Raw genomic sequence first — 57,671 nt, 5'->3', positions numbered from 1 at the left:
TTGGTTTACCCCGACGGATTTGGATTCCATTATATTTACTGTAAAAAATGATGAGGTGGAAGTTTTGGATACGTTTACGGTAAAGATGCGCGACCTGCCCATGGATTCTTTAAAATTGTCCACCTCGGTTAGCGGAAAATTTAATTTTGAGGATACTTTTAGTGTGTTGGCCAACACGCCCATTGCCTCGTTGGACACAAGCCAGGTTTCACTAATGGTCAGCGATACCATTCCGGCCAACTATTCCTTTGAGCTCGATACCTTAAAAAACAAAGTGGATTTTGATTTTGAGGCTGAGCCCAATCAGAAATATTCTTTCTCGTTTTTACCTGGTGCCATTACCGATTTCTTTGGTGTTCAAAATGACACACTGGACTATAATTTGTCGACTGGCGGTCTTTCGGATTATGGGAATTTAACCATGATATTGGGAGGTGAGGTCAACTATCCGGTAATCGTACAACTTACCAACGAAAAAGGAGTGGTACAACGGGAAATCATTGCAGCCGAACCACAATCCTTCGAATTCAATAATTTGAGCCCTGGTAATTATATAGCACGCGTGGTTTTGGACAAAAACGGAAACGGCCAATGGGACACCGGCAATTTTCTTGAAAAAAGACAACCCGAAGAAATTAGCTATTATCCCGGAGCAATAGAGATCAGGGCCAACTGGATAAAGGAAGAAACCTTTATTCTATCAAACTAAAGCGGTCTCGATCTTCCAAAAACCTTAATTTTTTTCTAGTGGAATCAATATGCTCTTTGTTCAACGTGGCATAAAGAATCTCTTCGTCATTGGAGAAAGCCAACGGTTCGCCCAGCACATCATAAACCGCGGAATGTCCAGGATATTCAAAATCAACACCATCCAAACCTGTTCGGTTTACCCCGATACAATAGGCCATATTTTCTATGGCCCTTGCCTTAAGAAGCGTGTCCCAAGCATTAATTCTTTTCTTGGGCCAATTGGCCACGTAAATCAACACATCATAATCCTCAGCATTCCTGGACCACACAGGAAAACGTAGATCATAACAAATCATAGGGCAAATTTTGAATCCTTTGTATTCAAATAACAGTTTTTTGCGGCCTGCTTCATAAACTTCATCTTCTCCTGCCAAGGTAAAGGTGTGTTTTTTATCATATACCTCAACATCAGCTTGTGGTGAGATAAAGTACAAGCGGTTAAAAAACTTTTCATTTTCCTGAAAAATCATACTTCCGACAAGAGCTTTGTTTTGTTGGTGAGCGATTTGCTTCATCCAGTTTAGTGAGCCCTCGCTTTCGGACAGCGCAATCTTTTCCGGTCTCATGGTAAACCCTGTTGTGAACATTTCTGGCAATACGACCAAATCTACACTATTAGGGATGGCTGCTATCTTTTCTTCAAACATTTTTCGGTTGCTTACCGGGTCTTCCCAGTACAAATCCGTTTGAATCAAGGCAATGTTCAAAGTTTTGGGCATCTAGTATTTTTTTAGGAGGTCTTCCAATTCGTTATTTCCCTGTTCCATAACAAGATCTATTGCGGTTTTACCCCTTGCATCTTTTACCGATGCATCCGCTCCATTTTTTAAGAGGAGTTCAGCAATTTCTTTACGATTAAAAGTTACAGCATAAATAAGACAAGTGGCTCCCATTGCATTTTTTTGATTGACATTGGCCCCGGCATTGATCAATTTTTCCGCAATAGGGGTAAACCCTTTAAAGCAAACACCCATGAGCGCCGTATTTCCTGAACCATCAAGAGCATCAACCTGTGCTCCTTTGTCCAATAAAAATTCAACCATATCCACATGCCCATAATAAGCTGCGAGCAATAAGGGTGTGGAGCCCCTTTCGTCCTGGATCTCCAAAAATTTGGGGTTGTTATTCAATAGGATCTCCACAGCTTTGGAGTTCCCATTTCGTATTTGATTGAAGAGTTCTTCTTTATTGTCCATAACCATTGTGAAAGTTATAAAAAAACTGCCATAACCTAGAGGGTCATGGCAGTCTTTGTACGCATTTTCTTTATCTATTTTTTTACTTCTAATGAATTGATCAATCCAGGTCAAAGCGATCTAAGTTCATAACTTTGGTCCATGCAGCAACAAAGTCTTTTACAAACTTATCTTTGTAATCGCTGCCGGCATAAAGTTCTGAGAGAGCGCGCAACTCTGCGTTTGATCCAAAAATAAGATCTACGCGGGTACCTGTCCATTTTGCTTCCCCTGTTTTACCATCTTTACCTTCAAACATTTCCTCAGCTTCGGAAGTTGGTTCCCACTTGGTGCCCATATCCAAAAGGTTTACAAAGAAATCGTTGCTCAACGTTCCAGGTTTGTTCGTGAAAACACCGTGTTTGGAACCATTATAATTGGTATTGATAGTTCTTAATCCACCCAACAGAACGGTCATTTCAGGTGCTGTAAGTGTTAACAGCTCCGCTTTATCGATCAACATCTTTTCAGGAGTGGTTTCAAAGCTGGGTGCAAAATAGTTTCTGAAACCGTCCGCTTCGGGTTTCAACCATCCGAAAGATTCCACATCGGTTTGCTCTGCAGTTGCATCGGTACGGCCGGGAGTGAATGGCACAGAAACATTGTGACCGGCGTCTTTTGCCGCTTTTTCTACACCTACAACTCCACCCAATACAATTAGGTCTGCGATGGATACTTTTTTATTTCCTGATTGTTCGTCATTAAAGCCTTGCTGAATTACTTCGTAAGTATTCAATACTTTTTTCAGCTGTGAGGGATTGTTGGCCTCCCAATCTATTTGGGGCGCCAAACGAATTCGTCCACCATTGGCTCCACCACGTTTATCCGAGCCACGGAAAGTGGATGCTGATGCCCATGCAGTAGTTACCAATTCGGATACACTCAGTCCTGCGCTTAAAATTTTACCTTTTAAGTTGGCTACATCGGAATCGTCAATGATTTTATAATCCGCCTCTGGGATTGGGTCTTGCCACAGTAGTTCCTCTTCCGGCACCTCTGGTCCGTACAATATGGCTTTTGGTCCCATATCCCTGTGCGTCAACTTGTACCACGCACGTGCAAAAGCATCGGCGAACTCATCAGGGTTTTCGTAGAATCTGCGTGATATTTTTTCGTAATGCGGATCAACTCGCAACGCAAGGTCCGTGGTGAACATCATTGGTGCGTTTTTCTTGTTTGGATCGTAAGCATCTATTACGGTACCAGCACCCTCGCCATTTTTGGGCTGCCACTGAACATCGCCTGCAGGGCTTGTTGTCTTTTCCCATTCATATTTGAATAGATTTTCAAAGAATCCCATATCCCATTTAATGGGATTGTTGGTCCAAGCACCTTCCTCTCCATCGGTAATGGTATCTGGTCCTTTTCCTGATTTGAAATCACTCATCCAACCAAAACCTTGATTGGCAAGGGAAGCACTTTCTGGCTCTACCCCTTTGTGCTCGTGTGGACCGGCTCCGTGTGCTTTACCAAAAGTGTGTCCGCCAGCAATCAGCGCAACGGTTTCTTCATCGTTCATTGCCATTCTTGCAAAAGAATTTCTGATATACTTTGCGGCCAATGCAGGGTCGGGATTTCCATTTGGGCCTGCTGGGTTCACATAAATTAGTCCCATATGGTCCGCAGCAAGATTACCTTTCAATACACCTTCTTCGTCATGGCGCTCATCTCCTACCCATACTTTCTCTGGACCCCAGTTTACGGATTTGTCCGCTTCCCAGTCATCCTTGCGTCCACCAGCAAAACCAAAGGTTTTGAATCCCATGGATTCCAAAGCTACATTACCGGTCAGCACCAAAAGGTCGGCCCAAGAAAGTTTGTTACCATATTTTTGTTTGATTGGCCACAACAAACGGCGTGCTTTGTCCAAATTGGCGTTATCTGGCCAGCTGTTCAGGGGCGCAAAACGTTGTTGACCCCCTACTGCACCACCACGACCATCCTGTACACGGTACGTACCGGCAGCGTGCCAAGTCATACGAACAAAGAAAGGTCCGTAATGTCCATAATCCGCAGGCCACCAATCTTGACTGTCTGTCATTAATTCGGTCAAATCTTTTTTAACTGCATCCAAATCCAAGGATTTAAAAGCTTCAACATAATCAAAATCTTCTCCTAACGGATTGGTAAGGTTCGAATGTTGGCGTAAAATGCCTAAATTCAATTGATCGGGCCACCAATCGTCATTGGAAGTTCCTTCTCCAGCTGCTTGGTTTATAGCGTTTAAATGTGGGCATAGACTTTCGTCCGCTCCATTTGCCAATTCTTTACTCATGATAGTATATTGTTTAAAATTAGATTTTTATTCATTTTAAAAATACGAAAATGCTAGCTGTTAATATAGAGGTTTGATATTAAAATACTATTAAAACATAGTTGTTATCTATGGAAAATAGATTCGATATAAAAAAATCTTAGCTCATTCCCTTTTCTTAACAATTATTGGCAAAGCCTTTCCAAAATTGAGCTTCTAGGTTTTCTACCTTTGAGTGAACACAAAAAACATAGATTATGAAACAGATAAAATATTTAATAGTGGCTGCCGTGCTATTGGTTGGCACAAGTACCATAGCCCAGAATAAAAAAGATAAAAAAATAATGGCTGATGCCCAAAAGGCAAAAACAATGCTTTTGGAGGCGGCACCCAATCTTGATGGATTCTTCGAAAATTCCGCTGGCTATGTCCTCTTTCCCAATGTAGGGAAAGGTGGATTTATTATAGGAGGTGCCTCAGGTAATGGTGTAGTTTACGAAAATGGTGAGGCCGTGGGAATGGCCGACCTAAAAAAATTGAACATTGGACTGCAAGCGGGTGGCCAGGCCATTATTGAGGTGATTTTCTTTGAAACCGATGTGGACCTGCAACGTTTTAAAACCGAGAAATTCCAATTTGCGGCAGAAACCTCGGCAGTTGCTCTAAAATCGGGCATTGCATTCAATGCCAAATACAAAGATGGGGTAGCGGTTTTTGCCCTTCCTAAAGCTGGGCTTATGGCTGATGCATCGGTAGGTGGACAAAAGTTTAAGTATAAAGCATTCTAAAAGTTAATCCCGAACCCCTGGAGTAAAATCCTCGGGGGCATTTTGGGGTAATTTAGTAGTTCCCGCATCACCTGTATCATTAAAAATAGTCCATTCAGAGAATGTGTATACCGGATTGCCTACCATAATATTGCTGTTCCGGACTGCTCTTCCATCCTCAAATTCGTGATTGGTTCCCGAACCATCTTCCCCAATTACTCCAAACATGTCTATTATGGTTCCGAAAGGGTCCACCAATTCCAAATTATCATCGCCATTCGAGTCCGCCGGACTATTTGTGGACACACCCAAATCTGGAGCAAATCCATAGACGAGTTCAAATTCCTCTGCATTGGGGGATATGATCAAAGTATTTTCTGGGCCAATAATCAAACCCGATAAGTCAATGGTAGAACTTAGCTCGGTATTGGCATTGGTATACCGCCGAAGTGTCCATAAGTTTAAATCAAGAGGTTCGGATGCTGAATTGTAGAGTTCCACAAAACGGGCGCTGGAATTGTTGTCGGGGTCTGCCAATTCGGAGATAAAAATTTGATTGGAAGTGAACTCGGTGATGATTTCTGGGCAACGTTCTTGGGTAAAATCCACATCTTCCAACGTTCTAATCACTAGTTGCGGAGTTTTTCCATCCCTTGTTAACACCGCCGTTAGCATACCATTTGTTTCAGGCAACGGTTCCGCCTGAAAATCGGAATAACCACTGTTTAAAAGTACAATTTCGTTTTCTGCACAGTCCACAAGTGACCGTTGGGTTTCTTCTTGGGCAAGGGCATAGGTTTGGCCTAGAACTTCCTCTGCAAACTCTACGTTTTCAAATTGAACCAATATGTTTGATGGCAGACTATCAATATCAGAAATTGTTGTCACCAAAGGCTCCAGGAATCCTTCACCATCACAGGAGACAACAAGATGGTCAAAGACTTTTCCTCGCGGCAATCTTCCTATGGAAAGGTTGCCGAACGATGAGAAAACACTTCCTATTCGAAGAGTGTTTCCTTTTTTGCCCAAATAGAGGTCTTTTAACTTTACCAAGACCTTGCTCCCCGCTGGAAACAATAAGTGTGATTCCCTTACATCAACTTCGAGTTGTAGTCCTTTTGATGGATTGCTTAATCTATCTTGCAGATAAAGCACACCAAAAAAATTCCCCGCCCTGTCGGATGAGATTACATAGCCTTCCAAGACCAGATCTTCTTGAATCTGTATTACATCATCTTGCACCAAAGAATCCAAATCGCTAAAAGTAATATTGGGTGATATATCCGTTCCACAACTGGCTTCTATTTCATCAAACTCTCTACCATCAACACAGCACAAAATGGTTAGAAACCCGATGATTCCACAAGTTTTTATAAGTATATTTTTCATAAGTAATAGGATTAAAAGCTAATGGCCAAATTCAAAAAATAGGTTCTTCCGTAGCTGTACCAATATTTTGGAGCGAAAGAGGGCGAACCACTCTGATTATCTTGTTTCAGCTGCCCATAGTTTCCGTTCCTGCTCTGTTCATAGCCACCTGTGCGGAAAACCGTATCAAAAACATTATTGATGCTCGCAAAGAAGCTTATGTATTTCCCGTTGATCAACCACGATTTGCCACCAACCAGATTGAGCAAATAGATATCATCCAATTTATTTTGCTTTAGTAATTTGGAAACGTTCACATCAGACGCGTCTGGAAAGGGTTCGCCCGTTTCGGGGTCCATCAAAAAACTAGACGTTCTGGTAATAGTGGAAAGGTTGCTATAATTATTCGTGAGATAATTGGTTGTACCGCTTATCCACCAATATTTTGGAGCCCTGTAGGACACCCCCAAAGCCAGGGCAGTTTGTGGTCCTTGAGCCAATTTTAAATCTTTTAGGGTGGCAATGCCCAAATCTATATTTCCTTCGGGAGCAATGAGGTCTTCCTCTGCACTTGCCGTATCAAAATTGATCTGTACCGATGGGTCGCTGGCATATACATAATGTCCCACATTTCCGGCAGCAGTTACTTTTACACTGGATGATGCTTCGTACTCAAATCCAAACTCGATGCCTTTATGAAGTCTATCGAGTCCTTTGATTACTTCCTGAACGAAATCGGAGCCGAGTCCTGAATCCACAAAAAAGAAATTGATGTCCGTTGTATGTTGAAACCGTGTGTAAAATGCACTGACCCTTCCCCTAAGGCTGGGTAAACGCACAAAATAGTTCAAATCGAGACTACTTACCACCTCTTTCTGAAGCTCTGGGACTATCTCGTTATTCTCCCTTGGGTTAATAAATAAATTTTGAATAATGGGTGGCCGTTCCACCATCGCCGCATTGGCCGTGAACCAATGCCTCCCTGTCAAGAAATACGTGAATCCGCCCTTATATGCCAAGTTGGAGAATGATACTTTTTCTCCTGGTCCTAAGGAATTTTCCAAATAGCGTTCGTTTTTGAAGAATCCATTGCGCTGCACATTGAAACTGGAATACGAAGCTGAGAGAAATCCATCCCATTTGTTAGAGGTCAACTGTATTTGTGCAAATCCTTCCAGCTGCGAGGCATCTAAATTGTAATGATAATTGAACTTTTCGCCTTCGTTTTTCTGTAGTGCCCCGTCAACATCGTTCAAGGTGCTGGAGAAGGTGTCCATATCCTCATGATATGTTGCTCCCAACAAATCTTGAATCTCTGCATAGTTCTCCGATGCTGTGGTTCTATAATTTCCACCAAACCCCAATTTGATGAAATCGCTCATCACATAATTAACATTAGTGGCGCCCGAAATGGTTGTGTTCTGAGCAACATCATCATAAAGTAAGTAGGCAGCTTTTTCACCATTGCTGGTATTTGCCATATAAAGCTGTTCCCAACTGAGCTGAGGGTTTTCCAAAAAGGCGTCTTTTGCCAAATTTGCATTGATGAAATCCGCTCCAATGGAACTATTGATATGGTAACTGGGTAAATATCTGTAGTAGGTTGGGTCTGGGTTCGGTGCATTGTAATACCCAAGCCTACTCCTTGAATTGATTCCTGTTTGATAGGCAACCCCAATGTTCCAATTCAATTTTTTCTTCTCTAAAGTATAGTTGAGCAGAAATAAAGGCTCAAAAATTTCTCGCTCTCTTGAATTACGGATTTTACCACCCTGTTCACCCCAATACGGATTGTACTGACCGCCCATAAAATCAAAAACTTCTTCCGTGAGTGCAGAAGACCTTCCTCTTCGGTTGCGCGCAAGAATCGAGGTTAAAGTGACGCTGTTTTGTGGATTGAATTGATACTCTACGGCTCCAAAAAAGGAGTAAGCGTCGTACAAAGTACCCTCCACGAAGCCTTCTTTGGCCCAACGGCCTGAAGCGGATACCGAATAGGCCAATCCACTTTCCTTTTCTCCTGAATTGTAGGTGGCCATCAACCTGCCACGATAGGTGCGATTGGACAGTGATGATGAAAGGCGTAATCCTGGTCTCATTCCAGAAGGTCGGGTATTGATGTTGGTGTTGCCCAAAATTCCACCAAAAGTGTATGGGTTCAACGTTGAACTATTAGTGAATTCCTGATTGCGAACAACGTCGTTTAGTCCGCCCCAATTGTTCCATTGTGGCCTGCCATTAAAAAATTTGTTCATGGGAACTCCGTTGATCAGAACCGTACCGTTTCGCGAATCGTAACCACGGACTTTAAAAAAGGCTTGTCCAAAATCAAAAGCGGCACGGTTCAAAAATATGTCTCTAGTGGATTGCAACAATCCCATCGAACTGGAAATGGATTCAAAATCATCGGAAAGGTCGCCATCTGTAAGTGAAATCAAATTATCCGTTTGTTCGTGCGCAATATCCCTTTCCAGATATATCACACCTAAATCAATCGGATTACCTTCCAAATAGACCGAGAATCGCTTCGAAATAAAATCCAAAGCCGAAATTTGGAGCATTTGCTCTCCTGTTTGGGATATATTAAGTTCAAATTCTCCCTTGGGGTTTGTTGTAAATTCTTGGAAAGTGCTTTCAAGGGTAATTGTCGCATTCGAAATGGGTGCATTTGAACCCTTCTCCATCAATTTACCTGTAACGGGGGTACTTTGTTGTCCATTCAGCATTTTACAACAACAAAGCATGGCCAATACCGTGGCTAGCCTCATAGCTTATTGTAGGTTAATTTATAAAAAAGGGGTTGTAATTGCTGTACAAACTGCGAAAAAGCGAACAATTGTACTTATTTTAGCTACAAAATCAAAATAAAATGCGATTATTAATATGCCTACTTGTATTAATATCGACCTCACTTTATGGACAAAAGTCCAAGACTTACACCTTAAGAACGATTGCTTTTTACAACTGCGAAAACCTGTTCGACACGGTAAACGATTCCCTTACTTTTGATGATGACCGCACTCCCAAAGGGCGTTACCATTGGACCGAGGAGCGGTATCATCAAAAAGTTGAAAACCTATCCAATGTCATCTCTAAAATTGGAGAAGACATCTCTAAAACCTCGCCGGATATTGTGGGGCTTTGTGAGGTGGAAAATCTGGATGTGATTGAAGATTTAGTGCAACATCCTAATTTACGAGAGAAGGATTATGGCATCATTCATTTTGATTCCCCTGATGCGCGGGGCATTGATGTTGCGTTACTTTATAAAAAGGCATCGTTTATTCCATCCTCCTTTAAAAGCCATAGACTATTACTTTTTGATGAAATGAGCGAAAGGAAATACACTCGCGATCAATTGGTGGTCGGTGGCACTATGGATCGTGAAAACATCTATTTTATCGTGAACCATTGGCCCTCCCGAAGGGGTGGGGCTGCGAAGAGTTCGCCGTTGCGGGTAAGGGCCGCTTTGCTGAACAAGCGCATTATAGATTCCATTCAGGAATTGGATTTGGATGCGAAAATCATCGCTATGGGCGATTTAAATGACGATCCTATTGATAACAGCTTGAAAAAAATACTGAAAACGAAGGGTAAAAAACGTCAGTTGGATAGTGTAAGCCTCTATAACCCCATGGAAGCGATGTTTAAAAAAGGCGTGGGTTCGCTAGCGTATCGCGACAAATGGAACTTGTTCGATCAAATATTTATGACCTCCAATTTGGTGACAGAAGACCGTACCATGCTTTCCTTCTGGAAAGCGGGCATTTTTGCGCCTGCCTTTATCAGAACCGACAAAGGAAGATTTAAAGGTTATCCTCTACGCACCTATTCGGGCGGTAGTTATACGGCTGGGTATAGCGACCACTTTCCGGCGTATGTATTTTTGTTGAAGGAGGTTAAAGAATAAGATTCCTGCCTTCGTGGAATGACGCTACATTGGTTTTATCCCAGCCACTGCCCCCATGGAATACGGCTCAAAATCAATAAAAGTCCCAAACCGTAGAAAATGGAAATGGTCTTGAACTTTTTATTGCTTTCCATGAATTTTTTGTGTCGGGACCAACCGATGGTAATCAGCACCAAGGCTATAATGTTTATAAAAGGATGCTCCACCGCCAACAAACGTGCTGGAGCATTCAATCCGCCCATGCCCAAGGTTTGGATAGCTTTAAGTCCATTGGTTGATGTAAAGAACAATACTAGTCCCACCAAAAGTTGAATATGGCTTAAGATTAGTGCAAATAGACTTATACGAAGGTCTTTTTGCATGGTAAAGTCTTTTTTGCCCAACCAACCTGCTATGGCATTGATTACGGCAATTACTAAAACGGCCAAAACCACATAGGCCAAATAAGAGTGTAGGTTCTTGATAATTTCCATTAGGTATAGTTTGTGAGCTTAAAAGTACGGAATTTTGGGCATAAAAAAAGCCCCTCGCTTTTGCGAAGGGCTTTTGATTTTTTACAAAAGGCTTGATTAGAAATCGTAACGCAATGTAACGTTCCAAGTTCTTCCCAAACCAAAGTAACCTTGGTTGGAAACAGCAATACCCTCATAGGTCTCGTCACCAGGTTCTGCAAAATTTGCAGTAGTTAGTGTAGACAGGTATTCCGTATCAAGAACGTTATTCATATTAGCTCTTATCTTTAACTGCTTTGTTTTATTAGCTCCCAAAGGCACACTAAAGGTTACACCTGCATCCAACAAACTGAATGATGGCAATTCCAGGTTCTCCTTAATAGCCCCAACATCGGAATAAAGATCTGCATAATACCTCCAATCAGAATCTACGGAAAAGTTTTTGTTGATTCTGTAGGCAAATCCCAAACCACCAGAAGTCTGAGCGGCACCACCAACCTTTCCTCCGTCATAATCCTCAGCTTCAAAGCTAATAACGTTTCTGTCCTCGTCGGTAACCTGAGTAACAGCATCACCTTTGTACACCCAATCACCGATAGATGCGAAACCATTAATACTAAGTCCACTAACTGGACGGAATTTAAAGTCCACTTCCACACCTTGGTGCAATTGCTCTGTACCGAAGTTTGATGTATAGGTGACGACATCGTCAACAATATCAGAACTAGTAGCAACCCTATCTTTCCATGAAGTCCTATACAGGTTAACATTAGCAGAGAACATAGAACTGGTGTAACCATATCCAGCCTCCAATCCGAAAATTTTCTCATTCTCGGTCAGTGGGTTAATTTGGTTGGTAAAGTTCAGGTAAATGTTATCATGGTAAGGTTGACGGTTGTAGTAACCTGTATTTACATAAAAACTGTGCTGAGAAGTCGGTCTATAACTAAATCCAGCTTTAGCATTATATCCAAAGTTATTCACCTTTTCAGAATCTACACCTGGTTCAATATCAGCAGGCAATGGCACGCCTGTCCATTGCGATGAAGTTCCATTGATTAGAGACTCATCTGCGTACTGATATGGATCAAATCTTTGGTGATATTGGTTTGAAACGGAACCTTGGAAAAAAGCTGAGAATGTATCAGTAGCGTACTCCAATTGCGTGAAGAGACCTCCATAAGAAATACGCTCTTCGTTATTGTAAGCTATTTTTTGATCTTCTGGATATGAAGTAAATGCAGCCTTCCAAGCAGAAGGTTCGTAAGATTCAGTAGCAGTCACAAACTTATATGTTCCAAAAGTGCCATATGGCTCGTGGTTATTATTTTGATCTCTCAAACGAATATTTTCTGTCCAAGAGTTTAAGCCGTGGAAATTTGAAACAACCCTAAAGTGTTTACCATAATAGGTTCTTAAATCAAAACCAACATTCCAAGTTAGGTTGTCGCCTAGCTTTTTCTCAAGGTTTGAAATTAAACCATACCAGTTATGAAGGTTCATAGAAGCTCTAGTAATATAAGCTGGGTCATCACCAAAATTTACGGCATCGCCATTGGGTACTGCCGCATTTTGATCATAAATGGCGTCATAGTCGATACGCCCTTCGTCTGTTCTGATTCGATTACCCAAGTTCCCAGTACCACCACCGTTACCCCAAGAGGCATAAAGCACAGTCGATAGGTTTGTGGTTGAGTTAATGTTCCAGTCCCAGTTTAAGTTGGCGACAGGCTTGTGGTAAAAGTTTCTTCTTTCAGTCAAGTATTGACCGTTGTATACTCCCCAGTTATTGTTGTAACGTAGACCGTACTCCAAATAATCTGAAATTGGTTTCGTGAAGTTTTGATCGTGGAACTGTGGAGCGCCGGTAATCAAGAAGTTAAAGTTGTGTGAGTCGTTTGGTCTGTATCCAACAGAGATGAAATACGTTTGACCTTCACCAAAATTACCTTCGTTGTAACCATCACCTTGCCAGTGAGAAAGCATAACGCTCATACCCCAACCTTTATCGGAAATACCCGTATTGTAACCAGCAGACGTTTTGATGTAGTTGTTGTTAGCTACGGTTGCATATCCAAAACCACCTTCGTTCATCTCAGTAGCTTTGGTCACAAAGTTAACCGTACCACCTACTGATGAAATGGCCAATTTGGAAGAACCAAGTCCTCTTTGAATCTGGATACCAGAAGCAATATCGTTGATACCAGACCAATTGGACCAGTACATCAAACCATCTTCCATTCCATTGATGGGCTGACCGTTCAAAAGAAAAGCAGTGTTGTCCTGCTCAAATCCCCTTACTCTCATATTGGTATCACCAAAACCACCTGCTTGACCAGAAACATAAACAGAAGGTGTGTTAACCAATGTCATAGTAACATCTTGAGTACCTATTTTCTCTTGGATTGTTTTAATAGGCACAGACGAAACTGCGATTGGTGTTTGTCTATCAGAAGCAAGGTCGATAATACCCGTACCAACCACTACAACTTCTCCAAGTTCTTCAGCATCCGGCATAAGATTGATTGTTCCCACGCTACCTCCGGAAGTAAAAGCAATGGATTGGGAAACGAAACCCATATATGATATGACCAACGTTCCAGAGGATTGCTTAACCTCTATAGTAAAATTACCATCAAAATCGGTAGTTGTTCCGTTAGATGTTCCCTTCACCATAACGGTAGCTCCTGGTAGTGGTCCTCCAAGGTCACCATCGGTAACCGTACCAGTAAGAGTTCCTTGTGCAAATGCCATCGCGGAAACAAAAATTGCCGCAATAGCCAAGTAGATTCTTTTCATTTAATTCAGTGTTTAAGTGTTTAATTAGCCCTGCAAAAGTGATTTATTTTTGACACTCTGCGATTAAGCCAAAGTTAAAATCAAGCAAATATAATTAACACTAAATTAACAAATAGAATTATCTGACAGACAATTGTTTAGAGATTTTAATGAATTTTGAACAGATGGTAGTTTACTCCTTAAAAAAATGCAAAAGGTTCAATGTGGAGCTATCGTGTTTACCGATTTCTGAATTTTCGATATCGGTCAAAATATTCTTGGCCAATTGCTTGCCCAATTCCACGCCCCATTGATCGTAACTGAAAATATTCCAAACCACACCTTGCACAAATATCTTATGTTCGTAAAGTGCAATCAGTGCTCCAAGGCTTTTTGGGGTAAGCTTATCAATCAATATGGTGTTGGTGGGCTTGTTGCCTTCAAAGATCTTAAACGGAAGCAACTTTTCAAGCTCCTCTCCCGACAATCCCTGGGATTTTAGTTCTTGCCTGACTTCCTCGGCAGTTTTACCGTTCATCAAGGCTTCGGTCTGGGCAAAGTAGTTTGCCATCAATTTATGGTGATGGTCCTCATCGCCATGCAAGGATTTTTTATAACCGATAAAATCGGTTGGAATCAATTTGGTTCCCTGATGGATCAGTTGAAAAAATGCGTGCTGTGAATTGGTGCCCGGCTCTCCCCAAATTATGGTGCCGGTTTCGTGACCCACTCGGTTACCCGCTCTATCCATGCTTTTTCCGTTGCTTTCCATGATTCCCTGCTGCAAGTATGCGGAAAAACGGTGAAGGTATTGAGTGTATGGTATGATGGCTTCGGTCTCCGCTTTATAAAAGTTATTGTACCAAACACTGATGAGTCCCAATATAACAGGGATGTTCTCTTGGAACGGTGTTTCCTTAAAGTGAGAATCCATTTCGTTGGCCCCATGTAAAAGTGCTTCGAAGTTTTCGTAGCCGACGGATAATGCGATGGACAATCCAACCGCACTCCAAAGAGAGAATCTGCCTCCGACCCAATCCCACATCGGGAACACATTTTCATCGGAAATACCGAACTCCTTGATTTTTTCAAGATTGGTGGATACGGCCACAAAATGATCGGCCACATCTTTTTCCGATGCGCTTTGCAGGAACCACTTTTTAATGGTCAATGCATTGGTCAAAGTTTCTTGGGTGGTAAACGATTTGGAAACAATAACGAATAAGGTGGTCTCTGGATTGAGTTCCTTCAACACTTCATGGACCAAATCACCATCTACATTGCTTACAAAATGGGTTTTTAAATCATTTTGATAAAATTTTAGGGCTTCGGTCACCATCACAGGGCCCAAATCCGACCCGCCGATTCCAATATTCACGATATCGGTAAAGGTTTTACCGGTATGTCCTTTGCGCTCTCCAGATATAATAGCTTCTGAAAAGGTTTTTATTTTTTCTTTGACCTCAAATACCTCATCAACAATATTTTCTCCATCCACCAATACCTTATCACCTTTTTTGGCGCGCAAAGCGGTATGCAATACTGCCCTACCTTCGGTTTGGTTGATGAGCTCCCCGTCAAAATAACTTTTTATGGCTTCTTTTAATCCTACCTCATTCGCCAATTCCAGCAACAGCTCCAAAGTTTCCTCGGTAATTCTATTCTTTGAATAGTCCACCAAAAAATCGTTCCAAAGAATGGACAATTTTTTACCGCGACCTTCTTCTTTTGAAAACAGTTCCCTTAAATGTACGTCTTTGGTTTTTTGATAGTGTCTTTGAAGATTTTTCCAGGCTTCGGTAGTAGAGGGGTTGATTGTGGGTAGGGCCATTACTGGGTATATGATATTAGGGTTTCTTCAGATTCTTCGAGTTCTTCTGGAGCTGGGTCCACAAATTCTATGCAGTCCAACTGCTCCTTTAATGGTGCGATATGTGCCATATAATCTGTGCGCAAGGAATCTGCAATAGGGTCGGCCTCTGGCAGTTTTTCTTTTAAGGGGTCCACTTGTCTTCCGTGCTTCCAAAAACGGTAACAAACGTGCGGACCTCCAGTATTACCTGTCATACCAACCCATCCGATAACTTCTCCTTGGCGTACAAACTCTCCTCTTTTTACCTTTTGTGCCTTCATGTGCAGGTATTGTGTACTGTACGTGCCGTTATGTTTTATCTTGACATACTTTCCGTTACCTCCTCTTCGAGTGGATTCTGTAACGGTTCCATCTGCGGTAGCTACAATGGGTGTGCCCACGGTAGCGGCATAGTCGGTTCCTTTGTGTGGCCTTACCTTGTAACCATAATAGGCGATTCTGCGCTTCAAGTTGTACCTAGAGGACAATCTGTAACCAAATTTAATCGGTGCTCTTAGGAAAGTGCTCCTCAAATTGTTGGCATCTTGATCAAAATAGTCCAAAATATTGTTCACCGAATCGGCGACATAAGGAAAAGCATAAATGGTTTTTCCCTTGTGCTCAAAAAGTGCCGATTTTATGGGACCGCGTCCAGCATAAACAGTATCGTTGATGTATCGCTCGTCAAAAACCACTTTGAACTTGTCTCCTTTTTCCAGTCTAAAAAAATCAATGGTCCAAGCGTATATTTCGGAAAGACCTATGGTTACGCCATAATCAACTCCTAAATTATCCATAGCTTCGGAAAGACTGCTGTTGATTACGCCCCCAACTTCTCTTTCTCTAAGCGTAACTTTTTTCCTGTTTTTGTAGGCTACGGCAGAATCTCGTAAATCCACCACCGTATAATTTATTTTATCGTTTTGATAGATAAAGACCTCGGCTACATTGGAAGTATCTTTTGATTTAAGAATCAGATATGGTTTGCCCACCATGATCTTGCGGACATCGAACGTATCTCGGTAATTTTCCGATATGGCCGCAATTTTTGGGTAATCCACATTGTTCTTGAGCATGAGCTCCCCAAAACTGTCGCCATTGCGAACTGTATCGTGAACTACATTGAATTCATCAAAATTAAAACCGTAACGAAGCTCGGGAAGTTTTTCAATCACTTCCACTTGTGCCACTTCTTCGACCGGTTCTTTTGTTTGTTTGCATGATGCCAGCACTGCCAACACCAAAATTGCCCCAATAATTTTCTGCATTTCTCTTCTTCTATTCCTTGTATTCTTTCTTTTCGGGATTGAACACATGATCAACCCACTGTTTTCCCCAGGTATCCAATTCCTCTTTGGTATGCAAAGTTGGGAAAAAAATTATTCTCTGGAAACTGGGTGGTAAATAGTCCTTCCAATTGGTGCCCCCTGTCGCCTCTAAATCCTTGCCGTCCTTTGCCAAATATCTATGTGCAGATCCCATGTGCATCAATGGCCAATTCACATTTGCGTTCAAATCTAACTCTTTTAACGTTGAAATCAGCTCTTCATTGCATCGGGATGCATCGGGCAGTTGCAAATATTTTTGATATATGGTACTGTCCTTCACTTGGTTGGCAATGCGCAAAAGTCTCGGGGTGTATCTGACCTCAAATTGTTTCAATGTCAAGGTTTTTTCGCCAGTGGCCAGATCGGTAGCTCCTTTTTTCCAATAGACATGTTCAAACAACTCTTCTATGCTATTTTCTGATGAAAATGAATCCCTTTCTGATGGGTGTACCATATTTTCCAATGGGGTGGTGTAGAATTCAATCATTCTATATTGTACCGACTGAAATCCACTTGCGGGAAGCAATGCCATCCGGTATCGGAGAAACTGCTCGCGTTCCATACCCTTGATCATAATGCTAAAGGAAGATATAAGTGCTTTGAAGTAGCTGTTGATGCGCCTCACTTTTTCTATAAAAAAGGATATATCTTGCGATTTGTCCTCAACGATCTGTTTTTGCTCATGCAAAATCAGTTTAAAGTACAGCTCCGTAATCTGGTGGTACATGATGAAGATTTCCTCATCGGGGAAATGCGTTCGAGGTACTTGAAGACTGAGCAAGGTGTCCAAGCGGATATAGTCCCAATAAGTAAGATACCTTTCGTAAAGAAGCCCATCCAAATAGGAACTCAAATCCTGACCTGAGTTTTTGAACTTTTCCTCTAGTTTGTTGATTTGGGAAGCGATTTTTGCATCCTTATCCATTAATGCCGTACTAATCCATTATTATTTTAAACTGGTTCTTAAGCCCATTATAGCCATCCAGATCTGCTTTTAACGATCCCACCGCCAAATTTGCCTTTATCCGAATGGGTATTTTGTTCCAATCGTTGGAAACCCATAGGGTAAGACTCTCTTTTTCCTTAAAAACCCTACCGGATTGAACCAAAGGCCTAAATTTAAGACATTCTACCTTTCCAAACTTCGTCCTAAGGATTTCTTTTCCTAAATATTTTAATTGAAACTTAAAAACTCCATCGTCATCAAAAAGCATATCCAAAACGATGGATTCACCTTCTTCAAACTCTTCAAGGTTGTAATTGCTTCTTAAAAAATACGAAGCGGAAATCAAATCCTGAATTTCATCGTGAATTTGGAAATCCTGTTTTGTGCCGTTTTTGTTATCTATTAAAACTGCTTTGTCGTTATCGTAATTAAACTCAATCTCCATATCCTTGGTATACCCACCCTCATCAATTTTCCTGATGAATTTGTAAGGTTTACCCTGCTCACGGCCAAAATAGCTTTCGTAGGTATCATCAACTTTAAAAAATATACTGGCAAACCCAGTGGTTTTACCTTTTCCGACAACGTGATACACGGGGATGTCATCCAGGGTTTTAGAGGTCAAATGCAGAGTAGCATAACTGGCATTCAATATCCCATAATGAATCCTGAATTTTAGCCACTCCCCCGGTTTAAAGGCAGGACGTGAACTTTGAGCCATTACCGGCATTGCCAAAAGAAGCAATACTATGGGCGTTATCAACTTTTTCATATGCAATTTTATAAGTATAAAATTAGTAAAATCACTTTAGCGGGCTATGCTGTTCACATATACTTAAACAAAACTTATTCCAAATTATTATAACAAAAAAAAGCCCAGTCACGAGACTGGGCTTTTCCTAAATAACCAACCAAACTTTAAATTATGAAAAACCAATACTTAAAGTTATAAGGGAACCACCCCTTATGCGGACAAAGATAAGGCAAGGTTTTGTAGGAAAAATTGTTTTTAACGGACTTTAACTAAACCCCTATAAGATTGATTGATTTTTCGTGTTTTTTTGACAAATTATTAAGAGAATTGGCCCGTTCGATGAGGTAATTTATATTTAAAACCAATACCCAATACTAAAGAAAACATTGCTTTCGCTAATTTCTGGCGACCAAGAATAATAAATTTGAATGGGGCCTAAAAAAGATTCGAAACCGTAACCCAGACCGTAACCGGAAAAATTAGGTTCCTCGAACCAATCGCCCGTACGAAAAAGGTCGTCCTCCACATTGGCGTAGTTGGCAGTAAAAAGCAAGTGGTGTTTGGAAGCAAACCTATAATCCAGTTTTCCAATTCCTTTTACATAACTGTTCCCCGCAAGGCTCAAAAAATCATATCCAAAAAAGGGTGTGAAATTGTTTACAAAATCGTTTCCGAAACCTCCCAGAATAAAATCAAAGGAAGCTACTGGTGAGGTTCCCAGTTTAAAGCCGCCTTCCATTCCCAAACTAACACTCAAATTGTGAAGCGGCGAGAACACACCTCCAAATTTGGCCTTTGCTACAGCAAACTCCGCGAAATTTTCATTGTAGTCGGACGAGAAGGCATAAAAATGGATATCTCCATCAAAAAGAAGCCCTCTGGTTGGAAAATATTTATCATCATATGTATCCAATTTTATTTGGGAATAGGCACTGATATAATGGGAGTCTTCAAAGGTGATTCTTTGGTTGGAGTTGGAAATATCCACATCCGAATCAACCTGATTTAGGGTCCTTGTGCTGTAATTTAAATATTTGTGCTCTGCACCAACTGTAAAGGCAAACTCTTCCTTAAGAACAGTTTGTAGGTAAATCTGGTTCGTAAGGTCGGTGACATCCAAATTTATATTTTGGATATTTGGGTCATCCGGGACTTTAAAATTACGTTGGATTTGAGCAAAATCGGTTTCCGTATCAAAATCTGTCAGTCTGGAATTTATGCCGAAGCTCCAATAATATCCTTTATCCAGATAGTATTGCATATTGTACCTAATGTGATCTCCCAACATAAAATCGAAAGAAGCCACATCATCCTTCATTAAAAAATTCTTTTTGGTAAGATTGATGAGTGCTGCACTTTTATAAAGGTCATCGTAGTGCGCCGACATTTTGATGAACATTTTCGTCGGATTCTCCTTGAGCTTTAAAATTAAATCTGTTCCCAACCCATTGGACATCAAATCGTAACGTATAGCCTTAAAGTTTCCCGTAGCGGAAAGATTGTTCATTCCTTGTCTGAGCTCCTCAAAAGATATTTTTTCTCCCAAACTAAACCTCAACTTCCCCTTAATAAACCCCCTTGTGTATTGGTCGTTACCCTCAATGATCATTCTGTTGATGGTTAAGCTGTCCACCATTTTTATACTTTTCCGGGGTTTTGGTACATCTTTTTGACTTTCAGCTATTTGCTTGAGCTCGTTCATCTTGATTTGAGCTGCTTCTTCGCCACTTTTTACAATCTGTTTTCCTTTATCAAAAGCTATTACAGAAAACTCGTCAATATCTGGCCTAATGTAAATGTCCGTTTCTTTGGACTTCTTCTTCATATCGTTAACCGTTCGATAATTATTGATTTGGAGAAGAATCTCTGTGGCGGAGGACAGCGATTCCCGAGTAGCAAGATCGTGTTGTACATCAACCCCAATAATAATATCTGCTCCCATATCTTTTACATGATTTATGGGATAATTGTTCACCACACCGCCATCGATCAAAATTTGGCCATTTATCTCTGCGGGCTCAAAAAGCGAAGGAAATGTACCACTTGCCATAATGGCTTCGGGCAAATACCCCCTGTCCAACAGTACTTCTTCCCCGGTTTCCACGTTGGTGGCCATGCACACAAAGGGTATGGGCAATTTCCTGAAATCTTGCACATCTTTTACGTGAAATAATAGTTGCACCAATAGGTTGTAAATATTCTGTCCTCCTGAAATAGCCTGTGGAAACGATACCTTGAAATTTTCGAAAGGCAATGTCAGTGCATAACGTTCGGAATCCTCCTTTTCATAAAATGTTTTGGCGCTTCGCGGAACATTATCCTGAATCAAATTATTAAAATCGGTGTTCCTAAAAATGGAGTCCAATTGCTGGGCCGAGTAGCCCGATGCATAGAGCGCACCCACAATGGCACCCATGCTTGTCCCGCCAATGTAATCTACCTTAATGCCTGATTCCTCTATTATTTTTAAGGCACCAATATGAGCCAAACCTTTGGCCCCTCCACCACTGAGCACAAGGCCAACCTTGGGGGGTCGGTTTTCCGAGGTGTCCTGGGCAACTCCCTTTACACAGAGCAATGCAAATAGCATAGTAAGTATTACTGCCTTGTTTCGCATAGACTACTTATGAATGGATTTATAAATTTTTTTAGCTTTTGAAGCTCCAACTGATGCTGTTAACTTTTCCAAGGAAGCTTCTTTGATTCGCTTTACCGATTTAAAGGTTTTTAATAATTGTTGGGCTGTTTTTTCTCCAATTCCATCAATATTAACCAATTCTGAGCTAATAGCCCCCTTACTTCTTTTGTTTCTGTGGTGCGTGATTCCAAATCGGTGGGCTTCATTTCGTAGCTGTTGAATAATTTTTAAACTTTCGGATCTTTTATCCAGGTACAAGGGAACCGGATCATCCGGAAAATAAATTTCTTCCAAACGTTTGGCTATGCCAATAATGGCGATTTTTCCTCTCAGTCCCAAAACTTCCAAACTCCTCAATGCGCTGGACAATTGTCCTTTTCCTCCATCAATAACGATAAGTTGTGGCAACGATTCCTCTTCGTTGAGCAATCTCTTGTATCGCCTAAAGACCACTTCTTCCATGCTGGCAAAATCGTCGGGCCCTTCTACGGTTTTTATATTGAAGTGCCGGTACTCCTTTTTGGAAGGCTTTCCATCTTTGAAAACAACACAGGCGGCAACTGGGTTGCTCCCTTGTATATTGGAGTTGTCAAAACACTCGATATGTCTTGGTTCTTCCGAAAGTCGTAAATCCGATTTCATCTGGGCCATAATCCGTTTGGTATGTCGGTCCGGGTCGGTAATCTTGATTTGTTTCAATCTATCCTGACGGTAAAATCTGGCGTTGCGTTCCGATAGGTCCAAGATCCTGCGCTTATCGCCCAGTTTTGGGAGTGTAACTTTCAAATCCCCATCAACGGTAACCGGAAAAGGCAGGTATATTTCCTTTGATTTTGAATTGAACCGCTGTCTGATCTCGGTGATGCCCAGTTGCAGTAATTCTTCATCCGTTTCATCCAGTTTTTTCTTTATTTCCAGTGTGTGCGAACGAATAATGGCTCCATGGGAAATCTGTAAAAAGTTGACGTAACCGTGGGTCTCATCAGAAATAATGGTGAATACATCAACATTGTTGATCTTTGGATTCACCACGGTGGATTTAGCCTGGTAATTCTCCAAAACATCGATCTTATCCTTAACGCGCTGCGCTTTTTCAAACTCCATTTCTTCTGCAAAGGCTTGCATCTGCTCCTTAAAGGTTTGAATGGAGGTTCTTAAATTCCCTTTTATAATTTGGCGGATGTCTTCAATCTGATCGTGATATTCCTTTTCGGTCTGAAACCCCTCGCATGGCCCCAAACAATTGCCCAAATGATAATCCAAACAAACTTTATATTTCCCGGCTTCTATTTTATCTTCGGAAAGATCATAGTTGCAGGTACGTAACGGATACAAACTTTTTATCAGGTCCAAAAGCGTCCGTACCGTTTTCATGCTGGTGTAAGGGCCAAAATATTCGGAACCGTCCTTAATCAGTTTTCGGGTGGAAAAAACCCTGGGGAACCTTTCGTTCTTGATACATATCCACGGATAGGATTTATCGTCCTTGAGCAAAACGTTGTATCTGGGCAACAGTTTTTTGATGAGATTGTTCTCCAACAAAAGTGCGTCCGACTCCGTGGGCACCACAATATGCTTAATGGAATGTATTTTTTTGACCAGCACCCGTGTTTTACCATACTCCTGTTTTTTATTGAAATAAGAGGAAACCCGTTTTTTAAGGTTCTTGGCTTTGCCAACATATAGAATTTTTCCTTCGGCATCATAGAACTGATAAACTCCAGGATTATTTGGGAGTGAACTTAACTGTACTTTTAGCGATACCGGTTTGGACATATTAGCTCTGGAAAAATGAACTGTTTTTGACGTTACAACAAAGTTATATTTTAATTGTGTTGAATATTGTTAAACTTGATCAATTCCCCTTTTGCTTTGATATTTGGTTATTCTGATCCACAAAACTTTAAAAAACAATCAATATCAAAAATTTACGGATTTAAGACACCATATTGTCAAACTGTGGTTTTTCCACAAAAAAACTATGGAAAACCCATATTTTGATGGTCAAGATTTAGTCTAAATTGTTAAACAGTTATTAAAAATCGTGCATTTCATCGATAAAAAGTGCATTTCGTGGTAAATTTTTCAAATGTTTTACTTACATTTAACCATATAATTACAATCCTATGGAAAACTATATCATCGTTTTGGGAATGTACTTGATTTTGATGCTTTTCTTCAAAATCTTTTTCTCCGTGGCAACAAAAGGAGAATAATAAAGTATCCCCCCGAAATTAACCCTAAATCTTCAACATTCGGAATGTTGAAACGTGAACTAAGAAAAAAGTACAGAAACCTGAGAACGGATATTACTCCCGAACAAGCCTCAGCTTCAAGTTTGGTTCTAGCCAACAGTATACTCCAAATCCCAATCTGGGATTTTTTTTATTACCATATCTTTTTAAGTATCGAGGACAAAAATGAAGTGGACACTATGCCCTTAATCACCCTTTTACAGGGTAAGGATAAAAACCTAGTAGTTCCCAAAGTTACCGATGAGAATTCTATGGTAAACTATCTCCTTACGGATAATACTTCTATTAAAAAAAGTGCTTGGGGCGTTCCAGAACCTATTGATGGGATTGAAGTCCCTGAAAACAAAATTGATGTGGTTTTTGTGCCTCTTTTAGCGTTTGACACCCAAGGCAACCGTGTAGGGTATGGCAAAGGGTATTATGATACCTTTCTAAGCAAATGCCGAAAAAAAACGATCAAAATTGGATTGTCCTTTTTTGAAGCAGAAAGTGAACCGATTACCGATGTGCATGAAAATGATGTGAAATTGGATTATTGTGTTACTCCGGAAAAGGTTTATGAATTCTGATCATTCACCGTTTCTTTCATTTCGTCATCCTGTTTTGGAAATGCCTTCTTATTGAACACAATCAAAATACCGACTCCAGTGCTTATAGCGGTATCGGCAATATTGAATACAGGCTCAAAAAAGCGAAAGCGTTTTCCGCCAACTGAAGGCACCCAATCCGGCCAATTGGTATCCACCAAAGGAAAGTACAACATATCCACCACTTTACCATGGAACAAGCTTCCATATGGCTCATCTGCAAAAAGGGTAGCAACCTGTCCGTTGCTATGGTCAAAAATAATCCCGTAGAAAACAGAGTCAATAATGTTGCCCACAGCACCAGCAAAAATCAGGGAAACGGCCAAAATCAATGTGCGGGGCGATTGTTTTTTAATAATGTCCCACAACCAATAGCCAATCCCAAAAACCGCAAAGATTCGGAATATGGTCAATATCAATTTTCCGGCTGGTTCGGAAATGGGTAGAATATCGCTCAGTTTTGTGCCCCAAGCAGCGCCTTCATTCTCGATAAAGAGGATTTTGAACCAACTGAACACCTCATCGGCCTCACCCAATATAAAGCTGGTTTTGATATAAATTTTACTGATCTGGTCCACCAGTAGGATCAGTATGATGATAATAAGGGACTTCTTTAAATTCATGCTTTAACTAAAAGGATTGCAAAAGTATAGATATTATTTGGTTTTCGTGAGGAAGATATCCCCTTCTATGGTCTTCAGAACAAATTGGTTGTGCCCAAAAGGTATGGTTTCCTTTTGCACTTTTCCATAAGCACTCTCCGCAACAATGTCACCACTTGATGTCGAAAGAAAAATATCACCTTTTTGTGTGGTCACCTCAACGGATTCTGAAACATTTTCCAAGGTACAACGCCCATCGGACAAGGTTATATATAAATCCTCATATTTTCCAGTGGCATATAGGTTGGTATTGGTCCCAAACACATCCACACTTTTATATTCCGGCACACTTATTTCCAAAGCTATGGAAACCACTTTGTGTGCGCTGAGTTTATCGTTAGGATTTACAAAAAGAGGTTGAAAACCTGCACTGATCATGGCTGTGGTTCCGCTTTGCTCAATGGAAATTACTAAGTCTTTGGCATATTCGCCTTCCATACTTGCGGAGACTTGCACCTCATCGGACGATGTGGTATTTAAATCAATTCGGTAACAATATCGGGCATCTATTTGAATAGTTTCCGTGCGAGGGCCAATAAACGCCTTCCTTACTAATTTTTGCGCGTGAGCGTTCACGAGCGTAAAAAAAATCATCAAAAACAATAGCGCCCTCATAACTAAAAAACGCCCGAAGGCGTTTTAATTATTTCTGCATGTTCTTCGCCTCAATGCTCAATGTAGCATGGGGAACAAGCTTTAAACGCTCCTTGTTGATAAGCTTTCCGGTAACTCTACAAACACCGTATGTCTTGTTCTCAATTCTTAGCAACGCATTTTTAAGGTCGCGGATAAACTTCTCCTGACGGATGGCCAACTGGGTGTTCGCCTCCTTGCTCATGGTCTCAGAGCCTTCTTCAAATGCCTTGAACGTTGGTGAGGTATCATCCGTACCATTGTTTCCATCGTTCATGTAGGAGCTCTTCAAAAGTTCCAAGTGTTTCTTGGCTTTCTCTATTTTTTCCTCTATCAGAGCCCTGAATTCTGCAAGGTCCTTATCGGAGTATCTTACTGTTGAATCTTCTGCCATTTTCTTAATGTTTTTGAATAAACAATTTTGTGTTCACCTCATCAAAGGCTATTGCAACACCTTCTTCAAGTTTCTCTTCAAAGTTGAGCTCAGCGGTCAATGTTTCCGTTTTGATGTATTCCTCGTTACTGGAAACTGCATTCTCCACAAAGCCGTCCTTCAATATTTTAATATCAATTTTATCTGTTACCTCAAATCCTGATTCCTTTCGAAGATTCTGGATTCGGTTTATGAGTTCTCTAGCGATACCTTCTTTTCGCAAGGCTTCATCTATCGTTACGTCCAATGCTACCGTCAAGGGACCGGAACTAGCAACTAACCAACCTTCAATATCTTGAGAACTAATATCTACATCGGTTAACTGTAAATTAACGGTTTTATTTTCCAACTGTAGCAATAATTCTCCCTCTCGCTCCATTTTTTGTATGTCTTCCTGACCCAATTTTGATACAGCCCCTGCAATCGCCTTCATATCCTTGCCAAATTTTGGGCCCAAAACCTTAAAGTTGGGTTTTATTTGTTTGACAAGAACTCCTGATGCATCATCCAGCATTTCAATTTCCTTCACGTTTACCTCAGATTTCACCAAGTTGGAAACAGCTTCGATATCCCTTCGTTGCTCATCATCCAAAACGGGGATCATAATTTTTTGAAGCGGTTGGCGCACCTTTATTTTTTCCTTCTGACGGATGGAGAGTACCAAAGATGAAATTTTTTGGGCCAACTGCATTTTACGCTCCAAGTCCTTGTTCACCATATTGGCATCAAAAACAGGGAATTCTGCTAAATGTACACTCTCAAAACCATCTTTTTTAGTCGTCGCATCCAAATCCCGGTACAATTGATCCATAAAGAAAGGAGCAATAGGGGCCGATAGTTTGGCTACTGTGGACAAGCAAGTGTAAAGGGTCTGGTAAGCCGAAATTTTATCCTGTTGGTAATCCCCTTTCCAGAAACGCCTTCTGCTCAAACGAACATACCAGTTGCTCAAGTTTTCCTGAACGTAGTCGGAAATCATCCGTGCTGCACGAGTGGCTTCGTAATCTCCGTAGGCTTCATCCACATTTTTGATCAAGGTGTGGAGTTCGGATAAGATCCATTGGTCTATTTCTGGCCTCTCCTTCAACGGAATATCAGCCTCGGAATAATCAAATTCATCAATGTTGGCATAAAGTGCCATAAAGGAATAGGTGTTGTACAACGTTCCGAAGAACTTTCGTTTTACCTCAACAACGCCTTCAATATCAAATTTCAGGTTGTCCCATGGGTTGGCATTGGAAATCATGTACCAACGTGTGGCATCGGGGCCATGCTCTGGCAACACCTCGAACGGGTCAACCGCATTGCCCAATCGTTTGGACATCTTCTTGCCTTCCTTGTCCAAAACAAGCCCGTTGGAGACTACATTTTTATAGGCAATGCTATCAAAAACCATAGTGGCAATAGCATGCAGGGTATAGAACCAACCTCGGGTCTGATCTACACCTTCGGCAATAAAGTTGGCCGGGAACGCTACTCCATCATCAATAAGTTCTTTGTTCTCAAAAGGGTAGTGCCATTGGGCGTAGGGCATGGAACCGCTATCGAACCAAACGTCGATAAGGTCTGCTTCACGTTTCATCGGCTGCCCTGATGGTGAAACCAAAGTGATGCCATCCACGATATTTTTGTGCAAATCAATTTTATCGTAGTTGGACTCGCTCATATCGCCCACCATAAAATCTTCAAACACATCTTTGTCCATCATTCCCGCCTCAACCGCTTTGGCCATTTCGGACTTCAACTCTTCCACGGAACCGATCATCAACTCTTCCTTGCCATCTTCGGTGCGCCAAATGGGCAATGGAATACCCCAATACCGGGAACGGGAAAGGTTCCAGTCGTTTGCATTTGCCAACCAATTACCAAAACGGCCCTCACCTGTGGATTTTGGTTTCCAGTTGATGGTCTGGTTCAACTCGAACATACGGTCTTTTACATCCGTGACCTTGATGAACCAAGAGTTCAAAGGATAGTAAAGAATGGGTTTGTCGGTACGCCAGCAATTCGGGTAGCTGTGTACATATTTCTCGACCTTAAAGGCTTTGTTCTCAATTTTCAGTTTGATGGCAATCTCAACATCAACAGACTTTTCGGGCACTTCGCCCTCATCATAGTACTCGTTCTTCACATATTTGCCACCGAACTCCTTGAGCTCTGGTCTAAACCTCCCTTGCAGGTCAACCAATGGTACTGGATTATCGTTTTCATCCAAAACCAACATCGGCGGAATCTCTGGAGTGGCTTGTTTTGCCACCAAGGCATCGTCCGCACCAAAGGTGGGTGCCGTATGCACGATTCCCGTACCATCTTCAGTGGTTACAAAATCTCCGGAAATTACCCGAAATGCATTCTCTGGATTTTGGTAGGGCTGTACGTAATCTATCAATTGTTCGTATTGGATGCCGACCAAATCCTTGCCCACAAAAGTTTCGCCAACCAAAAATGGAATCTTTTTGTCGCCTTCTTTAAATCCTTTTAGCTCTTCCTCTGTCTCAACTTTGGAGAACTTTCCAGAAAAATTATAATTCACCAAATTTTTGGCCACTACTACATTGATTGGCTCAAAAGTGTATTGGTTGTAAGTTCTTACAAGTACATATTCAATTTTTGGTCCAACGGTAAGCGCCGTGTTCGAAGGAAGTGTCCAAGGTGTGGTCGTCCAAGCCAAAAAGTAGATGTCACCGTCAATTTTCTTCAAAAATTCAGGAAGCGAATCGGTTTTGGCCTTGAACTGTGCAGTAACCGTAGTATCCGTCACATCCTGATAGGTTCCTGGCTGGTTCAGTTCGTGTGAGCTTAACCCGGTACCCGCCTTTGGGGAATAGGGTTGAATAGTGTAGCCTTTATAGATAAGCCCTTTGTCGTAAATCTGTTTTAACAACCACCAAACGGACTCCATGTACTTGGACTTGTAGGTGATATATGGATTGTCCATATCTACCCAATATCCCACTTTCTCGGTCATTTCGTTCCAAACGTCCGTATAGCGCATTACCGCTTTTTTACAGGCTGCGTTGTATTCCTCAACCGATATTTTTTTGCCGATATCCTCTTTGGTGATGCCGAGTTCCTTTTCCACACCGATTTCAACGGGTAGGCCATGGGTATCCCATCCCGCCTTTCTTTTTACCTGAAAACCTTTCATGGTTTTGTACCTTGGAAATATATCCTTGATGGTACGCGCCATTACGTGGTGAATCCCCGGCATTCCGTTTGCAGATGGTGGACCTTCGTAAAATACGTAGCTCTCCTTGCCTTCCCGTGTGGAAACGCTCTTTTCAAAAATCTGTTTGTCCTTCCAAAAGTCAAGAATTTCTTCAGATACTTTTGGCAAATCCAACCCCTTATATTCCGCAAACTTCATATACTGCTTCTTCTACTAGAATTCAAGTTTGCAAAATTATAAATTTAGATGGAATTATACCCTCACTTTTTGTATTAGAATTCACATAATTCCCTTAACCTAAATATGATATGCCACCTTACTGCTGTTTATATAATTTTACCTACCTTACTCCATTATTAACACTTAACCATTTTTTCTATGAAAAAAGTACTGATTACCGCAATAGCATTGACTCTCTCAATGTCCGTAATGACATCCTGTAGAGACACCAAGGACAAAGCTGAAGAAGCCACTGAAAACGCCGCTGACGCTATGGAAGAAGCTGGTGAGGATTTAGAGGACGCTGCAGAAGATGCCGCCAATGCCATGGAAGAAGCTGGCGAAGAAGCCAAAGAAATGGGTGAAAAAGCCATGGATAGCATTAAAAAAGCCGGTGAAGAAACCATGGATGCCGCCAAAGAAGCTGGCGAGGACATGAAAGAAGCCGCCAAAAAAGCTGTTGACAGCATTTAGCCTTAAACTAGCTCAAGACAAAAATCTCAAAAAAAGAAGAGGGGTGTCTAAAAAGTAAGGAGATGTCATATTGAGCTTGTCGAAATATTTTCAACTTACTGATAATCAATATCGATTTCGACAGGCTCAACCTGACAAATCAAGTTATGAAGACTTTTTGGACACCCTCTTTGTCTTTAAAATACATACCCCAAGCCCAAAACCAAATTGGTTCCAGGGGCGACAATACCCGAAGAATACATTCGATACCGTTGGTTCGTCATATTTTCCAAACTCAAAGATGCTTTTAAAGCATTTGTGATTTGATATTGCGACCTAAAATTTAAAGTATACCAAGATGGGGAATAAGGGTTTCCATTTGCATCACTGGCATACATAAAGGCCTTACTTTGCTCCGAAAGCGCCAAATCATCATTACTTACTTCTCCGTTATAGTTGACAAATACATCTGCTTTCAGTTTTTGATTCTCCCAAATCAAATGCACGTCACCAAAGGTCGGTGCGGCGTGGCGAGATGGGCTATCGGTACCGTCATCATCTTCTTCCACTCCTTTCGTTAGGGTCAAGTTGGAATTTAGAGACAAGTGCTCGTTAAAATAGGCTTCCAGTCCAAACTCAAAACCGTATACATAGGCCTTTGCCGCATTTTGAATGGCTTGTACATTGCTGGGTTCTCCATTGTATTCAATTTCGGTTTGCCCTCCGAAGGTGAAATCCCTTCGCACAAGAGCATCTACCAAATAAGTATAATAGGTAGCGCCTTTTAGAACTACAATATCATTAAAGTTTTTCCTGAGGCCCAGCTCCCCGTTATAGGCATATTCGGGTTCCAAATCGGGATTGGGTACTACTACGGAGCCCGGTTCGGAATCAAATATCTTTCCAATGTCATCAATGTTGGGGGCTCTAAAGCCTGTAGAACCATTTAAAGTAACCTGCAAATCCGACCTTGGGAACCAACTTAGCCCCAAACTTCCCGTAAACGCCCCAGTGACAATATCGGCTTCATCAAAAGGAAAGGGATAGTAGGTGGTATCGAAGGTAGCGTCCACCCAAACTTGACTATACCGCATTCCCGATAATACGGCAAGGTTTGGCTTTAATTGATACTCTCCATTGATGTACCCTGCCAAGGTTTGCCAAGTTGCACCATCGGGATACCTAGAAGCTGTTCCCGCTACTTCATTGGTTTCAATGTTTCGTACGCTTCCTTTGGAATTGACCTTGTTGAAAACATACTCGGTACCATAATACAAATGCAAGTTTCCTATTTTTTTATTCTCAAAATCCAAGTTGACGGATAACGCATCTACTTGTTCCTTGGTTGAATACAACTCTGGGTCTTGAAAACCTCTATCGTTTCTACTTTCCTCAAAAAATTGATAGGCCGCGGTCAATTTTACGCCATCATAAAAGTTGTTCTTTCCTTTTTGGGTAATTTGAAAATTTCCCATGAACCATTTTTGCGGACCATAATACCATTCTGCGGAACGGAGGGCATCACCATCCCTATTGGGCCTTATCAACCTATCGTACCTTGGATAATCGGAGGTTTCAGAATAGTATAGTCCCAAATCGTAGTTCCAAGTGCTGTTGGGTTTATAGGTAAACTTTTGAAGGAAATTGATTTGATCATATCCTGTACTCACTTGTTTTTTGGGATCATCATTCTCCACCAGAACATCGGTTCCGTTCTCCCTAATCACATAATTGGAACGTAAATAGGATTCGGGTCCGTGCTCGCCCATCTTTAAATCATCAAAATTATTATAGGTGAAGCTGGTATAAGACGCCCATTTTTGCTTTCCAAAATTAAAATCCAAATGTGTGGTGTTCTCGTTATTTGCGGAAGAGTATCGGTAATTAAAGTTACCTGAAAAAGCTAGGCTATCGGCAAATGAAAATCGTGGTTTTTGCGTGTAAAAATTCATAACACCTCCAATGGCATCACTTCCGTAGATGACCGAACCGGGACCAAAGGTCACTTCTGTTTTATTGATAGTAAATGGGTCGATGGATATCACATTCTGAAGATTTCCCCCTCGAAATATGGCATTGTTCATGCGCACGCCATCCACGGCCAACAAAATCCTATTGGTGGCAAACCCCCTGATCATAGGGCTTCCTCCTCCCAATTGACTTTTTTGAACAAATATTTTGCCGCTGTTCTGCAAAAGGTCCGCCGAGGTCTGAGGAGCGTTGAAAGCAATGCTGCGGGCATCCAATGTTTCTATTTTTTGGGGAACGTTCTTCTTCTGCTGTTCCCATTTGGAAACGGACATTACCACTTCTTGAAGTTCCTCTGTCTTTTGATAAAGATAAACGCGGTTCCCACGACGTTCTATTTCCTTTTTTGTGGCAGTATAGGTTTGGTAACTAATATGTTTAAAGGTTATTTTATCATCAGAAGAAAAAATATCCAACTCACATTTTCCATTGGCATCTGTAATCGTACTCTTGGATTGGTCTTTATTAAAAATGGCGGCGTTGTCCACTGGTATTCCAGTATCAACATCCAAAACTGTTATTTCTTGCGCGTAAAAGGTTGCGGAGAAAAATAAAAGAATTAAAGGTAAGGTTGATTTTAAGTTTTGCATTTTTAGGTAAATACTGCATTTAAAACAGCGAGGGACTTCGGTTCCCGAAATCCATGCACATGCAAGCGGAAATACTGGATTACCGTTTTTAAGAGTTCTCGCCTGTTCGACTTAGTTAGTTGTATACCTTGTAACGCCTCAAAATTCGTGCCTAAAAACTTCTTGAAATTTTCCAGATTTTCATCCTGAATCAAGGGGTTGAGCGATGGTGTTTTGTAGAAGCTGCCTTCCAAAAGGTCGAAAAACGGTAAGTTTTGGTGGGAAGTATCTGGATAGAAGCCTAAGTATTTGGTGAGATTCAGCAAGAATAGAATGTGAAAGTTTGGAGACAGTTTATGTGTGTCCATCCATTGAAAGGCATATTCCAGATAATTAAAAAGACCTTCATCCCGTTCTTGTTCTTGAATGCTGCTGCCCAATATTTCAGCCAAAAAAAGGACCACGCTGTTTTTTACAACATCAGTATGCATACTTTGGTAGGGAACGGACACCTTAACATCCCTGATGCTTTCCAAAGTGCCTTTGTTTTTATGGTTCGCCACAATCTCCAACTGCATGAGCGGAAGAAAATAAGCAGGTCTCACTTTTGCTTTTTTGGAAGATAGAACCCCTTTGAGCAAATACGATTTTATTCCATCGGATTGGGTAAAGGCCTTAACAATAAGACTTGTATCCCCATATTTTATGGAAGAGAGCACTATGGCCTTAGTTGTGATTTGCATAGTCTAAAAAAAAGCAGTTACCAAAAGTGTAAATGTAATCACTACTCTTGGTAACTGCTAACCAAAAACCATACAACGATGGTTTATATTATATCACCCCTTGGGCCAACATAGCATCTGCTACCTTGACAAAGCCGGCAATATTGGCTCCTTTTACGTAATTGCAATACCCGTCTTCCTCTCCATATTCCACACAAGAATCGTGGATATCGGACATGATTCCTTTCAAACGTTTGTCCACTTCTTCCCTGGTCCAGCTAATGCGCAATGAGTTCTGGCTCATCTCCAATCCTGAAGTGGCCACACCGCCTGCATTGGAGGCTTTCCCTGGAGCAAACAAAATCTTTGCATCGTGGAAGGCGTGGATTGCCTCCGGGGTTGAGGGCATATTGGCTCCTTCCGCCACGGCAATACATCCGTTTTTTATCAAGGTTTGGGCCGCATCGCCATCCAGTTCGTTTTGCGTAGCACATGGTAATGCTATATCGCAAGCAATTTTCCATGGTGTTTCTCCCTTGTGGAACTCTGCCGATGGATATTTATCCACATACTCGGAAATTCTTCCTCGTTTGTTGTTCTTCAACTCCATTACATAGGCGAGTTTTCCTTCATCAATACCGTCTTTATCATAGATAAATCCTCCCGAATCGGAAAGTGTCAAAACGGTGCCTCCAAGGTGCAATACTTTTTCTGCAGCATATTGCGCCACGTTACCGGAACCTGAAATCACTACCTTTTTCCCTTCAAAAGTTTCGTTCTTGGTCTTTAACATGCTATCGGCAAAATACACCGTACCATAACCTGTTGCTTCGGGACGGATCAATGATCCTCCCCAAGACAACCCTTTACCGGTCAATACCCCGGTGAACTCATTACGGATTTTTTTGTACATCCCGAAAAGGAATCCAATTTCACGGGCTCCTACGCCAATATCACCGGCAGGAATATCGGTGTTTGGACCGATATGTCGGCACAGCTCTGTCATAAAAGCGTGGCAAAAACGCATGATCTCGTCATCGGATTTACCTTTTGGATCAAAATCCGATCCTCCTTTTCCTCCACCCATGGGCAGAGTGGTCAAACTATTCTTGAATACTTGTTCAAAAGCCAAGAATTTTAGTACACTGGCATTTACGGTAGGGTGAAAACGAAGTCCTCCTTTGTAAGGTCCAATGGCAGAGTTCATTTGAACCCTATAGCCACGGTTCACATGGATTTCGCCATCATCATCTATCCATGCCACACGAAACGAAATCAATCGCTCTGGTTCCACCATACGCAAAAGAATATTTTTCCCATAGTAAATATCATTTTGGGCTATGTAAGGTATCACGGTTTCCGCTACCTCTTGTACTGCTTGTATGAATTCGGGTTCATGTCCATTTCTGGAAATCACCTCATCCATAAACACTTTTATTTTTTCTTCCATATATATGGGTTAAAATTAATTGTCTTTTCGCTAATGAAAAGTATTTTTTATTGAATTATGAATTTGAAGGCAAAATTATACTATTTCAATAATTTGAATATTTATTTTTTATAAATTTTTCAAATAATGTCAGTTGAGGGCCTGATCCAAATCTGCAATTAAATCGTCTGCGTCCTCTATGCCGACACTTAATCTGATCAGCCCGTCGACAAGGCCGTTTTTTTGGCGTTTCTCCTTTGGAATACTTCCATGCGACATACTTGCTGGGTGGCCCACCAAACTTTCGACACCTCCCAACGATTCGGCTAGGGTAAAAAGTTTAAGGTTCTCAACAATTTTTATAGCGTCAGCGTAGCTTTCGCCTTTTGGCACAAAGGAAATCATGCCTCCAAATCCCCTCATTTGTTTTTTGGCCACCTCGTGGTCGGGGCGATATTCAAAGCCCGGCCAGTATACAGTATCAATTTTAGGATGATTCTCCAAATATTTGGCAATCAATTCCGCATTTTCGCAATGTCTTTGCATACGCACATGAAGCGTTTTTATGCCACGCAGGGTCAAAAAGCTGTCCATGGGCCCACAGATGCCTCCACTGGATTTTTGGATAAAATACAGTTGCTCGGCCAATTGTTCATCGCTTACCGCCAAGGCGCCCACTATTACATCGCTATGTCCTCCCAAATATTTGGTAGCGGAATGCATCACAATATCGGCGCCCAGATCCAATGGTTGCTGCAGGTACGGTGTTGCAAAAGTGTTGTCCACCGCCAACAACAACCCATGCTCTTTCGTAATTTTTGATACCGCTTCAATATCCACAATGTTCATCATGGGGTTTGTGGGCGTTTCCAACCAAACCAATTTGGTGTTCTTATTAATTTGTGAAGCCAATTCTTCCATGTCCACCATCTCCGAAAACCGAAAATTGATACCAAATTTTTCAAAAACGCCTTTAAAAAGTCGGTAGCTGCCCCCGTACAAATCCCTTGTACAGATTACCTCGTCGTTTGGCCCCAATAACTTCATCACGGCATCAATAGCGGCCATTCCGCTGCTAAAAGCCATCCCAAAGTCAGCGTTTTCCAAACTGGCCACCGCACGCTCCAGAGCAGCTCTCGTAGGGTTCGCGCCTCTGGAATATTCATACCCCTTATGTTTTCCAGGACTGGGCTGTGCATAGGTGGAAGTTTGATAAATCGGGGGCATTACCGCTCCGTATGCAACATCGGGTTGCTGTCCTCCGTGAATCGCTTTACTGTTGAATTTTAACTCTTTTTTGCCCATGTTGAAACTATCTTCATACAAATGTATCGTTATCTTTCCGAAGTATTATTTTTGATGACCCAAAACCTCGATCTATGAAAAAATACCTTGGCCCCATTTTGTTTTTGATCTTCTTGATAGGTTGCCAAACAGAGAGTAAACTTACTTTTGAACCAACCCAGTTGTTGGGTGAAAACTGCAACAGTTGCCCCAAAATCGAAATCAATATTCCCCATGCGTTGGACGATTCCAAAGTTTCAGAAGCCATTAATAGGGCATTGCGAGAGGAAATCATCAGTGTTTTATCTTTTACCGAAGACGAAACCATTGATAGTGCGGACAAAGCGATTAAATCATTTACCGATAGCTACAAAGAGCTAAAAACCAAATTTCCCGATGAAGTGCAATGGGAAGCTACCATAGACGGCGAAGCGATTTATGAGGACGAAAACATCATCACGTTGATGCTGAATTCATACTCGTTTACAGGCGGCGCCCACGGATATGCTTCTACTTCCTATCTAAATTTTGATAAAAAAAGCGGCGCTGAACTGGAAAACTGGGAACTTTTTGATGATTTGGAAGGATTTGCGGGCTATACCGAGACCAAGTTTCGTGAACAGGAGAATATACCTCGGGTTGGCAACATCAATGCTACGGGTTTTATGTTCGAGGATGATATGTTCCACTTAGCTGACAATATAGGGTACACCAAAGATGGGTTAAAGTTGATTTACAATCAATACGAAGTAGCCTCCTACGCCGATGGGCCCATTGAGTTGATTTTACCCTACAGCGAAATCAATCCGTACCTAAAACGAAAAGTAAAAAATTAGGGTTTCCATCTATTTAAAGTAGTAGCGAAGCCCGGCTGCCAATAATAGCGTGGAGTCGTTGAGGTCACTATTAAAGTGGTAGTACCCGTTAATGGGAACAATCAAGGAAAAACGGTCGGAAATATAAAAATCCATCTCAAAAGAGGCATAACCTCTATAAATAAAACTGCTCTCTGCATTACTAGGGGCGTCAAAGGGAAAATCAGTCTTACCATCATTAATGTATTTGTACCCTACAGAAGGCCCTCCACCAAAATAAAAGAAGAGACCCCGTTTGGGAGAACTTAAAATAGTGGTAAAGTACCCCAGACCGAACAAATAATCCTCGTACGGAAACTCCACGCCCGAATTTGGTTTTTCTGTAGAAAAAGTCGCCACCAAGGATACTTGCATAAAATCAGTAGTGCTATGGTAATGGTTTGCATTGATCTGTATCCCGTAACCATCTGTTTTATAAGTGGGTACCAAGCCCAAAGAAAGATTTCCGCGTTGCGACAATGCATTTTGAAAAGGAACGATAAGGAGTGCCAACAGGACCCCACAGCATAAATAGCAGTGTTTCATTTTGACTAAGATTTGGGTTCTTAAATTCTGGCAAACAAATATAACTGATTTTCATTGAGTTAGGTTCTCATAAAAATCAAGCATCAAAAAACCAGTAGTTTTTGAGATGTAGAAACTCCTAGGCTTTTGCCAATGCCCTCTTAATGGCCAAGATGGCACCCAAATGGAGTCCCTCATGAAAAACATTAAAGGACAAAGCATCCTCTGGACTGCTCAAACCAATTTTTGGAGTGGTCATGTACTCTTGAAAATTCTGGAATTTCCCATGTTCGTAATCCAATTGAATATGTTTTACAGTACTGAAAAGATAGGCCGATATTTTCTCCATTTCCATTTCGGAGGGCTCCCCATTGGGAAAAGTGCCTTTTTTGTACTTGTTGACCAACTCTTCTTCAATGGTAAAATCCAAACCGCTCAATTTATACATCAACAATTGTGGCGTAACCACCACGTGGGCAATATTCCACCAAATGTTATTGTTAAAACCCTCAGGAATTCGAAACAAATCTTCCTTTGGGGTATTTCGTAAAAAATTGTAGAGTATTTTTCTGTTTTTTAGAAGAATGTCAAATGTTTTTTCCATAGCACAGCAATTGGTTCACCTAAAACTAGCCCTAAAATCTGGAAAAAGTGTTCTTCGAGCCTGATTAATTCATCATCAAAAAACAAACACTACTCTTAAAAGCTGTTGATTTTACAGGTTCATAATGTGTTTTGATGGATTTTTAACTTCCTTTGTCCATCCAACACCATACGCATGAAGAAAATATACCATTTGGGCAGTTGTTCCACCTGCAAACGTATCCTTAAAGAATTGGAACCTTTGGATGATGTGGAACTTCAAGAAATAAAAGCCGAAGCCATTACCCCCGAACAATTGGAACAAATGGCGGCGCTCAGCGGAAGTTACGAATCACTTTTTAGTAGAAGAGCCATGCTTTTCCGCCAAAGGGGACTGCATGAAAAAGAACTTTCCGAAAGCGATTACAAAGACTTGATCTTAGAGCACTATACCTTTTTAAAAAGACCCGTAACCCTAGTGGATGACCAAATTTTTGTGGGCAATTCCAAAAAAACTGTGGAAGCCACCAAGGAAGCCCTGCATTCATGAGCAAAAGAACCTTGGCCATTCTGGCCGCCATAGGTGCTACCGTTATATACGGGATAAACCACACCGTGGCCAAAGGGGTTATGCCCGTGCACGTTAAACCCTTTGGGTTTATATTTTTAAGAGTGGGGGGAGCTGCATTTCTTTTTTGGTTGATTTCCTTTTCTGGCCCCAAGGAAAAAATTGAAAAGCGGGACTGGGGCAGAATGTTGGTTTGTGCCCTTTTGGGCATGTCCATAAATATGCTTTCCTTTTTTAAGGGGCTACAACTTTCAACTCCCATCAACAGTGCGGTTTTGGTAACAATCATTCCTATTATTGTGGTGGTTGTTTCAGCACTGTTTTTAAAAGAGAGAATTACCGTGAACAAAGGGCTGGGCATTTTTTTGGGCTTTGTGGGAGCGATAGGACTCATTCTTTTTGGGGCGGAAAACCGGCAAAATGCGCCCAATATACCTTTAGGAAACTTTTTATTTATTATAAATGCGACTTCCTATGGTGCTTACCTTGTTGTTGTAAAAAAGCTGATTGAAAAATATCACCCCTTCACTTTGATGAAATGGTTGTTTACTATCGGCATAATAATAAATCTGCCGCTTACACTGCCCGAAGCATTGGAAATACAATGGTCCGCCTTGCCCATTTGGGCCTTTGGCGCAATTGCCTTTGTGGTGATCGGAACCACCTTTTTGACCTATTTGTTCAACATTTTTGCACTCACGCAGCTCAAGGCTTCATCCGTAGGGGCTTTCGTATATATGCAGCCCCTTGTAGGCATTCTTTTCGCCCTTTTTTCGGGTAAAGATGAACTTACTTTGGTTAAAATTGTAGCTATGCTTTTTGTATTGGCAGGAGTCTATTTGGCCAGTAAAAAGCCCAAACGCATTTCTTGATGTTGATTAGAATCGGGCTTCCGTCAAAAAGAAAGACCCATCCATCAATTCACCATATCTTTTCATAGTTCGATTGTGTAGTTTTCCTTTTTAAAGGACAACTATGAAAGATTATGCCCTACAAATCCAACGTATCAAAAAGAAGCTTCAAGAGGCCAAAGAGTTCGATGAACTTTTTAGCGTGTTTGGAGCAGGCAACCATCGGTATGAAATCCATTCCCCAGTAACTATTTCGGATGTTGATGCATTCGAAAAAAATTATGGAGTCGAACTGCCTGATTGCTATAAATCCTTTCTACTGAACATAGGAAATGGTGGAAGGTCTTATTTATGTTCCGGTGCAGGGCCTTTTTTTGGGATTTATCCTTTTGGACACCATATAGATGACTTGATTCACGGCAAAGTTGAGCTTTATCTAAAAAATAAGTGTGTGCTACATCCAAATATTTCTCAAACAGAATGGGACAAAAAATTAGAACACCTTTACGAGGATGACATCTCGGACGAAGATTATGAGGAACTGAACGGAAACCTTTACGGCGGCATATTGCCCATAGGTTCGCAAGGATGTTCCTTTATCCACGCTTTGGTTTTGAACGGTCCTTATAGAGGCATGATCATTAATTTGGACCGAGGTGAACTATCACCGCCAAAGTTTTCCGAAGACATACACTTTTTGAATTGGTACGAGCGCTGGCTGGATGAAATCATCTCTGGAAAATTGATCACAACTTCCCCTACCTGGTTCGGGTACCCTCGAGGTTGAAGAATTTATAGAATTTCGATATCCTTAGGTACTTGTGCGTACCTACGGGTATCTTCTTTGGTCAAAACCTTAAAGTCTTCGGCTTTTTCCATCGATTCAAATGCTTCAAGGAATTTATTCGGCAAACCTGTAAGTTTTCTTTTTTTCAAATCGATCCAGGCCCCCATCATTTCACAACGGGCAAAATTTTTGCCTTTATGGTCATAAAAATTGTGCCTAAACTCAAAGAACATTCCATCCTTGCTCATTCCAATAAACTCCAACGAAACCCTTACCGGCATTCCCGGAAATGCTTCTTTAAAATAATACACGTGCTCGTAGAACACTACAGGACCGATATTGTGGGCCGACATACTTTTTTGGTTAAAGCCGAGCAGCCCCAAATATGCCATTCGGGTATGGCTCATAAAATTTATATAGGCAGAATTCGCCAAGTGTCGATTAGCGTCCGTATCGCTCCATCTAATCTCAAATTCTTTAAAAAACATAGTGGGTTATTTTGTTATGCATGCATAAGAGTTGTAAAAATACCATAGTTTTGGTAACTGATTCCCATGTAGAAGAAGAATTGTTCCTATTTTTAAACATAGTTTAACACGAGACCCATGAGCCAAAAAGCTGAATTCATCCAAAATTTATCACTTCCCGTAATTGCTGCCCCTATGTTTTTGATATCAGGGCCAAAATTGGTAGTGGAATGTTGCAAAAATGGTATCGTGGGAACCTTTCCTGCCCTAAACCAAAGGACAAGTGAAGGTTTTGAGGAGTGGCTCATCCAGATAAAATCCGAATTAAAGGCATTTGAAGAGGAAACTGGTAAAAAAGCAGCTCCTTTTGGGGTAAATTTAGTGGTACACCCAACAAACCCAAGACTGGAGGCCGATGTAAAGCTTTGTGTCAAACATCAAGTTCCCTTGGTGATCACTTCACTTGGTGCCGTGAGTCAGGTTGTGGATGCCATTCACAGTTATGGTGGTCTGGTTTTTCACGACATCATAAAAAAGCGACACGCGGAAAAAGCTTCGGAAGCAGGTGTGGACGGACTTATTTTGGTGTCTGCGGGAGCAGGCGGGCATGGAGGCACCATCAATCCAATGAGCTTGATCGCAGAAGTGAAAAAGTTCTATGACAAGACCATTATTTTGTCCGGATGCATCAGTACGGGAAGGGATGTTGCTTCTGCATTGCAGATGGGGGCAGACCTTGCCTATATGGGTACTCGATTCATCAACACGGAAGAAAGCAAAGCAACGGAGGAGTACCGAAAAATGATCATTGATGCCGGTGCAAGCGATGTGGTTTACACTGCGGCCATTTCGGGCGTTCACGCCAATTTCTTGGCCGCTAGTTTGCAAGCAGCAGGCATCTCCGAAGAAGATTTGAAAAAAGATACCAAAATTGATTTTGGCAAGGAGTTGGACACGGAAGCCAAGGCCTGGAAAACGATTTGGTCCGCTGGCCAAGGTGTAACCACGATAGGTGACGTTCTGCCCGTATCCAAACTTGTTGGAAATTTGAAGGATGGGTTCAAAACAGCGGTAGAAGAGCAGGCCCAACTTTTAAAAACCTACCCAAAGGAATAACCAATGCCCCAACTTAATTCCAATTACACTCCTCCTATTCTTTTTAGAAATGGCCACTTTGCTACGATTTATTCCGGCATTATCCGGTCCGTAAACGGCGTGGTGCAAAAAAGGGAGCGTCTTATACTTTCCGATGGTGATTTTATGGATTTGGACTGGAGCGATTCGTCAACTCCGACCAAAAAATTGGTCGTGTTGCTGCATGGTCTTGAAGGAGATGCCCAACGCCCTTACATTACCGGAAGTGCCAAAATCCTCAACCAAAATGGGTACGATGCCTGTGCAGTAAACTACCGTGGATGTAGTGGTGAACCCAATAAAATGTACCGTTCCTATCATTCCGGGGTCACAGAGGATTTAATTGAAGTGCTTGACCATATTCTGAACACCAAGAATTACTCCGAGATCTATTTGAAGGGTTTTAGTTTGGGGGGCAACCTATTGCTCAAATATTTAGGGGAAGGAAACAACGTTCCTAAGGAACTTAAAGGAGCCGTTGCCATATCTGTGCCCTGCAATCTCAACGATTCCTGCCAGCAATTGCTCAGCCCAAAAAATATATTGTACGCGATCAGGTTCAAGGGCAACCTCTTGGGTAAACTGCGGCAAAAACAACAGCTGTTTCCCGAAAAAATCAGCGATGCCGACATCAAAAGAATAAAGACCCTGAAAGATTTTGATGACATCTACACCAGTCAGGCCCATGGTTTCGAAGATGCATTGGACTATTATAAAAAATCGAGCTCCCTACAATTTTTACCCCATATTCAAGTTCCGTGCCTCATCATCAATGCCAAGGATGATTCCTTTTTGGGTCCTGAATGTTATCCCGTAAAGGAAACCGATAAAAACGCCAAGTTGTTTCTAGAAATGCCGAACTATGGCGGTCACGTTGGTTTTTGGGGCAAAAACAATATCACCTATACGGAAAAGCAGGCTTTGAGCTTCTTTGACTCCATTTAAACAAGCTTTTTGGCGAACTCTTGTGAGGTACAAAACAAAAAACACTCGAAATATTAATGCCTAATTACCTATATTAGTACCTTGGATTACACATACAAACTTCAATAGAAATAGAATGAAAAAAATTGTAATGTTCTTGGCCCTGGGTGCCTTGATAGCGAGCTGCGGCGGTAAAAAAGAAGAAAAGAAAGATGGTTTTGAAGTGAGCCGCACCAAAACTGAAGATACCAAAGTGGAAGCTAAAGAAGGTGTTCCTGTGGATTTAGACAACAAAGGTGTTGGACCCATAACCGACTTGGAATTTCCCGATGAGATCAATGATGAAATGGCCGCACGCGGAAAGGCTAAGTTTGAAGCTATTTGTGTTGCCTGCCATATGGTCGACCAACGTATGATCGGTCCAGCTTTAAAAGGTGTTTACGACAGAAGAAGCCCTGAATGGGTAATGAATATGATACTAAATCCTGATGGCATGTTGAAAGAAGACCCCATCGCCAAAGCTTTGTTGAAAGAATACAACAACGCCATAATGCTGAACCAAAATTTAAGCGAAGACGAGGCCAGAGATATTGCCGAGTACCTAAGAACGCTCTAAAAACCAACCTATTTATAGGTAAAAGCTGCTGTTTTGCAATAAAACAGCAGCTTTTTTTTATCTTACTAGAAAAACATTTAACCATGAAAAAATCACTGATAGCCATCTGTATGTTGTTTGTTCCATTTTTACACGGACAAGATTTAGATGGTGCATGGCTCACCGTGGCATCCAATGATGAAGGAATCCAAACTGAACACACCCTAACCTTTACAGACGGCTTTTTTTCAGAAGCCATTTATGTAAAAGGCGATGGAAAATTTTTAGGGACCAAAGGGGGCAGCTATATCTCAAATGGTGAAACAATCAACCTCTCTTACGAATTTTCCAACGAAGAGCCTGGATTGGTCGGGGAAACCAAATCCAAATCATACGCCATAAAAAACAATGTCCTTGAATTGGGCGGAATGAATTGGTCACGAATTGACAATGGATCTCCAGGAGACCTTTTTGGTGCTTGGTTGATATCGGGCAGAGAACGAGACGGTAAAATTGTAAGGCGCGACACCTCTGGGCCAAGAAAAACTATGAAAATATTATCGGGAACCCGTTTTCAATGGATTGCTTATAACACAGAAACCAAACAGTTTATGGGAACTGGTGGCGGCACATACACCACGATTAATGGCAAGTACACCGAAAGTATAGGTTTCTTTTCGAGGGACGATTCTAGGGTTGGTGCAAGTTTGGAGTTCAATTATGAGTTAAAAGACGGTGATTGGCATCACTCAGGTTTGAGCAGCAAGGGAAGTCCCATTTATGAGGTCTGGAGCAAAAGAACCCAATAGAAAGCGCATTTTTATCAATGTAACAAGGCAACGGATTGAGTGCTTCATCCAATTTTTTAGTATTTTACATGAACATTAACCATTAACTGCTGTAAAATGAAAACCTCGATCATCCTGCTTTTCTCCGCAGTACTTTTGACAGCATCCTGCGATGGTACAACATCCAACGAAGAAAAATTGTACGGCACCACTTGGGAACTGGAATATATTTCAGGACCGCGAATTGCTTTTGATGGTCTTTTTCCTGAAAAAAAACCACAAATCACCTTTAATAAAGAATCCGGTAAAGTAACAGGAACCGATAGTTGCAACGGATACTCTGCCGATTTCGAACTGGCCGAAAACACTATAGCCTTCGGCGACCCGGGACCAACGACCATGATGTTCTGTGGTGGCAGTGAACGCCATTTCTTGGAAATGATGAAGAAAATAGATGGGTACTCCTTGGAAGATGGCAAACTCAATCTTTTGGTTGGCGAAGTACCGATGATGCGATTCAAAAAAGTAAACCCATGAAAAAATTAGTCACTATAAGCTGTGCAGCATTGCTAATTTTCGGCTGTATTGAAAAGAAAAAGCAAGAACCTGCGGAACCTGAAGCTACCGAAGCATCAGAAGAAATTACAACCGACACTATTAAAACAGAGGAAAAAAGACGTGAAATGGAGCCCATTGCCATGAAAATCGATGGAAGCTATTTTAAAGCTACAGGAACAGAACCCTTTTGGGGACTTAAATTTTTTAAGGATAAGGTGGAGCTGCAAACCATGGAAGATACCATTACCACTCCCCCATCCGAAGCCATTAAAGCACAGGATGGAAACATCAAAATGTTCCGCATCCAAACAGAGGCCACTCAGATGGACGTCATCATATCGAACAAGGAATGCACCAATGCCATGTCCGGCGAAGTATTTCCTTATACCGTAACCGTATCGTATAAAAATACAGCTGAGGATGAGACCAAAGTGTACGAAGGCTGTGGTTCCTATATCACCGATTACAGGCTCCACGATATTTGGGTATTGGAAGCCATGAACGGCAATGCGGTTTCCAAGGAAGAATTTGGCGGTAGGGATCTACCCAATATGGAAATCAACATCAACAACAATAGATTTTCCGGGTATTCCGGCTGCAACCGAATGACGGGGGGCATTTTTTACGAAGAGGATTTGCTGCGGTTTACCCAAGTGGCCTCTACCCGAATGGCCTGCCCAAGCATGGATAAGGAAAATGAGTTCCTGTCTGCTCTCCAAGCAAGTACATCCTATAAATTGGAGAATAATAGGCTTTACCTCTCCAACCCATCAGAGGAAAACTTGTTGGTATTCAAAAAAATGGATTGATTATGGAGAAACGATTCTTTGTGCTACTTTTTGTTATTTTGGCTTTCCAAATCAAAATTCAAGCTCAACAAATGGAACTGCCCTATAAAGAAATCCATGATTACCCTGCCAATTATAGCCCTGGAAACCTAATTTCCAGGATGATAGATGGATTGGGGTTCCGGTATTACTGGGCGACAGAAGGACTCACCGAAAAGGACTTGGCGTTCCGACCTTCTGAAGATGGTCGTTCTGTTTTTGAAACCATGGAGCATATTTACGTGATGTCCAACAATATTTTATTGGCACCAGATGCCAAGCCGTATGAGAGACCTACGAACCCCCAAAAGTTCTCGTATGAGGAACTCCGTTTACTTACCCTGAACAACTTAAAGGCTGCCAGCGAGAAAGTTTTGGGCAAAACTTCTGAAGAAATGGAGCATTTTAAGGTTATATTCAAACAGGGAGAGCGAACATCCGAGTTCCCCTATTGGAACTTGATCAATGGCATGCTTGCGGATTGCATTCACCATACGGGCCAAATTGTATTGATGCGTCGAGCCAATGGCAATCCACAAAATCCTAACGTAAATGTGTTTTTGGGTAAAACCAAAGAGTAGGGTTGAATCCTAATCCACCACAACCTTATAGGTAGGATCTTCCAAAACGTTGACCTCGATAATATCGTCGGCATTGGCCAATAGTCGCCTACAGTCACGGCTCAAGTGCTTTAAGTGTACTTTTTTGCCCACTTTACGGTAGCGCTCCGTCATTTTGTTCACAGCTTCAATAGCGGACATGTCCACCACCCTACTTTCTTTAAAGTCAATCACTACTTCGTCTGGGTCGTTAAGTACATCAAACTTTTCGGCAAACAAAGTGGTACTGCCAAAAAACAACGGACCATATATCTCATAATGTTTCACGCCTTCGTCATCAATGCTTTTTCTAGCCCGGATACGTTTGGCATTGTCCCAAGCAAACACGAGTGCGGAAATAATCACCCCAACCAAAACGGCCAAGGCCAAGTTGTGGAGGAATACAGTTACCAAAGTTACGAGTACCATCACCAAAACATCAGACTTTGGCATACGGCGGAAAGTTTTTAGGCTGGCCCACTCAAAGGTGCCCAAAGCCACCATGATCATCAGACCGGTTAGCGCGGCCATAGGTACTTTTTCAATCAAACTGGAGCCGAACATGATGAATACCAAAAGCATCAAGGCAGCAACAATTCCGGAAAGTCGTGCTCTTGCCCCATTGGAGGTGTTGATCAAACTCTGCCCGATCATGGCACAACCTCCCATACCGGAAAAAAGACCAGAAAGAATATTTGCTGTTCCCTGTGCTATAGCTTCTTTGTTTCCACGACCACGGGTTTCGGTAATTTCGTCAATAATATTTAGGGTCAAAAGACTTTCAATCAAGCCAACACCCGCCATGATCGCGGCGAAAGGAAATATAATCTGTAACGTTTCCCAAGTAATAGGAAGGTCGGGAATATGAAAAGGAGGGAATGTTCCTTGAATGGATGCAATATCGCCAATAGTTCGTGTATCCAATCCCAAGAAAAATACGATTCCGAAGACCAAAAGGATGGCTGCCAAAGATGCTGGAATCACTTTGGTCAATTTAGGGAGCCCCCAAATAACCACCATGGTCAAAAGTACCAAGCCCAAGAAAATATATAAGGTGCTTCCGCTCAACCATTCTCCATCCACGGTTTGGAATTGGCTCATCTGCGACATAAAAATGATTACGGCCAAACCGTTCACAAATCCAAATATTACGGGGTGCGGCACCAAACGCATCAATTTTCCAAGTCGAAGCACCCCAGCCAGCATCTGCATGATTCCTGCGAGAATTACGGTGGCAAACACATATTCCACTCCATATTGCTGGGCCAAACTCACGATGACCACGGCCACGGCACCGGTAGCACCAGAGATCATACCGGGTCTACCTCCCAAAATAGAGGTAACCAACCCTATAACAAATGCGGCGTACAACCCTGTTAGGGGGGATAAACCTGCAATAAAGGCAAAGGCGATGGCTTCGGGCACCAAAGCAAGTGCAACGGTTAGGCCCGATAAAACTTCCGTGCGATAATTTACTTTCTGTGAAAAATCAAAAAGGTTGAGGTACTTTTTCATAGCTTCTTTCTTGAAGCGGGCAAAAATAACATTATTAAATGCAAGACCCTAATCGCTAGAAAATTTTTAAGGATTTGATAATCTACCAGTTAGTGAGTCCCAATAACTTTTCTCCAAGTGGACTTAATTTGGCAGTATCGTATTTGGTCTGTTCCCATTTTCGTGGATCTCCCGGAAAAGCATAACCTTCGGGGGCAATCCTATTTTTCCATGAATTGATGCGCCATTGCCGCATTTCTTCATTGTCCTCTTCGGCGGGCATCATGGAAATGTACTGTGCTATCCGCACTTTGTGGCCAGATTTGTTGGGCCGAATACCATGCGGTTGGGTGCTGTTAAATATCAGCAAGTCTCCAGCTTCCAATTTTACCTTCACGATTTTGTCCTCCAACCCTGTGATATCAGGTTGAAAATGGTCACGATCTTCGGGCTGTGTCTGCTTCCACGTATCGTAGTTTCGGTACAGCCATGGAATACATTGAAATCCGCCTATGTTTTCGTCCATTTGATCGGCAAGGGCGAGAACCCCTTGCACATTTTGTGGTTTTGTCTCGGGGTCGTAGTCCCAATGGATAAAGCCCTTTTTGTTCTCGCCTGGGCGTTGCGGTATATTTAAATTGGCGCGGTCGATGGTTACCCAAAGCTTTTCGGTGCCCCAAATATCCACGAAGGCATCGTACACTTTTGGGGTCTGTCTGTTGTTCCACAAATGTTGGTGATTGTACACTTCCACCATACCCGTTCCGGTGAGTTCTTTCATCTTCATCTCCGCTCGTGGGGGAGCATACCATGTGTCGGGGTCGTTCGGGTCCTTTTCATCAAACTCCCATAAAAAATCGGCGGTCGCCTTGGCCTGTTCCTTTGGAACGGCATTTTTGATTACGATGTATCCATTTTCTATCCAAAATGCCCAGTCCTCCTCGGACAGCACTCGTAGCGGTTTGCCGTTGAATCTATCGTTGAGTTTTGTTTTGCTACTAGTGGCTGTGGATGGATTTCCGGGTATGGCCTCATGGGCTTTGTTGGCCATCTCTGTGTGTTGCTGCATCATTGTGCTCTGCTTTATGAATTATGTATCAATCAAAACTAGTGGAAGTGCATGGGGGTTTCCACCCTAACATTGACCAATAGTTGAACTATTTTGATTTTTACTTCTTATTTTTGGTCACATTAAAGCAATAAGATGAAAATCCAACTGGAAAACATACAACCCAACGATAAGAGTTCCTTTCATTTATTGCATAACCCAAAGTTGAACGACCTCTTTTTCTGGCACTTTCATCCCGAGTTTGAATTGGTCTATATTGAAGGGGCCAACGGGAAGCGTCATGTGGGACGTCATATTTCCAATTTCAAGGGAAGCGACCTTGTACTGATCGGTTCCAACATTCCCCATTTGAACTTTGATCACGGCATCAAAACGGAGTACCATAAGGAGGTCTTGCACATCAGCGCTTCGTTCAAAGAGAAGGTCTTTACCGAGATTCAAGAGCTGGAAGATGTGTATGAACTGTTGGATAGGTCTCAGCATGGCATGGCTTTTTACGGTGAAACCAAAAAAACAGTGGGTTCCCTTATGAAACAATTGCAGGGGATGAACCGGTTTGATCAATTGCTGAAAATCCTTCAACTGCTCAAACTTTTGACCCAGAGTGATGAATATATTCTTTTGCACGACAATCCGATTATAAACAACAAAGCCAACAAGCAACAAGAACGTTTGCAAAAGGTATATTCCTATATCGACGAGAACTATTCCAGAAAAATAGCGTTGAAGGATATTGCGGCATCCATCAATCTGGGGAAAGAGGCTTTTTGTAGGTATTTCAAAAAAAACACGGGGAGTACCTTTACCAACTTTTTGAACCAATATCGCATTACGCAGGCCAAACGAATGTTGTTGACAGGCAAGAATATTGGAGAAACCTGCTACGAATGTGGGTTTGAAAGCTTGTCCTACTTCAACCGGACGTTTAAAAAGATAAGCGGCGAAAATCCTTCGGATTACAAAAAAAGAAACCGCTAAAAAAAGAACCGCCCCGAGCTAGTTTGCCCAGGGCGGTTCTTAACTAAATAACCAACCAAAAAAACTGTTTGTATAGTCGAACTAAAATGTTCTTCCTTACATATTTCGTTGACGGGTTACGTTCATTACAGCATTGTTGGTTTTTGAACGTTTTTTACCTGTTCCGTCACTTGATTTCAAATATTGAATGTATCCTCTTCCCGTGAATTCATATACCGTTCCACTGGATACATGATACAATTCTATGGTACTATCATTGATAACGTACAACTCAAAATAATCATTGCCCAAGAAGTCATAATCGAGTGTTAAAGTTTTCAAGGTGGCATCATTGGCCACATCAAACACTTCATAATCGCCTTGGTAGTCCCATTGAATGCTGCTCAATGGAATTCCCCTGCTATCGACCGACGACCTGAAATAGCCATCCCCATCGGCAAAAAACTGCAAATAGTTTTCTTCATCAAACTCGTTCAAGGCACGCACCTCGCTGGTATAGGTTTTCTCCCAAACTTGGTATTCTTGCAAAAAGTAATGGATGTTATCATAGAATACCATATCATAATCAAAGTTGTTTCTTTGATAACCTTCCAAAATATAAGAAGTATCGGAACGGGAATCGTACAATTCCAAAGTGTTGTTGTCCAAAGCAAAAACCTCCATCAACCAAAGACCATCCACATCGTGGTCTATTTCCACTTGTCCGCTATAGGTTGCGTAGGCACCCACATCTATTCCCAATCCGTTGCCCGTTTTGCCCAATCCTGAAAGATTATTGTTGGCATAAACGATGCCCCTATCAAAAGAAATGGTGAACGCACGTTGCAAAAATGGTACTTCGCCGTTCCCTCGGGTTTCATTAATATCCACATACCAAAGGTCGTGCGATTTCAAAACCAAAGTGGTATTGATCGGTGGCTCTGTGATCAGATCATCTTCCACAATAACCTCGGTATAGCAAGAACTGGCCAATAGACCAATGAACAAAATTCCAAAAAGTAATTTTCTATTTTTCATAATCGAGGTTTTAAAGTTCTCTTTACGTAAACCAAGCACTGTGCCAAATTTTTTAACCCTTTGATAATCAATTTAAAACAAGCTGATGATTTTATTTTTTAGCTTTACACCATAATTTGGATGCATGAAAGACAAGCTTACGTTTGGAGTATTTGGAGGTGGAAGTTGGGGAACGGCTATCGTAAAAATGTTGACGGAGAATTTAGACCAAGTAAATTGGTACATGCGGAGTGATTCTGCCATCCGACATATTAAAAAAGAATGGCACAATCCCAACTATCTGAGTTCTGTGGAGTTTGATGTGGACCAACTTGCGATGAGTTTTGACATCAACGAGGTGGTGGAAGCATCAGACGTGCTCATTTTTGCCATTCCTTCTGCTTTTTTGGATAGGGAGCTTCAGCAGTTGACGGCCTCACTCAAGGATAAAATCATTTTTTCGGCCATTAAAGGGATTGTTCCCGAAAGCGGCCGTATTGTCGGAGAACATTTTAATGAGAAATATGACATCCCTTTTGAAAATATCGGGGTGATTACGGGACCTTGCCATGCGGAAGAGGTGGCCTTGGAGCGGCTATCTTACCTAACCATTGCATGCGCGGATGCCGACAAGGCGAAGATGGTGGCGAAACACCTAAAGAGCGATTATATCCGCACCAAAATATCGGACGACATTATCGGTACGGAATATGCGGCCATGCTGAAAAATATTTATGCCATTGCTGCAGGTATTGCGCACGGACTCGGGTACGGGGATAATTTCCAAAGTGTGTTGATGAGCAACGCCATCCGCGAAATGAAGCGTTTTATTGACCGTGTGTACAAAATGAAGCGCAACATCAACGCATCGGCCTATTTGGGTGACTTATTGGTGACGGGATATTCCACTTTTAGTAGAAACCGTATGTTCGGGAACATGATCGGGAAGGGCTACACCGTAAAAAGCGCTATGATGGAGATGAACATGGTGGCCGAAGGCTATTATGCCACCCAAAGCGCCCATAATTTGATGGAAAAACTACAAAAGAAGTCCAAAACTCCAATTATCAACGCCGTGTACCAAGTGCTCTACAAAAACAAGAACCCGAAAAAGGTTTTTGAGAAATTGACGGAGAAGTTGGATTGATTGAAATCAAAGTTTGGCTACATCAAAGCTGTAACTTAAAAACGGAACAATAAAAGTAGTCTTCCCATCAAAGTACTTTGTGTTTAGAGATAGGTAAATACCCATCATTATTTTTGATTTGCCTTTTCCGTAACCAACGGAAATTTTGTTTGCACTAAAATTATAGTTTTCAATAGAGGTGGTTGAATCGACGACCTCTCCTTCTTCATTGAAATTAGGTTCGCTACGAGCATATTCACTATTTCGATTGAGCAAGCTAAGACCTGCATTGACCAACAAATCTCCTTTTTTAAAAACTTGAAAGTGATAGTTCAAACCAAAATGATAGCCGAACATTAGTCCCCGCTCTGTTTCTGAAGATGTTTCATCGATATGGGTCGTTATCAAATTATACCGAACAGAGGTTTTGAATCCTACGCTAAAATTTTGAGTAAAATAATAATCAACTCCAATATTTAGTACAGGGCCAACATTTTGTAAATCAGGATTAAAAAATTTGTGGCAATTGCTTGGTCCCCCGATTTATGAATAGGCGTGATTCTATATTCAGCACCTAAATTGAGAAAGAAGTTTTTCTCTCTTGAGTTGTATTTAGCTATTATGCAAGATGGTAGAATCAGTAGGAGCTTTAAAATATGTTTCATATCTTAAAAAAGAATCTTTTCCATCCCATTTTTATATTCTCAGCTACAACCTTGCAAGATTATAGCTGAAGCCAATGTGGGGTATCATAAAAGAAGTTGTCACATCAAAATAGTCGGTTGTTTTTGACACGTACACACCTAAGTAGATCCTACTTTTTAAAGATTGAAAACCAATGGAGATTCTATTGGCAAAAAAACTAAATTCAGAAATGTAGAACCCTTCACCATATTGATCAATTTCCTTAATGGTAAAATCTGTATTGGTGTTTAGCAGTGAAATTCCAGCATTGACAAAAATATCCCCTCTAGGAAAAATGTTATATGTATAAGCTAGATATAGATGATAATCAACAATAAGTTTATAGTCTATTGTTCCTGCATTTATAGCATTGTCACCATCCGGTCGTTGAGCTATAACCATATCATATCTAAAACCATTGGAAAAACCCAAACCCAAATTTTTGATAATTTCGTACTCTAAACCTAAGTTCAAAGCTATTCCAGAATTTTGAGTGTCAATATTTGTAAAGGATGCGTTTTTCGACAAAATAGTTGAACCATATATGGGAGTTATTCTATATTCAGTTCCCACAAGAAATTGTATCGGGTTTTTATCATCGCCAACAGTCTTTTGCGCATTTAAAAATAAAGGGGAAATAACAAGGACAAATAATCTTAATAACTTCATTAAAGTCTATTTTAAATTATATTCTATATCATTATTATTAATGGTTAAATTTTTTCCATTCTTAAGATTAAAAGGGTTTTGGCTATGAAAATTAACTACTTGCTCATCGTAAGTTGACTGATATGACCTATAACCTACTTTCAATGTTTCCCCGTTCAATGTTTTTTCAAACACTTCCTTTCCAGCAGGCCAAGAGTCATATTCGAAAATTACATAGACAGCAATTTTAGCAAGATCACCTTGTTGAATAATGCCCATATCCCTGTTCACAAGTCTTTTGTCACCAACTTCATTATTGTTACAATGGACTAGGAAGCTACCATTCCAGTAACACCCTAGACCGACATTATAACCACAATGCGTACGAAAATTTCCAGGGGTCAGTGATGACGCGGTAGCAGTAACAACTTCAAATTTTACATCTGCTTTTTCAAGCCATGATTCTTTTTTGTCCTTAATCTTAACATATTGTATTTTCACATAAGTATTACTGGTACCCCCACCTCCTCCAGATGAACCTTCACCAGAGGAAGGCTCAGGAATTTCACCATCATTAAACGCCTCAAATGGCTCCGGCAACATAGCTTCTTGGTCCTCTGGGGAAATCCCGAGCACATAAATATCATTCCCAATAGCTCCCTGAACTGGATTTGGGCCAAAAACGTCATCCTCGGACAAATCCCTATACTTCAGTTCCAGTTGCCCGGCACTACCCAATTTGTATCCTTGAACAATTTCTTTCTCCATATCTGGGTCATAACTATTAATCAGGAACAAAGGTTGGCTTCCCCTGCCTTCTTTAATTTTATAAACGTATGAATGCCATGATCCTCCATCCAAATCAATAAAGGCACTTAAGGAAAACTGTATACTATCATTATTTGTTCTACGTCCCTTTCCTGCGATATCTTCACTTAATAAATCGTCAAAATAAAAAGAGCGTAAACCCTGTACTTTTTCTGATTTCTTTCCCATTTTTTGGTCAAAATCCAAGTTAGATCTAAGTACTTCTTCCATTAAATTGGTAAGATGGTAATTCTTGTAGACTAATTTTTCCTTTAATTCTGCCTTCTCTACTTCCGCCTTATCAAAAAGCAAGGAAATGGTTTGACTTTCTTTGAACAGTAAATTTTGTTCTACTTCATTTTCACATGAACCTAATAGTATTGCCAAAACAAAAGTTGCAATTGGAAAAAAGGCATTTCGATTGACTGAGGATTTCATTTTAAAGAACTGCATAGAGTAGGTATTTGCGTTAATGAAATTTAGGATTGAGACGAAGCTATATGAAATTCATCGGTCAATATCCTCTAAATGGACAGATGCCCCTTTTGAGTTGACCTATGCGGGCTTTGAGTTGACGGATTTTTTTTCTTGAAAGAAAAAACGCTTTAAAATATAATCTGTTTTTGCTATTTGTAGATTGAGATTCTTTCTGTTTGGAGCCAACCTGTTGATGGACATACTGCAAAAACATCCAAAACGCCAATCATCAATGTGTTGTACCAAGTGCTGTGTAAAAACAAGAACCCAAAAAAGGTTTTTGAAAAGTTGACTGAGAAGTTGGATTAATCCCGCTCCAAAGAAAAATCGGAATGTTCCTTTAATTGCGCATCCAATTCCTGGGAAAAGGCTTCCATTTCTGCTGCTGAGTAGTTGTACGCCTTCTGGAACTCCTCGAAAACTGCTGTTTTGTATTTTCGAACGCTGTCAATATCAAAATAAAGTCGGCCCGTTCTTCTAATTAAAAAATCCAAAGGGTTCAATGCCATTTCGTGGGCGATGGCAAATTGAGCCTCGGCCCTGATCATACGTTCTTTAGGTTTATCACCCTTTATCTTGGCATACAGTTCTAAAATGGATTCCGTTTGCTTGCCATACGTGGTCACTAGATACCATCCATCATATTTCGAAAAACCATCCGCTTGCAGTTCCTCTTGTACCTTGCCAATATATTTTTTTACGTGTTTAAACTTTTTAAATTCGTTCCCACAAAGTGGAATCTTGTCCGTAGTGCAAGGCTTCAGGTCCACATCGTGGTCTTCCTCCATTTTTTTGGCGATGCGGTTCACGGTTCGCTCGGCCATTTTTCGATATCCGGTGAGCTTGCCCCCTGCAATACTCACCAAACCGGTGTCGGAAGTGAAAATTTCATCTTTTCGGGATAGTTCTGAAGCTGATTTTCCCTCTTCGTGAATCAAAGGCCGCAGTCCGGCCCAAGAAGAAACGATGTCATCCAGCTCCAATTCAATGTCAGGAAACATATTGTTCACCGCGGACACCAAATAAATAGCATCGGCTATATCGGTGGTCACATGGTCCTTGTCCAAATTGAAATTGGTATCGGTAGTTCCAATATAGGTGACCTTTCCACGCGGAATGGCGAACATCATCCGACCATCAGGGATATCAAAATAAACGGACTGTTTTACGGGAAGTTTTTCCTTTGGAAACACTAAATGCACGCCTTTGGTCAAATGTAATCGCTTGCCTTTTTTGGATTGGTTTACACTTCTGAGCTCATCCACCCAAGGCCCGGCGGCATTGATCACATATTTTGATGATACACTATATTCATCTCCAAGGACTTCATCAGTGAATTTTACGCCTGCTACCTGCTCATCCTCGTAGATAAAATCGGTGACCCTGGTATAGTTGAACAACTGCGCACCAAATTGAAGACTCGTCTTTAGGTTTTCCAAGGTAAGTCTGGCATCATCGGTTCGGTATTCGGCATAGTAGCCGGCGCCGTTCAAGATTTTTTTGGGCAAAAGGGGCTCCAATTTCAGGGCCTCCTTTTTCTCCAGCATCTGCCGTTTGTCATCCCCGGAGACCTGCGCCAAAATATCATAGACCTTCAAACCGATGGACGTCAGCCATTTTCCATAGGAACCGCCTTCGATAAGGGGAAGCAGCATCTTTTCGGGAAGCACCAAATGTGGGGCCAATTTGTGAACGATGGCCCTTTCGGAACCCACTTCCTTCACCAACCAAAAATCGAACTGTTTTAAATAACGGAGTCCCCCGTGAATGAGCTTGGTGGATTTACTGCTGGTACCCGAAGCAAAATCGCCTTTTTCGAGCAATAAAACCTTCATGCCTCGGGAAGAAGCATCCAAAGCAATGCCTGCCCCAGTAATTCCTCCGCCGATCACCACAAGATCATAGGCCTTTTTGGCAACTGTTTGAAGGTTCTCCTTTCTGTTTAAGTTGGAAAAAGCATTGTTCTCGCTCATGGGTCTATTTGTTGAATTCGTATTCGCGTTCCACACGGCACACTCTAACCTTATACCAAGAGTACCATTTTTGGATTCCTTTTTTCTGGGCTTCTTTATGATCTAACTGGGCTTTCCAATTGGCAATGGCTTCTAAACTCTCCCAATAACTGATAGAAATTCCTAGACCATCGCGGGCGCTTTCAAAGTCCAAAAATCCGGGTTGTTTCCTGGCCAGAGTTTCCATTTCTTCAGCCATTTTCGCGTAACCATCATCACCAGAAGTTCTAAGGTTGGTGAAAATTACGGCGTAGTACGGTTTTTTTGGCTCCATTTAGGTGATGTATTCCTTTTCCATGAAGTAGTTGACCAGGGCTTCTTTCATTAAAACGGATTGTTCCCCAGCTTTTAACGGTGGCAATTGCTCTTTCATTTTATAATGAGGCCATCCGTCCTCATCAAAAAAATCAAAATCGTAATAACCATAAGGTTCCAAAAGCCTACAGATGGCGATATGCATCAAATTGACCTTTTCGTCCTTTTTAAATTTACGATGAAAGTCCCCCAATTCCTGAACGCCGACCAAATAAACAATTCCATCGAGTTCCAGCGGGTCCCCATCAGAAAATTGCGCAGATAGTTTTTCCACCAAAAACTCCCATCGTTCCTTTAATTGTTCGTCTCTTGACATGTGTTTTGTAATGAGTACCAAAGGTACAAATCAATATTCTATATTTGTTAAAACCTGCGTATGAGCTTTTTGGATATTATCATCGGAATTCTTTTGGTCTGGGGCCTTTACAAAGGTCTCAAAAACGGCCTTTTTGTGGAATTGGCCTCTTTGATTGCCCTTATTGCAGGTATCTATGGTACCATCCATTTTTCGTACATCACTGGCGAATACTTGTCCGAACAGTTCGATTGGAGCGACCAATATCTTAAAATTGCTGCATTTTTGATTACTTTTTTTGCCATCATCATTGTAGTGAATTTGGCAGGAAAATTCTTGACCAAAATTGCCAATTTTGCCATGCTCGGACTTTTGAACAAAATCGCAGGAGGTATTTTTGGCGCTTTAAAAGTTGCTGTGATTTTAGGTGCGTTCCTTATTTTCTTCGAAAAGCTTACCACCCCTCTGGGACTCATCAATGAGGAAACCAAAAAAGAATCCGTTTTCTACGAACCCATCAAGGAAATAGGCGCACTGGTTTTTTCTTATGTTTTTGATGATGCAAATACTCCATCAGAGGAAATAGAAGCAAAGGAAGAAATCATATAAACGGTACCCTTTTCCCGATAAAAGGATTCGGCTTTTACTTAAAAACACCATTGAACCCATCTATCTGCATTTCAACGTGATAATCTATCCAAACATGGAAATTCCATGGAAAAGGGCCGTGTCTCCATTAGTTTAGCAATCGAGAACATAAGGGAATTGAACACTCCCGAAAACACCCCGAAAATGAAAAAATATTCTAGCACTACGCTGGTCATGGCTTTTTTATTGCTTCTTGTGAGCTGCAGCCAATCTTCGCCTGAAGAATTTGAACAGAACTATACGGAGGCTAATCTTGGAAATGAAAAAGTCACTGTTGATCCGGTAAAGATGGAAGAAGAATTGTTCAACTTGGTCAATGATCACCGTGAATCGATTGGCTTGAACATTTTGGAAAATAGCCCGCCGGCATATAAATATGCCGAGGAGCATAACGATTATATGATTTCCAGAAACAGCCTGAGCCATGATAATTTTGAAGCCCGCGCCTCCAAAATCGCGGCTGAAATAAATGCACAACTGATATCTGAAAATGTTGCTCGCTATTACACATCTGCAGAAGTTACCCTGGATGCCTGGATAAACAGCACCTCTCACAAAGACGCCATGGAAGGCGACTTTAGCCACACA

53 protein-coding genes (2 of these 53 cut by a window edge) are annotated in these 57,671 nt (G+C 41.4%); 20 read left to right on the top strand and 33 right to left on the bottom strand.

Features of this window, described 5'->3' with window-relative positions; genetic code table 11:
* Window positions 1-709, top strand: the end of a protein-coding gene (locus J4E06_RS03820) for an Ig-like domain-containing protein (RefSeq protein WP_349522717.1). Its footprint begins 893 nt before the window's first position; only the last 709 of its 1,602 coding nucleotides appear in the window; its start codon lies off the left edge, out of view; it ends in the stop codon at window positions 707-709.
* On the opposite strand, the gene J4E06_RS03815 is transcribed toward J4E06_RS03820, so the two are convergent.
* The 3 genes from J4E06_RS03815 to katG all read right to left on the bottom strand — a co-directional run bounded on the left by J4E06_RS03815 (window position 693) and on the right by katG (window position 4,260).
* Window positions 693-1,469, bottom strand: coding sequence for a nitrilase family protein (locus J4E06_RS03815; protein ID WP_349522716.1), 777 nt, complete (start codon window positions 1,467-1,469; stop codon window positions 693-695). The two genes, J4E06_RS03820 and J4E06_RS03815, sit on opposite strands and share 17 nt — an antisense overlap.
* The gene (locus tag J4E06_RS03810) at window positions 1,470-1,946 is read right to left on the bottom strand and encodes an ankyrin repeat domain-containing protein (protein ID WP_349522715.1); all 477 of its coding nucleotides are present in this window, start codon (window positions 1,944-1,946) and stop codon (window positions 1,470-1,472) included.
* Window positions 1,947-2,046: 100 nt separating this feature from the next.
* Window positions 2,047-4,260 carry a catalase/peroxidase HPI gene (gene katG, locus J4E06_RS03805; RefSeq protein ID WP_349522714.1) on the bottom strand — a complete coding sequence of 738 codons (2,214 nt, stop codon included), beginning with the start codon at window positions 4,258-4,260 and terminating at the stop codon, window positions 2,047-2,049.
* Between the two features lie 236 nt (window positions 4,261-4,496).
* Here katG and J4E06_RS03800 point away from each other — a divergent pair, with 236 nt between their 5' ends.
* Window positions 4,497-5,027: a lipid-binding SYLF domain-containing protein gene (locus J4E06_RS03800; protein WP_349522713.1), complete on the top strand. Its 531-nt coding sequence runs from the start codon at window positions 4,497-4,499 to the stop codon at window positions 5,025-5,027.
* Between the two features lie 3 nt (window positions 5,028-5,030).
* Here the strand turns inward: J4E06_RS03800 and J4E06_RS03795 are convergent, their stop codons facing one another.
* Window positions 5,031-6,395, bottom strand: a complete 1,365-nt coding sequence (locus tag J4E06_RS03795; RefSeq protein ID WP_349522712.1) for a DUF5689 domain-containing protein — start codon at window positions 6,393-6,395, stop codon at window positions 5,031-5,033.
* Window positions 6,396-6,406: 11 nt separating this feature from the next.
* Window positions 6,407-9,142: a carboxypeptidase-like regulatory domain-containing protein gene (locus J4E06_RS03790; RefSeq protein WP_349522711.1), complete on the bottom strand. Its 2,736-nt coding sequence runs from the start codon at window positions 9,140-9,142 to the stop codon at window positions 6,407-6,409.
* 101 nt (window positions 9,143-9,243) lie between these two features.
* Here J4E06_RS03790 and J4E06_RS03785 point away from each other — a divergent pair, with 101 nt between their 5' ends.
* Window positions 9,244-10,284: an endonuclease/exonuclease/phosphatase family protein gene (locus J4E06_RS03785; protein ID WP_349522710.1), complete on the top strand. Its 1,041-nt coding sequence runs from the start codon at window positions 9,244-9,246 to the stop codon at window positions 10,282-10,284.
* A gap of 35 nt (window positions 10,285-10,319) precedes the next feature.
* On the opposite strand, the gene J4E06_RS03780 is transcribed toward J4E06_RS03785, so the two are convergent.
* The 8 genes from J4E06_RS03780 to uvrC form a co-directional block, all read right to left on the bottom strand.
* Window positions 10,320-10,757 carry a hypothetical protein gene (locus J4E06_RS03780; RefSeq protein ID WP_349522709.1) on the bottom strand — a complete coding sequence of 146 codons (438 nt, stop codon included), beginning with the start codon at window positions 10,755-10,757 and terminating at the stop codon, window positions 10,320-10,322.
* Window positions 10,758-10,853: 96 nt separating this feature from the next.
* Complete coding sequence (locus tag J4E06_RS03775; RefSeq protein WP_349522708.1) at window positions 10,854-13,535, bottom strand: TonB-dependent receptor; 2,682 nt, start codon at window positions 13,533-13,535, stop codon at window positions 10,854-10,856.
* Between the two features lie 172 nt (window positions 13,536-13,707).
* Window positions 13,708-15,345: a glucose-6-phosphate isomerase gene (pgi, locus tag J4E06_RS03770; protein ID WP_349522707.1), complete on the bottom strand. Its 1,638-nt coding sequence runs from the start codon at window positions 15,343-15,345 to the stop codon at window positions 13,708-13,710.
* Window positions 15,345-16,634 (bottom strand): M23 family metallopeptidase, encoded by a 1,290-nt coding sequence (locus J4E06_RS03765; RefSeq protein ID WP_349522706.1) that lies wholly within the window; start codon window positions 16,632-16,634, stop codon window positions 15,345-15,347. The genes pgi and J4E06_RS03765 overlap by 1 nt, the downstream gene beginning before the upstream one ends.
* A gap of 10 nt (window positions 16,635-16,644) precedes the next feature.
* On the bottom strand, window positions 16,645-17,619 hold the full coding sequence (locus tag J4E06_RS03760) for a tryptophan 2,3-dioxygenase family protein (protein WP_349522705.1): 975 nt from the start codon (window positions 17,617-17,619) through the stop codon (window positions 16,645-16,647).
* Window positions 17,620-17,629: 10 nt separating this feature from the next.
* The gene (locus J4E06_RS03755; RefSeq protein ID WP_349522704.1) at window positions 17,630-18,412 is read right to left on the bottom strand and encodes a DUF3108 domain-containing protein; all 783 of its coding nucleotides are present in this window, start codon (window positions 18,410-18,412) and stop codon (window positions 17,630-17,632) included.
* 337 nt (window positions 18,413-18,749) lie between these two features.
* A complete protein-coding gene (locus J4E06_RS03750) occupies window positions 18,750-21,011 on the bottom strand; it encodes a patatin-like phospholipase family protein (protein ID WP_349522703.1) in 2,262 nt (753 codons plus the stop codon).
* A 3-nt stretch (window positions 21,012-21,014) separates the two neighbouring features.
* Window positions 21,015-22,808: an excinuclease ABC subunit UvrC gene (uvrC, locus tag J4E06_RS03745; RefSeq protein WP_349522702.1), complete on the bottom strand. Its 1,794-nt coding sequence runs from the start codon at window positions 22,806-22,808 to the stop codon at window positions 21,015-21,017.
* 484 nt (window positions 22,809-23,292) lie between these two features.
* Between uvrC and J4E06_RS03740 the strand changes: the two genes are divergently transcribed.
* Window positions 23,293-23,856, top strand: coding sequence for a 5-formyltetrahydrofolate cyclo-ligase (locus tag J4E06_RS03740; RefSeq protein WP_349522701.1), 564 nt, complete (start codon window positions 23,293-23,295; stop codon window positions 23,854-23,856).
* Here J4E06_RS03740 and J4E06_RS03735 read toward each other — a convergent pair.
* From J4E06_RS03735 to ileS, 4 genes are read right to left on the bottom strand one after another with little or no spacing between them, the layout of a single operon-like run.
* Window positions 23,844-24,497, bottom strand: coding sequence for a lipoprotein signal peptidase (locus J4E06_RS03735; protein ID WP_349522700.1), 654 nt, complete (start codon window positions 24,495-24,497; stop codon window positions 23,844-23,846). The genes J4E06_RS03740 and J4E06_RS03735 overlap by 13 nt on opposite strands.
* A 33-nt stretch (window positions 24,498-24,530) precedes the next feature.
* Window positions 24,531-25,130: a DUF4097 family beta strand repeat-containing protein gene (locus tag J4E06_RS03730; RefSeq protein WP_349522699.1), complete on the bottom strand. Its 600-nt coding sequence runs from the start codon at window positions 25,128-25,130 to the stop codon at window positions 24,531-24,533.
* A gap of 49 nt (window positions 25,131-25,179) precedes the next feature.
* Complete coding sequence (locus J4E06_RS03725; protein ID WP_014032448.1) at window positions 25,180-25,563, bottom strand: TraR/DksA family transcriptional regulator; 384 nt, start codon at window positions 25,561-25,563, stop codon at window positions 25,180-25,182.
* A 4-nt stretch (window positions 25,564-25,567) separates the two neighbouring features.
* The gene (ileS, locus tag J4E06_RS03720) at window positions 25,568-28,969 is read right to left on the bottom strand and encodes an isoleucine--tRNA ligase (RefSeq protein WP_349522698.1); all 3,402 of its coding nucleotides are present in this window, start codon (window positions 28,967-28,969) and stop codon (window positions 25,568-25,570) included.
* A gap of 180 nt (window positions 28,970-29,149) precedes the next feature.
* Here ileS and J4E06_RS03715 point away from each other — a divergent pair, with 180 nt between their 5' ends.
* Window positions 29,150-29,464, top strand: coding sequence for a hypothetical protein (locus J4E06_RS03715; RefSeq protein WP_349522697.1), 315 nt, complete (start codon window positions 29,150-29,152; stop codon window positions 29,462-29,464).
* Between the two features lie 176 nt (window positions 29,465-29,640).
* On the opposite strand, the gene J4E06_RS03710 is transcribed toward J4E06_RS03715, so the two are convergent.
* The 4 genes from J4E06_RS03710 to J4E06_RS03695 all read right to left on the bottom strand — a co-directional run bounded on the left by J4E06_RS03710 (window position 29,641) and on the right by J4E06_RS03695 (window position 35,496).
* Window positions 29,641-32,061, bottom strand: coding sequence for a TonB-dependent receptor (locus J4E06_RS03710; RefSeq protein ID WP_349522696.1), 2,421 nt, complete (start codon window positions 32,059-32,061; stop codon window positions 29,641-29,643).
* 2 nt (window positions 32,062-32,063) lie between these two features.
* Window positions 32,064-32,783 carry a DNA repair protein RecO gene (gene recO / locus J4E06_RS03705; RefSeq protein ID WP_349522695.1) on the bottom strand — a complete coding sequence of 240 codons (720 nt, stop codon included), beginning with the start codon at window positions 32,781-32,783 and terminating at the stop codon, window positions 32,064-32,066.
* Window positions 32,784-32,871: 88 nt separating this feature from the next.
* Window positions 32,872-34,212: an NADP-specific glutamate dehydrogenase gene (gene gdhA, locus J4E06_RS03700; RefSeq protein ID WP_349522694.1), complete on the bottom strand. Its 1,341-nt coding sequence runs from the start codon at window positions 34,210-34,212 to the stop codon at window positions 32,872-32,874.
* 129 nt (window positions 34,213-34,341) lie between these two features.
* Window positions 34,342-35,496 carry a trans-sulfuration enzyme family protein gene (locus tag J4E06_RS03695; RefSeq protein WP_349522693.1) on the bottom strand — a complete coding sequence of 385 codons (1,155 nt, stop codon included), beginning with the start codon at window positions 35,494-35,496 and terminating at the stop codon, window positions 34,342-34,344.
* Between the two features lie 74 nt (window positions 35,497-35,570).
* On the opposite strand from J4E06_RS03695, the gene J4E06_RS03690 reads away from it, so the two are divergent.
* Window positions 35,571-36,311: a DUF3298 and DUF4163 domain-containing protein gene (locus J4E06_RS03690; RefSeq protein ID WP_349522692.1), complete on the top strand. Its 741-nt coding sequence runs from the start codon at window positions 35,571-35,573 to the stop codon at window positions 36,309-36,311.
* A gap of 9 nt (window positions 36,312-36,320) precedes the next feature.
* On the opposite strand, the gene J4E06_RS03685 is transcribed toward J4E06_RS03690, so the two are convergent.
* Together J4E06_RS03685 and J4E06_RS03680 are read right to left on the bottom strand one after the other, a co-directional pair.
* Window positions 36,321-36,875, bottom strand: a complete 555-nt coding sequence (locus tag J4E06_RS03685; protein WP_349522691.1) for a conjugal transfer protein TraO — start codon at window positions 36,873-36,875, stop codon at window positions 36,321-36,323.
* A 118-nt stretch (window positions 36,876-36,993) separates the two neighbouring features.
* Window positions 36,994-37,458: a DinB family protein gene (locus J4E06_RS03680; RefSeq protein ID WP_349522690.1), complete on the bottom strand. Its 465-nt coding sequence runs from the start codon at window positions 37,456-37,458 to the stop codon at window positions 36,994-36,996.
* A 174-nt stretch (window positions 37,459-37,632) separates the two neighbouring features.
* Here J4E06_RS03680 and J4E06_RS03675 point away from each other — a divergent pair, with 174 nt between their 5' ends.
* The 3 genes from J4E06_RS03675 to J4E06_RS03665 all read left to right on the top strand — a co-directional run bounded on the left by J4E06_RS03675 (window position 37,633) and on the right by J4E06_RS03665 (window position 39,642).
* Window positions 37,633-37,986, top strand: a complete 354-nt coding sequence (locus J4E06_RS03675) for an arsenate reductase family protein (protein WP_349522689.1) — start codon at window positions 37,633-37,635, stop codon at window positions 37,984-37,986.
* The gene (locus tag J4E06_RS03670) at window positions 37,983-38,876 is read left to right on the top strand and encodes a DMT family transporter (protein WP_349522688.1); all 894 of its coding nucleotides are present in this window, start codon (window positions 37,983-37,985) and stop codon (window positions 38,874-38,876) included. Before J4E06_RS03675 ends, J4E06_RS03670 begins: the two co-directional genes overlap by 4 nt.
* 103 nt (window positions 38,877-38,979) lie before the next feature.
* Window positions 38,980-39,642 carry an SMI1/KNR4 family protein gene (locus J4E06_RS03665; RefSeq protein WP_349522687.1) on the top strand — a complete coding sequence of 221 codons (663 nt, stop codon included), beginning with the start codon at window positions 38,980-38,982 and terminating at the stop codon, window positions 39,640-39,642.
* Between the two features lie 5 nt (window positions 39,643-39,647).
* Here the strand turns inward: J4E06_RS03665 and J4E06_RS03660 are convergent, their stop codons facing one another.
* Window positions 39,648-40,130, bottom strand: coding sequence for an acyl-CoA thioesterase (locus J4E06_RS03660; protein ID WP_349522686.1), 483 nt, complete (start codon window positions 40,128-40,130; stop codon window positions 39,648-39,650).
* A 117-nt stretch (window positions 40,131-40,247) separates the two neighbouring features.
* Here J4E06_RS03660 and J4E06_RS03655 point away from each other — a divergent pair, with 117 nt between their 5' ends.
* From J4E06_RS03655 to J4E06_RS03625, 7 genes are all read left to right on the top strand, one after another.
* Window positions 40,248-41,225: an NAD(P)H-dependent flavin oxidoreductase gene (locus tag J4E06_RS03655; RefSeq protein WP_349522685.1), complete on the top strand. Its 978-nt coding sequence runs from the start codon at window positions 40,248-40,250 to the stop codon at window positions 41,223-41,225.
* 3 nt (window positions 41,226-41,228) lie between these two features.
* Entirely contained in the window at window positions 41,229-42,188 is a 960-nt protein-coding gene (locus J4E06_RS03650) for a YheT family hydrolase (RefSeq protein WP_349522684.1), read from the top strand.
* Window positions 42,189-42,303: 115 nt separating this feature from the next.
* A complete protein-coding gene (locus J4E06_RS03645) occupies window positions 42,304-42,783 on the top strand; it encodes a c-type cytochrome (protein WP_349522683.1) in 480 nt (159 codons plus the stop codon).
* 83 nt (window positions 42,784-42,866) lie between these two features.
* Window positions 42,867-43,571 (top strand): membrane or secreted protein, encoded by a 705-nt coding sequence (locus J4E06_RS03640; protein ID WP_349522682.1) that lies wholly within the window; start codon window positions 42,867-42,869, stop codon window positions 43,569-43,571.
* A gap of 96 nt (window positions 43,572-43,667) precedes the next feature.
* The gene (locus tag J4E06_RS03635; RefSeq protein WP_349522681.1) at window positions 43,668-44,087 is read left to right on the top strand and encodes an META domain-containing protein; all 420 of its coding nucleotides are present in this window, start codon (window positions 43,668-43,670) and stop codon (window positions 44,085-44,087) included.
* Window positions 44,084-44,917, top strand: coding sequence for an META domain-containing protein (locus J4E06_RS03630; protein ID WP_349522680.1), 834 nt, complete (start codon window positions 44,084-44,086; stop codon window positions 44,915-44,917). Before J4E06_RS03635 ends, J4E06_RS03630 begins: the two co-directional genes overlap by 4 nt.
* 2 nt (window positions 44,918-44,919) lie before the next feature.
* On the top strand, window positions 44,920-45,516 hold the full coding sequence (locus J4E06_RS03625; RefSeq protein WP_349522679.1) for a DinB family protein: 597 nt from the start codon (window positions 44,920-44,922) through the stop codon (window positions 45,514-45,516).
* Between the two features lie 9 nt (window positions 45,517-45,525).
* Here J4E06_RS03625 and J4E06_RS03620 read toward each other — a convergent pair whose 3' ends face one another.
* Entirely contained in the window at window positions 45,526-47,049 is a 1,524-nt protein-coding gene (locus tag J4E06_RS03620) for a SulP family inorganic anion transporter (protein WP_349522678.1), read from the bottom strand.
* Between the two features lie 82 nt (window positions 47,050-47,131).
* Window positions 47,132-48,100 carry a phytanoyl-CoA dioxygenase family protein gene (locus tag J4E06_RS03615; RefSeq protein ID WP_349522677.1) on the bottom strand — a complete coding sequence of 323 codons (969 nt, stop codon included), beginning with the start codon at window positions 48,098-48,100 and terminating at the stop codon, window positions 47,132-47,134.
* A 132-nt stretch (window positions 48,101-48,232) separates the two neighbouring features.
* Between J4E06_RS03615 and J4E06_RS03610 the strand changes: the two genes are divergently transcribed.
* On the top strand, window positions 48,233-49,075 hold the full coding sequence (locus J4E06_RS03610) for an AraC family transcriptional regulator (protein WP_349522676.1): 843 nt from the start codon (window positions 48,233-48,235) through the stop codon (window positions 49,073-49,075).
* Between the two features lie 96 nt (window positions 49,076-49,171).
* Here J4E06_RS03610 and J4E06_RS03605 read toward each other — a convergent pair whose 3' ends face one another.
* Window positions 49,172-50,092: a nicotinic acid mononucleotide adenyltransferase gene (locus J4E06_RS03605; RefSeq protein WP_349522675.1), complete on the bottom strand. Its 921-nt coding sequence runs from the start codon at window positions 50,090-50,092 to the stop codon at window positions 49,172-49,174.
* Window positions 50,093-50,216: 124 nt separating this feature from the next.
* Here J4E06_RS03605 and J4E06_RS03600 point away from each other — a divergent pair, with 124 nt between their 5' ends.
* Window positions 50,217-51,218, top strand: coding sequence for an NAD(P)H-dependent glycerol-3-phosphate dehydrogenase (locus J4E06_RS03600; RefSeq protein WP_349522674.1), 1,002 nt, complete (start codon window positions 50,217-50,219; stop codon window positions 51,216-51,218).
* Between the two features lie 6 nt (window positions 51,219-51,224).
* On the opposite strand, the gene J4E06_RS03595 is transcribed toward J4E06_RS03600, so the two are convergent.
* The 6 genes from J4E06_RS03595 to J4E06_RS03570 form a co-directional block, all read right to left on the bottom strand.
* A complete protein-coding gene (locus tag J4E06_RS03595) occupies window positions 51,225-51,605 on the bottom strand; it encodes a hypothetical protein (protein WP_349522673.1) in 381 nt (126 codons plus the stop codon).
* 300 nt (window positions 51,606-51,905) lie between these two features.
* Window positions 51,906-52,550: a hypothetical protein gene (locus J4E06_RS03590; RefSeq protein ID WP_349522672.1), complete on the bottom strand. Its 645-nt coding sequence runs from the start codon at window positions 52,548-52,550 to the stop codon at window positions 51,906-51,908.
* A 6-nt stretch (window positions 52,551-52,556) separates the two neighbouring features.
* Window positions 52,557-53,789, bottom strand: coding sequence for a hypothetical protein (locus J4E06_RS03585; RefSeq protein ID WP_349522671.1), 1,233 nt, complete (start codon window positions 53,787-53,789; stop codon window positions 52,557-52,559).
* Window positions 53,790-54,118: 329 nt separating this feature from the next.
* Window positions 54,119-55,786: a glycerol-3-phosphate dehydrogenase/oxidase gene (locus J4E06_RS03580; protein ID WP_349522670.1), complete on the bottom strand. Its 1,668-nt coding sequence runs from the start codon at window positions 55,784-55,786 to the stop codon at window positions 54,119-54,121.
* 4 nt (window positions 55,787-55,790) lie between these two features.
* Window positions 55,791-56,099: an antibiotic biosynthesis monooxygenase family protein gene (locus tag J4E06_RS03575; RefSeq protein WP_349522669.1), complete on the bottom strand. Its 309-nt coding sequence runs from the start codon at window positions 56,097-56,099 to the stop codon at window positions 55,791-55,793.
* Window positions 56,100-56,456, bottom strand: a complete 357-nt coding sequence (locus J4E06_RS03570) for a hypothetical protein (protein ID WP_349522668.1) — start codon at window positions 56,454-56,456, stop codon at window positions 56,100-56,102.
* 60 nt (window positions 56,457-56,516) lie between these two features.
* On the opposite strand from J4E06_RS03570, the gene J4E06_RS03565 reads away from it, so the two are divergent.
* Window positions 56,517-57,044: a CvpA family protein gene (locus J4E06_RS03565; protein WP_349522667.1), complete on the top strand. Its 528-nt coding sequence runs from the start codon at window positions 56,517-56,519 to the stop codon at window positions 57,042-57,044.
* A gap of 105 nt (window positions 57,045-57,149) precedes the next feature.
* Window positions 57,150-57,671, top strand: the 5' portion of a protein-coding gene (locus J4E06_RS03560) for a CAP domain-containing protein (protein ID WP_349522666.1). Its footprint extends 69 nt past the window's final position; the window shows 522 of its 591 coding nt (coding positions 1-522); the start codon lies at window positions 57,150-57,152; its stop codon lies beyond the right edge, outside the window.

Source organism: Allomuricauda sp. NFXS6 (genome assembly GCF_040148835.1).
GTDB lineage: Bacteria > Bacteroidota > Bacteroidia > Flavobacteriales > Flavobacteriaceae > Flagellimonas.
This window is presented reverse-complemented; position numbering and strand designations above follow the sequence as displayed.

Coding starts and splice junctions, on each gene's coding strand:
- J4E06_RS03815 (WP_349522716.1), bottom strand. CDS start 1,469: ATGCCCAAAACTTTGAACATTGCCTTGATTCAAACGGATTTGTACTGG.
- J4E06_RS03810 (WP_349522715.1), bottom strand. CDS start 1,946: ATGGACAATAAAGAAGAACTCTTCAATCAAATACGAAATGGGAACTCC.
- katG (WP_349522714.1), bottom strand. CDS start 4,260: ATGAGTAAAGAATTGGCAAATGGAGCGGACGAAAGTCTATGCCCACAT.
- J4E06_RS03800 (WP_349522713.1), top strand. CDS start 4,497: ATGAAACAGATAAAATATTTAATAGTGGCTGCCGTGCTATTGGTTGGC.
- J4E06_RS03795 (WP_349522712.1), bottom strand. CDS start 6,395: ATGAAAAATATACTTATAAAAACTTGTGGAATCATCGGGTTTCTAACC.
- J4E06_RS03790 (WP_349522711.1), bottom strand. CDS start 9,142: ATGAGGCTAGCCACGGTATTGGCCATGCTTTGTTGTTGTAAAATGCTG.
- J4E06_RS03785 (WP_349522710.1), top strand. CDS start 9,244: ATGCGATTATTAATATGCCTACTTGTATTAATATCGACCTCACTTTAT.
- J4E06_RS03780 (WP_349522709.1), bottom strand. CDS start 10,757: ATGGAAATTATCAAGAACCTACACTCTTATTTGGCCTATGTGGTTTTG.
- J4E06_RS03775 (WP_349522708.1), bottom strand. CDS start 13,535: ATGAAAAGAATCTACTTGGCTATTGCGGCAATTTTTGTTTCCGCGATG.
- pgi (WP_349522707.1), bottom strand. CDS start 15,345: ATGGCCCTACCCACAATCAACCCCTCTACTACCGAAGCCTGGAAAAAT.
- J4E06_RS03765 (WP_349522706.1), bottom strand. CDS start 16,634: ATGCAGAAAATTATTGGGGCAATTTTGGTGTTGGCAGTGCTGGCATCA.
- J4E06_RS03760 (WP_349522705.1), bottom strand. CDS start 17,619: ATGGATAAGGATGCAAAAATCGCTTCCCAAATCAACAAACTAGAGGAA.
- J4E06_RS03755 (WP_349522704.1), bottom strand. CDS start 18,412: ATGAAAAAGTTGATAACGCCCATAGTATTGCTTCTTTTGGCAATGCCG.
- J4E06_RS03750 (WP_349522703.1), bottom strand. CDS start 21,011: ATGCGAAACAAGGCAGTAATACTTACTATGCTATTTGCATTGCTCTGT.
- uvrC (WP_349522702.1), bottom strand. CDS start 22,808: ATGTCCAAACCGGTATCGCTAAAAGTACAGTTAAGTTCACTCCCAAAT.
- J4E06_RS03740 (WP_349522701.1), top strand. CDS start 23,293: ATGTTGAAACGTGAACTAAGAAAAAAGTACAGAAACCTGAGAACGGAT.
- J4E06_RS03735 (WP_349522700.1), bottom strand. CDS start 24,497: ATGAATTTAAAGAAGTCCCTTATTATCATCATACTGATCCTACTGGTG.
- J4E06_RS03730 (WP_349522699.1), bottom strand. CDS start 25,130: ATGATTTTTTTTACGCTCGTGAACGCTCACGCGCAAAAATTAGTAAGG.
- J4E06_RS03725 (WP_014032448.1), bottom strand. CDS start 25,563: ATGGCAGAAGATTCAACAGTAAGATACTCCGATAAGGACCTTGCAGAA.
- ileS (WP_349522698.1), bottom strand. CDS start 28,969: ATGAAGTTTGCGGAATATAAGGGGTTGGATTTGCCAAAAGTATCTGAA.
- J4E06_RS03715 (WP_349522697.1), top strand. CDS start 29,150: ATGAAAAAAGTACTGATTACCGCAATAGCATTGACTCTCTCAATGTCC.
- J4E06_RS03710 (WP_349522696.1), bottom strand. CDS start 32,061: ATGCAAAACTTAAAATCAACCTTACCTTTAATTCTTTTATTTTTCTCC.
- recO (WP_349522695.1), bottom strand. CDS start 32,783: ATGCAAATCACAACTAAGGCCATAGTGCTCTCTTCCATAAAATATGGG.
- gdhA (WP_349522694.1), bottom strand. CDS start 34,212: ATGGAAGAAAAAATAAAAGTGTTTATGGATGAGGTGATTTCCAGAAAT.
- J4E06_RS03695 (WP_349522693.1), bottom strand. CDS start 35,496: ATGGGCAAAAAAGAGTTAAAATTCAACAGTAAAGCGATTCACGGAGGA.
- J4E06_RS03690 (WP_349522692.1), top strand. CDS start 35,571: ATGAAAAAATACCTTGGCCCCATTTTGTTTTTGATCTTCTTGATAGGT.
- J4E06_RS03685 (WP_349522691.1), bottom strand. CDS start 36,875: ATGAAACACTGCTATTTATGCTGTGGGGTCCTGTTGGCACTCCTTATC.
- J4E06_RS03680 (WP_349522690.1), bottom strand. CDS start 37,458: ATGGAAAAAACATTTGACATTCTTCTAAAAAACAGAAAAATACTCTAC.
- J4E06_RS03675 (WP_349522689.1), top strand. CDS start 37,633: ATGAAGAAAATATACCATTTGGGCAGTTGTTCCACCTGCAAACGTATC.
- J4E06_RS03670 (WP_349522688.1), top strand. CDS start 37,983: ATGAGCAAAAGAACCTTGGCCATTCTGGCCGCCATAGGTGCTACCGTT.
- J4E06_RS03665 (WP_349522687.1), top strand. CDS start 38,980: ATGAAAGATTATGCCCTACAAATCCAACGTATCAAAAAGAAGCTTCAA.
- J4E06_RS03660 (WP_349522686.1), bottom strand. CDS start 40,130: ATGTTTTTTAAAGAATTTGAGATTAGATGGAGCGATACGGACGCTAAT.
- J4E06_RS03655 (WP_349522685.1), top strand. CDS start 40,248: ATGAGCCAAAAAGCTGAATTCATCCAAAATTTATCACTTCCCGTAATT.
- J4E06_RS03650 (WP_349522684.1), top strand. CDS start 41,229: ATGCCCCAACTTAATTCCAATTACACTCCTCCTATTCTTTTTAGAAAT.
- J4E06_RS03645 (WP_349522683.1), top strand. CDS start 42,304: ATGAAAAAAATTGTAATGTTCTTGGCCCTGGGTGCCTTGATAGCGAGC.
- J4E06_RS03640 (WP_349522682.1), top strand. CDS start 42,867: ATGAAAAAATCACTGATAGCCATCTGTATGTTGTTTGTTCCATTTTTA.
- J4E06_RS03635 (WP_349522681.1), top strand. CDS start 43,668: ATGAAAACCTCGATCATCCTGCTTTTCTCCGCAGTACTTTTGACAGCA.
- J4E06_RS03630 (WP_349522680.1), top strand. CDS start 44,084: ATGAAAAAATTAGTCACTATAAGCTGTGCAGCATTGCTAATTTTCGGC.
- J4E06_RS03625 (WP_349522679.1), top strand. CDS start 44,920: ATGGAGAAACGATTCTTTGTGCTACTTTTTGTTATTTTGGCTTTCCAA.
- J4E06_RS03620 (WP_349522678.1), bottom strand. CDS start 47,049: ATGAAAAAGTACCTCAACCTTTTTGATTTTTCACAGAAAGTAAATTAT.
- J4E06_RS03615 (WP_349522677.1), bottom strand. CDS start 48,100: ATGATGCAGCAACACACAGAGATGGCCAACAAAGCCCATGAGGCCATA.
- J4E06_RS03610 (WP_349522676.1), top strand. CDS start 48,233: ATGAAAATCCAACTGGAAAACATACAACCCAACGATAAGAGTTCCTTT.
- J4E06_RS03605 (WP_349522675.1), bottom strand. CDS start 50,092: ATGAAAAATAGAAAATTACTTTTTGGAATTTTGTTCATTGGTCTATTG.
- J4E06_RS03600 (WP_349522674.1), top strand. CDS start 50,217: ATGAAAGACAAGCTTACGTTTGGAGTATTTGGAGGTGGAAGTTGGGGA.
- J4E06_RS03590 (WP_349522672.1), bottom strand. CDS start 52,550: ATGAAGTTATTAAGATTATTTGTCCTTGTTATTTCCCCTTTATTTTTA.
- J4E06_RS03585 (WP_349522671.1), bottom strand. CDS start 53,789: ATGCAGTTCTTTAAAATGAAATCCTCAGTCAATCGAAATGCCTTTTTT.
- J4E06_RS03580 (WP_349522670.1), bottom strand. CDS start 55,786: ATGAGCGAGAACAATGCTTTTTCCAACTTAAACAGAAAGGAGAACCTT.
- J4E06_RS03575 (WP_349522669.1), bottom strand. CDS start 56,099: ATGGAGCCAAAAAAACCGTACTACGCCGTAATTTTCACCAACCTTAGA.
- J4E06_RS03570 (WP_349522668.1), bottom strand. CDS start 56,456: ATGTCAAGAGACGAACAATTAAAGGAACGATGGGAGTTTTTGGTGGAA.
- J4E06_RS03565 (WP_349522667.1), top strand. CDS start 56,517: ATGAGCTTTTTGGATATTATCATCGGAATTCTTTTGGTCTGGGGCCTT.